The following is a 41,776-nucleotide window of genomic DNA, read 5'->3' on the forward strand; positions in this document are numbered from 1 at the left end:
CACTTGTACTGAGCGTATCGCTAAAGCGAAAGCTTCGCTAACGCGTAGCGTCTCGTAGAGAAGTCGAAGTATTTGTCCAAAGTGAATAACCAATGACTAATGACCAATGACTAATGACTTTTACTTAGCCATTGACAACATCTCCACCATTGACATGTAACACTTGCCCAGAGACATAAGAAGCATCATCAGAGGCTAAATATACGTAGCTAGGAGCAACTTCTTCTGGTTGTCCGGCTCGTTGCATTGGTACTTGTTTACCAAAAGTTTCAACTTTCTCTTCAGGAAAAGTTGAGGGAATTAAAGGTGTCCAAATTGGTCCTGGCGCGACAGCATTAACGCGAATTCCTTTGGATACCAAATTTTTCGATAAGGAGCGAGTAAAAGCAACGATTGCACCTTTTGTAGAGGAATAATCTAGTAGTTGTGGGCTACCTTTATAAGCTGTTACCGATGTGGTATTGACGATAGAACTGCCTGCTTGTAGATGCTTGAGTGCAGCTTTAGTCATGAAAAACATCGAGAATATATTAGTGCGGAAAGTTCGCTCTAGTTGTTCTTTGGTGATTTCTTCGATACTTTCTTTCGGATGTTGTTCGGCAGCGTTGTTGATGAGAATATCGAGTTTGCCAAACTCCCCAACTGTTTGCTGTATAGCTTGCTGACAAAAGGTTTCATCGCCAATATCACCTGCAATAGTTACTGCACGACGCCCTTGTTTTTCTACCAAATGTTTTGTTTCTTTAGCATCATCGTGTTCATTGAGGTAAAGAATTGCCACATCTGCACCTTCTTTAGCAAATGCGATCGCTACAGCACGACCGATACCACTATCTGCACCCGTAATCAATGCTACCTTATCTTGTAGCTTGCCACTACCCCGATACTGCTCATCATCTGCTTTGGGTTTTGGCGTCATTTCTGATTCAACACCTGGTGCTTCTTGCTGCTGTGGCGGTTGTAGTTTTTGCTCTTTTTTCTCTTTTTGCTCTTTTGATTTAGGCATAGGTTTTGTCTTGCTAATTGAGTTTTGACTGTAATTAGGTACTTATGAATTTGGGTTATGCTAGAGGTAATAAGTGACAAATGACAGATAATAATTTGTCTCTATGTTCCCCTATTTTGTCCCCATTTCAAAAGTAAACCTTGGATCGAAATTTCAACCCAAGGTTTTTTTGGCTTGGCTACTACCAGCCATTTGCAATTTTAGGTATTTATACACCCAATGCTTACCAAACACACTTATTGCTGGCAATTGCACGCGGCTTACATTATTTCTCCTCACACCTGACACACGCTATTGATCTGACCACGAAAAACAACTATACAACTTTGATTCGATGAAAGATTCCTCATTTTCATCTGCTTTAAAGTTAACTATTATGTTGCTGTACTTTATCAATCCATAGAGGTAAACAAAGCTGAAATTTAATCAACCCTAAGACATAAAATAAATTATCTCTTCTGGCTCAAGAATTAGCTCATTTTTCAGAACCGAAAATATAGATTTATACTTCCTTGTTTTGTGTTGCAAACATAACTATGATTGTGGAATCGATTTTCGTTAATATTAATAATTTAGGCTAATATCTGCATAGCTGCCTTTTTGCAGATAGACTAAAGTCCTTGCAAAAGCGCTTGACGACTAGTCCCCAAAGTAATAGCCCAAAAGCCCGCGTGGTGCGCTACATTGAGATTATTAGAGGGTAGGGGTTATGGCAATACTAAATATTTCTGAGTCAGAGCAGGTTGAAAAGTTTCACCACTTACAATTAACCCTGAGCGATCGCTGGAAAACGAGCGAGTCATTTGACAATAATGAAGCGGATATTTTAATTATTCCCTCCCTGAGTCTCGACCAGCGCGAACTCCAAAAGATCGAAGGCTGCGAGCATTATGAAGAAAGATTACTATTTTCCTTAATTCGGTTACAGAATCCCCGGACTCGCTTGATTTATGTAACATCTGTACCGCTGCATCCTAGTATCATTGATTATTATCTGCAACTGTTGCCAGGAATTCCCTTTTCTCACGCTCGCAATCGCTTGCTGCTACTTTCTACTTACGATTCCTCACTTAAGCCTCTGAGTCAAAAAATTTTAGAACGCCCTCGTCTGCTAAAGCGCATTCATCAAGCTTTGAGGCTAGATAAATCATTTATGATCTGCTACAACTCTTCGCACTGGGAAGGCGAATTGTCTGTAAAACTGGGTGTACCTCTGTATGCGGCTGCACCAGATTTACAGATTTGGGGGACAAAAAGTGGCAGTCGGCAAATCTTCAAAGAAAGCGGAGTACCGCATCCAGATGGCACTGAAAAAATTTGGAACCACGCAGATTTGGCAGAAGCTACCAGTGATTTGTGGGAACGTCAACCGACATTAAAACGGGTAGTGGTAAAACTCAACGAAGGCATTTCGGGAGAGGGAAATGCATTGCTCGATCTTAGACCAATTGAGAATCTAGCACCAGGTATTGGGACTCATGCCGAAAGGGTAGCAGCAATTAGCGATCGCTTCTCAACAATGCGCTTTCAAGCAAAAAAAGAAACTTGGGATAATTTTTCGGGAAGAATCCCGGAATTAGGAGCAATTTCCGAAGCATTTGTAGAAGGGGAAATTAAGCGATCGCCCAGCGTCCAAGGACGGATTACACCCACTGGCGAAGTAGAAATTCTTTCAACCCACGACCAAATTCTCGGAGGCCCAGATGGTCAAATTTATCTTGGTTGTCGGTTTCCCGCTGATGAAAGATATCGATTACAATTACAGCAATTGGGGTTACAAGTTGGCAGAAAGCTAGCAGAGAAAGGCACTTTAGAGCGATTTGGCGTAGATTTTATCGCCGTTGACAAGGGTAACGAAGAGTGGGATATTCAGGCGATCGAAATTAACCTGCGTAAAGGCGGTACAACTCATCCATTCATGACCCTGAAATTATTAACGAACGGTCGCTATGACCTTTCTACGGGTTTATTTTATAGTCAGCAAGGTCGTCCAAAATATTATATTGCCACTGATAATTTGCAAAAAGAGCGCTATCAGGGATTATTACCTAATGATTTAATGGATGTCATCGCTCACCACAGACTGCACTTTGATAGCGGTACTGAAACGGGCACAGTGTTTCATCTTATGGGTTGCCTTTCGCAGTTTGGCAAGTTGGGATTAACCAGCATCGGTGATTCCCCGCAACAAGCACAAGACATTTATAACAAAGTCGTGAAAGTTCTAGATGAAGAAACCCGCAGCGAAAATCCTGATTTCTCAGCCTTTTCGGATTATTCCTTTCCCGTAGCTTGGGATGAATATAGTTGAGGGTCATTGGTCATTGGTAAGCTAAAAAACATCTAAGAAAGCATAATCGAATTAAATATAACTCTTGTGGGGTGGGCATCTTGCCCGCCCAGCTTATGCAATTTAACAGATTAGTTCTGAATGCGATCGCTATTAGGTAAATCTTGCTGGTTATTTGGCTCTTTAGGAGATTGAGATTGAGTATATATATAAGTTACTAATCCTAAAATCAGCCCAATAGCTAAGACCACTCCCACAATTCGCAGGAAATTGGGAGTAACTCTCGTAGTTAGCTGCTCACCTAACCTTGGTTGGTAGATAGTGTCATCCGTTCGCACTTGTGGTCTACTTTGATTGGATGCAGGCCGCGGTTGATACAATGTCACATCTGGCCGCACTTGGGGACTGCCTTGATTAGATGCAGGTCGTGGTTGAAACAACGTCTTATCTGGTGGCACTTGCGGGCTGCCTTGAGTAGATGCAGGTCGTGGTTGAAACAACGTCTTATCTGGTGGCACTTGCGGGCTGCCTTGATTAGATCCAGGTCGCGGTTGAAACAACGTCTTATCTGGTGGCACTTGCGGGCTACCTTGATTAGATCCAGGTCGCGGTTGAAACAAAGTAACGTCAGGTTTGCTGGGGTTTGGATTATTCACAGGACTCTGTTGACTTTGCTCAATTGGGTTAAACTGTCTCGGAACGGTTTCGTGATTTGAACCTTGATTGTGTGCAGATGGAGGGCGAATAACCGTGTCGTCGTTCGATTGCCTGGGAACGGTTTCGTGATTTGAGCCTTGATTGTATGCAGATGGAGGGCGAATAACAGTGTCGTCGTTCGATTGTCTCGGAATAGTTTCGTGATTTGAACCTTGATTGGAGGAAGGTTGCGATCGCCCAGTCATCTGCCCAGGTACACTAGTAGTCCCTGTGGCAAATTTGGCAGCAGCTTGCAAAGCCTGATTCAGTTCTTCTACCGTTGCAAATCGGTTAGCTGGGTTCTTGTGGAGACATTTCATCACCACCGCTTCCAATTGCACGGGTAAATGCTCACACCCTGGTTGCGATCGCAGTGGTTTCGGTGGCTCATAAGCATGAGCTAATACCCAAGAAGCTTCGCTGATATGACTACCCTTAATGCTGATTCCAAATGGATCGGCTGCACTCAGCATTTCATAAAGGATAATCCCTAAGCTGTAAATATCACCTCTAGCATCCAAGTTTTTATCACTTTGGATTTGCTCAGGAGGTGCATAACGAAATGTACCGATAAATGTACTAGTTATATTTGTAATATTGGAATTTTCTGAAGATTCACTGCGAATTTTGGCGACACCAAAATCCAAAACCTTTACCCACTCTCCCAAATCTGTAGGCACTAAAAATATATTATCTGGTTTCAGGTCACGATGAACTACCTGAATATGCTCAGTGGTTTTTCCGCCATCCCGTTGGAGAGTCACCCCTTGATGGGCAAGCTGTAAGCCTTGGCAAACTTGCGCCATAATCTTCACTGTTCGCTCAACAGATAGCCGCTTTTCGCGCAGTAGTAATTGCCTAAGGGTTTGCCCTCGCAAATATTCCATTACGTAAAATGGAAAACCTTCCGGGGTGACACCACAATCACTAATCTTAACAATGTGGTCACTTTGCAAAGCAGCACAAACTGCCACCTCACGCTCAAAACGCTTTCGCATTTCTTGTGATGCCAGCAGCGTATCTTTGAGCAACTTCAACGCTACCTGCTGACCTACACGGGTGTCCGTTGCTAGGAAGACTTCTCCCATGCCACCCCCGGCTAACCGTCTGTCTAAACGGTATCGCTGGTTATCACCTACAAAGCGACCATTCCAAGAATTTGAAGAAGGTGGGGATTTCATCTGGGGCAACCCATCCTAGTTACTTTAAGTGTTAGCTTTAGTCAGATATACTACTAGTATTACAAATATAATTGTTTGCTTCTTAACTTAGATAAATATTAGTAATATATGCTACTAGCGTTTATCTAATCATACTCAGCTTAACATATTAGTAGCTTAAAGTAATGCTAGCAATTTGATAAAATGTTTAAAATTAATACCTGTGGTGGTTGAAATTTGTTCCTGATGTGAAGTTCACGCAAAGTCTATGAGGTTGTCAGCTTCAGTAAGTAGTGCTGAATGCTGACTATAGTTAAACTTGACAGACCATAGCATTTCTCGTTTGGATGAAGTACATTTTTAAACTTCACCGCGTATTTGCTTATGCAAACACGGGATAAGGTGGTCACTGTATTGCACCCAAATGAGAACTGCTATTGCCATGAGGAAAGAGAATGAGTAATGTGCTCTCTATAGCCGCCGTGACAGCAGTACTAAAAGTCTTGCTGGAAAATGGTTTAGTCAGTGATCCGATCGCTGCTAGTGTTGGTGATGTAATTGTAAGTGCCCTACCGCCCGATCGAATATCAGTTGAAGCTGACGAACGCGCTCAAATCAACCTCTTTCTCTATCAAGTAACGCAGAATCGCAATGTCGATTGGGTATCTCAGGAATTTCGGAGCAGGCACTCACGGATTAATGGAAACCCGCACTCCCCGACTCCACCACTAGCTCTTGATCTCCACTACTTGCTTACAGCTTACGGGCCCAAGGATTTTCAGGCGGAGCTTTTACTGGCTTATGCAATGCATTTATTACATAAAACACCAACTATTACATCTGATATTATTGAAAATACTCTAATAAATGCCTCTACAAGCAATACCTCAAGTGCCTTTTCGCAAGCTGTAGCAAGTGTGTCTGTATCCGATTTAGCTGAACAAATTGGGCAGATAAAATTAACTCCAGAGTTTTTTAACATGGAAGAAACTTCTAAGTTATGGTCTGCTTTACAGACCCACTATCGACCTTCAGCTACCTATCTGGCATCAATGGTATTGATCGAGAGTAGCAATGAAAAGTCTGAAAGTTTCTCCATGATGCCCTTGTCTCAACCGAGTATAGAGCAAGTTTTGGCTCCGGCAAAGACTGATCAAATAATTGTTGCGGGTACAACATTAATAATTCGTGGTAAGCGGTTACGCGGTGAGATCACCCGAATCCGATTAGGTAATAGTGAGACGTTAATAGTACCTCAGGAAGTTAAAGAAACGCATATTAGCCTTTTAGTTCCGCCAGATTTGTATCCAGGTGTGCAGGGTATCCAAGTTGTACATCTCACAATGGGCAATGTAGGGGGAATGGATCATCTAGTCGAATCAAACGTTGCGGCTTTTGTCCTCCGTCCAACAATTACAGCATTCGTCGCTCAAGTGGAAAACAGCGGCGATAATTTACGCACAGCAGAAATTACCGTTAAATTTCAGCCCAAAGTTGCTAAGACACAGCGGGTAGTTTTGCTACTGAATGAAGCGTCAGGTGATAGTCCAGTAACTTACTCTTTCTTGGTTGCACCACGCACCGAAGACACGGATGCAATCATTATTCCTGTCAAAAACGTGAAGCCAGGAACTTATATTGTTCGGGTGCAGGTAGATGGGGCAGAAAGTCCACTGCATAAAAATCAGTCTGGGAAATATGATTCGCCACAGGTGACAATTTTATAAGAACTACTACAATTAACCGCAATTAGACGTTGCTGAATTAAAGTATAAATCTGGATGTAGAGACGTAGCAGTGCTACGTCTCTACAAGGATTTTGGTATCATGCAAAATCATTTTCATACATGGAATCAGCAACGCCCGCAATTAAGTTAGTACAACTTGAAGCGTTTCTTGCCAATCTAACTGCAACCGTAAGTGAGCATTGCCGCTATTAATGGCAATTTCTACCCAGCCGTGGCTGCCAACTAAAGCTATTATCTCTCCCACGTTGACATCACTGTAAGTTTCACAGCCTGGTATACTCAACCCAGCGGCTTGCACACACCAAGTTTTGCCTTCTACGTAACTCCCTGGAATGTTGCTCACTAAGTTGCCAAAGTGGTCAATATATTGAATGCAACCCACTACACCTGCGGTTGTCTGCTTGCACTCGCCGATATCTAGTTTTACCAAACTTGCTGGATCAATTTCTTGTCCTAGCTGTTTGAGAGAGACACCACTAGCAAGATTAGCTCCCACTGGTGCAAAGATATCCCTACCGTGAAAAGTTTTACTTGGTTGAGGAGTTCGCCAATAGTTAAGATTTGTAAGTTCAACGGCTGCGTAGGCGTAGCCCGTCGTAGACATCGCTGGACTTTGACTAAGTACCCCGCTAAAGATACCATTATCTGGGCCTACCAAAAACCCTTGAGCAAATTCTACTGCGATCGCTCGTCGCTTGCTTCCCACACCCGGATCTACTACTGCCACATGCACTGTGCCAACTGGGAAATAGGGATAAGCATTCATCAAGCAAAACCTGGCTGCGGCGATGTCTTGCGGCGGAATTTGGTGGGTTAAGTCTACTACCGTAAGTCTAGGGTTGATTTGGGCTATGACTCCCTTCATTATGCCTACATAAACGTCGCGATCGCCGAAATCGCTCAGTAAAGTCATGATTGGTTGTTGACCTATCTGCTTCTTAGACATATTTTTGCTAAAATATACATTAAGTCGGAACTTTCTGTAGCAACAGCTACAAAATATGTGTTATGTTAAGGATGCAAGATATAACACAAAAAATTAAAGAGGGTAATTACTATGAATCAAAATAGACTACAAAGTGTCAGGAAAGCACAAGAAGCTCACAGAGAGAATATTCAAAAGAGCCTAGAGCATCGCTTGCAAGTAGCCAGAGCAAAGGGCGACGAACAACTGATTCGTCAGTTGGAAGCTGAGATGAGGTATTCCAGCTAAATCAAGTTTTCAGTGTTCTTAGTTTGTTGTGTAACCCGCTATAGCGGGTTTTTTTGTTTTTAGGGGGTTTTCTGGTAATTGCGCTGTTAGAGGATGTTTGATATCACGTACTATAATTATTACGCCTGAGCTTTAAGAATTGTTTGATTATTAGCTAATTTTGTTATTCCTCCAAAAACAATTAGCCAAGCTACTACTACAACCCAGTGGATTAAAATTATTACCCACAAAGAGCCTGTTAAGGTATATGCAACAGTAGATATAATTCCCAACAATGAAGTTAAAGTAAGAAAAACACCATTAAAGAATGTGGGAATTCCCGCTTTAAAAAATGTTTTAGCGTTCAATGGATGATATAAAACAAACAATACCAAACTCACTATCGCCCACAAACTCCATCGGGACCAATTGGTGATTTCGCTAGGATGAGGAAGCAAAATAACGCGAAAAAAAACTTCTTCAATGATTGCAGGCGTAAATAAACAACGCAACATTAATAAGCATTTATCATTCCAATTTGCAGACCAAAATTGTATCTGTAAAAATCCAAATTTCCAGCCATAAGGTATGGCAATCAAGCTATAAATTATCAGAAGTAAAACCAGAACTAACCAATCTTGTAATTTAGGAACAGCTAACGACGATAAAACACGAGTTAAAATAATTGAAAGCGGTGGAATATTAGTAAAGGGAATCTTAATTTGTCCTAAAAATTCTGTTGGTGCAATAGGTATAATATTGGATTGCCAACCACCAACTTGATTGGTTCGTAATACTTGCATAATCGCACCATGTTTGAAAAATATTGCCGCGAGTTCATCGTGTACTTGCCTTGGCATTATTGTTCGCCATGTTGTCAAACCAGCCCAAATACTACCATCTTGAAATGGTTTCGTCGTTTTTCCTATTCCCGTACCTGCGAGTACACCTGCTTGACTCTGCCAATCAGCACGAATTATTCCCAAGGGTGCTAATTGTTGTTCTAAAGATTTACCTAATTTAACTAGCTGCTGAAAACGTAATGCTTGCGGATGATTAGGGTTTTTGCGTACCCAAGTTTGAATTTTAGGAGTTGTAGCAACTTGGTTTTTAATTGCCATTATCGCAACATAAAGTGCTTGGCTTGAGTCTTGAACACATGAGGTACTAGGTGATACCATTGCGCCACCAGTACCATCGCCAACGCGATAACGTGCCATTGTTACCTGTAATTGTTGCTGGAATTGCTCTAAAGGCGAAAGTTTAATACCATCAAAATCATAATCCTGTGTTACAGGGTCAAATTTGATCAGAATATCTGATACAGGACGTGTTGCCAGCCAGCCACGTTGCAAATTACCCATATAATCAGCCCATGTGTGCGTTCCGGCAATAATTCCATCAGGGTTATGGGCATAAATTTGGTGGTATTTAATCTCAAAGCGTAATTCGTTAGTAAACTCGTCGCGGACAACTTCTGCGATTCCAAAAGCAAAATGTCCGGTGATAGTATTAGGTATTGCGATCGCTTCAGCTTTACGTCCGCCAATTCCCCCGAATAGGTGTAGTACAATCGCTTTATCGCCTTGTTGCCATTTTGATATAGATGTTTCTATAGGTTTTAACAAGGCAGTATTGAATTTACCTTTATTTTTTTCGGTATTTTGCCAATTTACCTCTTGGATATAATTTAGCCCTAATTCCTTGCCAGTGATGATTTGACGGGGTTGAATTTTAAACAGAGAACGAGGTGCAAGGGCACTTACTGTAAATACGGCATTTGCATCTTTAGCGCCATAAATATACCACCCATCCTCACCCGCAGGTGATTTTTCAATTTGCTGCGAACTTGAAGGTGCAAAGTTTCTCGTATCTATTACTTGTTGGGGAATACGAATAGTTTCTTGAATCCCATCAAATTTATTTGAGTTAGGGTTATAGTGCTGGACAGAAAAATAATCCCTATCCTGCTGATATTTTGTAGATAAAAGATTAGATGTAACCGGGTTAATTATTTTCACTAATCCATAAAATCTACCAGTTGCCAAAACAGGTTCGCGTTCAATTTGCAAAATGGATTTTTCTCCATCTGCATTGATGATTGTATTTGCATCTAAAGCAACAATTACATCATCTTGCGGATTTGCACCAGCCAAAGAGCGTAAAATACCTACTTGATGAACTCCATTTAGTCGAAAAGGATGGATATTCCCTTGTTTTTGACTTTTAATCACTTCTGAAGGGAAATTTATATCTCGCGTTACAGCTTTAACTTTAGCAAGCAAATCTTCATTATTTTTCCATTCCAGACGCACAATCTTTCCTACCAAATTTTGCGCTGTGGGTGGTGCATATTGCACTTCCATCCATACCCAATCTAAACCATCTTGTAATTGCTGTTTTGTTGGTAAAATTAACCTTCCTACCCAGTCGCTAACGGGTTTATAAAGTTTTGTGGATGGAGTTTGTCCAACTGGATAAAAACTAGGTTGATTAAAGTTTTGTCGAGTATGTATCGCGTAATTGCTTTCTTTTTGTACTAGCTGTGGTTCTCTTATAGAGAGTCCTTGCGACGCAATTACTAATATAAATACTAGCAGTAAAAATATCGGAAACACTAGCCTTATTTTTCGATTTAATCCACGCCAAATCATATATTATCAACCAATACGGTTCAGTTAAGGGCTACTGGCAACAATTTTTGGTTTTCAAGACGCGATAAATCGCCGTCTCTACAAGTGTTTTGGGCTTATCTGAACTGTATTGTATTATCAACAACTAATATTATGCCAACTTGATTATTTATTAAACCCCAATCACCTCGCCAAAGCTACACGCGGTAGGGGAAATTCATGAATTGCCCCTACCTGGAAATTAGGGCTTGGGCTATTTTTTGCGTTTATGCGGACATGATAGCCCAATTTAATGTCATGCCACTACTGTAACCGCAAAGCATAATGGTAAAACTCTTCATTCTTAATGTAATCTCGCGCTTCATAGAGTTTTTGCGCGGTTATGTTAGAAATTTGAGTAGATAAAATTACTCGAATTGCTCCACTTTTTTTTGCATATTCTTCCGCAACACTCATCAATAATTTTGCAATTCCCCTGCGGCGATGTGACTCTTCTACATACAAATCGTTCAATATCCATACTCGTTTCATCGACACTGAAGAAAAGCTGGGATAAAGCTGAGTAAATCCAACTAATTCTCCATTGTCATTAGCTGCAAATACTATCGAGTCATTTTTATTAAAACGTTCTTTGAGAAACTCCTTGGCAGCTTCAAGGTTTGATGGCTGATTGTAAAAAATACGATACCGATCAAATAGTACTGAAAGACTTTCAATATGATTAATATTAGCCAAGAAAACTTCCATTGAGTGCCCTCATCACTTCAATGCAGTTTACACCACAATACGGTTTACTTAAGAGCTACTGGCAAAAATTTCGGGTTTTTGAGACGCGATAAATCGCCGTCTCTACAAGTGTTTGCGTCTGATCTGATCTGAACTGTATTGTCTATTATCTTTGCATTCTAAATTCAAGTAATTGGTGGGCATTGCCCACCCTACTTAGATAACTCCTGGGTTAACTAAGCTTTTGGTTTATGAGTCGAAGCAACGTGCAATTCTTTCAACTGTTTAGCATCTACACTCGAAGGTGCATCTGTTAACAAACAACGCGCTTGTTGTGTCTTCGGAAAAGCAATCACATCTCGAATGGATTCTTCGCCAGCTAGCAACATTACCAAACGATCTAAACCGTAGGCGATGCCACCATGCGGTGGTGTACCATATTCAAATGCTTCTAAGAGAAAGCCAAATTTACTTTGTGCTTCTTCTGGAGATAAACCAATCGCTTCAAACACCTGCTGTTGAATTTCTCGCTGATAAATCCGCAGACTTCCGCCGCCAACTTCTACGCCGTTGAGTACCAAGTCGTAAGCTTGAGCGCGTGCTGTCTTTAAGTCGCTCAAATCATCAGGATGTGGTGCTGTAAACGGGTGGTGTAGTGCTTCTAGACGCTTTTCGTCAGCATTCCACTCGAACATGGGGAAATCTGTAATCCAGAGTAAGTTGATTTTTTCTGGATCAATTAAGTTAAATTCTCTAGCGATCGCTTGCCGTAATCTATCTAATGTCTTATTAACTGTAGCAGCTTCCCCTGCCCCAAACAACAGTAGATGTCCAGCTTTTGCACCTGTACGGCGTAAAATTTCTTGTTTTTGTTCCTCGCTGAGGTTGTCTTTAATCGCCCCAATGGTGTCAATTTCGCCATCATCCCTGACGCGGATATAAGCTAAACCTTTAGCACCGGCTTCGCTGGCTTCTTTAAATAAATCACCGCCTGGTTTAATGCGGACATTAGAAATTACATCGTTACCGTTGGGAATGGGCAGGATTTTGACGATACCACCATTTGTAACAGTGTCCCGAAAGACTTTGAAACCAGAGTCTTTGACAATATCTGAGACATCAACTAATTCCAAACCATAGCGGGTATCTGGTTTATCACTCCCGTAGCGTTCCATACCCTCAGCGTAAGTGAGGCGGGGAAAAGGACGTTGCAACTCAATGCCTTTAACTGTTTTGAAGATATGGCAAACTAAGTTTTCATTCAGTTCGATAATTTCTTCTTGGGACATGAAGCTCATTTCCATGTCCAACTGGGTAAATTCCGGTTGTCTGTCGGCGCGTAAGTCTTCGTCACGAAAGCAACGGGCAATCTGATAATATCTATCCAAGCCGGATACCATCAGCAATTGTTTAAATAGCTGGGGTGATTGCGGCAAAGCATACCACTCGCCAGGATTGACGCGACTGGGTAGAACATAATCCCGCGCCCCTTCTGGGGTAGAACGGGTAAGGATTGGGGTTTCGACTTCGATAAAACCTTCCAAATCTTCTAGATAACGACGCATGGCTTTGACAATTTGATGACGCAGTTGCAAATTTTGCGCCATGCGTTCGCGTCGCAAATCCAAATAACGATATTTCAGCCGCAAGTCTTCCCGCACTGTTTCGGTGTCAGCTATCGAAACTTGGAAAGGTAACTGTTTGCGAACAGCATTCAGGAGTTCAATTTTATCGGCGTAGATTTCTACCTCGCCTGTTGGGATGCGAGTATTCAGCGATTCTTCGGGACGTTGCGTTACCCTACCAGTGATTTCGACAACATATTCATTTCGCAGAGCGTTCGCATCTTCGTAGGAATCTGGGGTGCGTTGCGGATCGCTGACGATTTGGACAATTCCAGAGCGATCGCGTAAATCTAAAAATATCACACCACCGTGATCGCGGCGACGGTCTACCCATCCGTAAAAGGTAACAGTTTCTCCAATATGTTCTTTTCGGAGTTCGCCGCAATAATGAGTTCGCATAAGTGTTAATTATTGTTTCCTGGGCTAGATTGGCAAGAAAATGTCAAAGCCTTCCCATTATCTAGCATCAATAGTAATTGTAGTAATAAACATACAATATATCTCACGATATATCTCACGCCAATTTGGCAAAGGTCGATTGGGGCAGTGGGTAAGACGCAAAAGCTCAAAGAAGACGCGATCGGGCAAAGAAATTATCAGATACTCTAATCGTGTCCTGCCACCACCATCTTTTCCGTAATATAATGTTTCCGTTTTGACAATGTATTTTTGTGTAACTTAACTATGGAACACAACTAATAACTGTTAATCACTGTCTCCATAAAAATCTTCATCTAATAACTGTTCTATCAGAAAATGACAATCGAGAGGATATTCTGCTTCTGTTGGTTTTATCACTGCTAATTTGGCTTTTTTCCTCGAAAACGATGTTCTGTAACAGAACTATACCAGCTTCCATTCATCATCTCAGGAGCATCAGATTGAACGGTTAACTGCTCCCATAAGTTCGGGAACTGCTCCCATAAGTCCGGGAGCCGCTCCCATAAGTCCGGGAACTGCTCCCATAAGTTCAGGAGCTGCTCCCAGTTGCAATAATATTGATAACAACAGCTTAAATATGGTGTGCAGCAAGTCGTTGAAATGCCGATGGTGCTGGAATATCTGCGAGATGCTGGCGTATCACCTCAGCACACGCACCCGAACTTAACAACGAGGTATCGACTTCAAGATCATAGATGCCAGGGATGTGGACTTCACGTTGCCATAACTGAACCGGATGTGGTATCAACGAGTCGGCTGCACTTCCCACTTTCCCCGCCGTTTTTTGTCGCCGTTCCATAATGGTTTCAATGGGGCAACGAACGCCTACAAACAAGACCGCCAATCCGTTTAAACGCCGCGCACTATCGGCCAGAATACCTCGCGGGATTGCGTAGGCGTCATGGTGTCCGACATCAACCACGACATTCAGACCCAAGCGGCTGTGGGCGGCAATGGACTCATACATGGCACTGTACAAAATAGGAACAAGGGGTTCGATATCCTGGCGTTCTCCCCCTGGCCGCAGACCGATCCCAGGCAGGTATCGTGCGGGAGTCATTTGCATAAAGCTATCAACACCCAAGTTCATCCAAAGACCATCAAATGTCTCCTGGATGACTGCGGCAATGCTCGACTTCCCCGATCGCGGGGCACCATTCAAGATGATAATCTGCCCTAGCTCCTTTGCCTGCCCCACGATCGCTCCTGCGTTTTTAATATATAGTTAGCAGTTCTACGTTAAGGCTAAAACGTTGAATAGGCAATTGAAAATGCTTCTACCTCAGCTAATACCTCAGTTATGCTCTTATAGTGCGTGTTGCATCCAAAATTTTTGTATTTTGCCAAAACCCGAAATATTGCACAGCAAACTTGTATAAAATCTCAGTAATATCAATTCTCTAAAATCCGTCACCAGATTCAAACCCCAAAACCCATATTTAATCTGACTTTATTAATTACGAACTACAAATTACGAATTACGAATTAGTGATTATGCTGCTAGACTACTCCGATAAAAATCTTCGAGGTCGTTCTTTTAAAGGTCAAAACCTGACTGGGACTAACTTTAGCGGTAAGGATATTAGAGGGGCAGATTTTACTAACGCAATTCTTAAAGATGCTGATTTTACAGGTGCTAAGGCTGGACTACCGCGACGTTGGACTATTGGGTTACTGATAATCTCATGGCTGGTATCAGCACTATCAGGGTCTTTATCAATCTTCATTAGTTCATCAGTAACAGGTATTCTCGACTTCAAAAACATTGGTAACTTCGTTGTTGGGATAGTCTCCCTGGTTATGGCGGCAGTCTTTTTTATTGTCACTAGCCGCAGAGGTTTAACAGCTGGTTTAAAAGCCGTAGTCGGAGCCTTCGCCGTAGCCGGAGCCTTCACCGGAGCCTTCACCGTAGCCGTAGTTGGAGCCTTCACCTTCGCCTTAAACAGACCCGGAGCCAAAGCCGCCTTCGCCTTCCTCTTCCCCTTCCCCACAGGCGAAGCCCAAACCGAAGCTTTCGCCAAAGCCATGACCGAAGCTTTCGCCAAAGCCATAGCCAAAGCCATAACCGAACCCGAAGCTTTCGCCAAAGCCATGGCCGAAGCTTTCGCCAAAGCCATAGCCGGAGCCGAAGCCGAAGCCATAGCCATAGCCGTAGCCGGAGCCTTCCCCGGAGCTGGAGTCGGAGCCTTCACCGGAGCCATAGCCGGAGCCATAGCCGTAGCCATAGCCGTAGCCGGAGCCTTCCCCTTCGCTGGAGCCTTCGCCGTAGCCGAAGTCGTAACCGGAGCCATAGCCGGAGCCATAGCCGTAGCCATAGCCTTCACCGGAGCCGGAGCCGGAGCCGTAGCCTTCACACTATTTAGCGCTTACATCGGCTGGCGTAGTTTAGCAGGATATGAAAGAGATGCTTGGATTCGCTCATTTGCTCTTGCCTTTGCTGCTACAGGTGGAACTAGCTTTCGCAATGCCGATTTAACCGATGCTGATTTTACTGGTGCAACCCTGAAAAACACAGATTTTAGAAAAGCAAACCTTACACGTACCCGTTTTTATGAAGTAAAAAAACTTGACTTAGCCAGAGTAGACGACTCAATATTAACTAAATTAGCTCTTCTAAAATTACTCGTAAGTGGCAATGGTCGAGGAAAATCTTATGCTGGTGCAAACCTGAAAGGCGCTAACCTAATAGGTGCAGATTTAAAAAAAGCTAATCTTAAAGACGCTTATATTAGTGAAGCCACCTTCCAAGGAGCTTGCTTAGAAGGGGCAAATCTGACTTTAACTCAAGCTGTTAGCACTGATTTTACCAGCGCTCAAATGACAGGTGCTTGTGTAGAAGCGTGGAATATTGAAAGTACAACCAAGTTAGATAATGTAGATTGTCGCTTTATCTATCTTCTCGAAAACCCAAAGCCTGAAACCGATGACCGAGAACGTCGTCCCAGTAGTGGAGAATTTCAACTAGGAGAATTTACTAAACTCTTTGAAGAGGTTTTAAATACTGTTGATTTAATTTTCCGCAACGGTATTGACTGGAAAGCTTTTGTTAACGCCTTCCAAACAGTACAAAACCAAAATGAAGACACGAAATTAGCTCTACAAAGTATTGAAAATAAAGGTGATGGGGTTGTTGTCGTTAAGGTGGGTGTACCTGATGGTGCCAATAAAGAAAAGATTCATAGCGATTTTACGCAAAGTTATCAATTAGCATTGCAAGCTGTAGAAGAAAAATATAAAGCACAATTACAAGCTAAAGACAATGAAATAGTCATCTATCGCCAACAAAGTGGAGAGATGGCAGAGATTGTAAAATTATTAGCTAATAAGCCGATTAATGTTCAAGTTGATAATAAAGTTGAGAATAAAAATATGACTAACAGCAATGATGCCAGTCGCAAAATTGAAATTGGCAGTGTTGGCAGAGATTTTAATGCCAGTGGACAAGCTTTGAATTTAGGTGATATTAGCGGTACGGTAACAAATACCATCAACCAGTTACCAGCGTCTCCCGAACCTGATAAACCGGGAATTAAGGAATTGTTGACGCAATTGCAAGTAGCGATTGAGGCTGATACAAACTTACCTCAAGAAGATAAAGCTGAGGCATTAGAACAAGTGAAAGCCTTAGCAGAAGCGGGGAAAAATCCTCAAGAGGGAGCAATGCAAAAAGCGGCGAAAACAGCTATAAAGATTTTAAAAGGGACAATTTCTAGTTTACCCAGTGCTACAAAGTTGGTTGAAGATTGCAGCAATCTCTTACCGTTGATTTCCAATTTTCTGGGTTTAGGGTAGCGTGTAAAATTAAGAACCTGCGAATGGAATTCGGGGCTATACAAACAAAGTCCACTCCGTGGGCTAAGAGAAAATTAAGATTTTTTATTTAACCCGCGCAGGCGGGTTTTGCCTGTGTAGACGCGGTTTCTAACCGCCCTTTTATCTGCGATGCCTGCGGCGGGCTACGCCTACGCACCCTTCAATCCCATTCAACTTAGAGATTAAGGTAAGATTATAAGTAAAAATGTTAAGAATTTTAAACAAACTAAATCAATGTCCAGCATTGCTCTTGACAAAAGTAACTCTAATGTCGTCGTTATCGGTGCCGGAATAGGTGGACTGACTGCTGGAGCATTATTAGCTCATAGAGGTTACAGCGTCTTAATTTTGGATCAGGCCCTCGTACCAGGAGGCTGTGCTTCTACCTTTAAACGGCAGGGATTTACCTTTGATGTAGGCGCAACTCAGGTGGCGGGGTTGGAACCAGGGGGAATTCACCACCGCATTTTCTCAGAATTAGAAATAGATTTACCGCCAGCAACGCCTTGTGATCCTGCTTGTGCGGTCTATTTACCTGGGGAAAGCACGCCAATTAATGTCTGGCGCGACCAAGAGAAATGGCAAGAGGAACGACAAAAACAGTTTCCCGGTAGCGAACCGTTTTGGCAATTGATGGCAACTTTGTTTGATGCCAGTTGGGAATTTCAAGGACGCGATCCGGTGCTACCACCGCGTAATTTATGGGATTTGTGGCAGCTAACGCAAGCGGTGCGTCCCAGTACATTAATTACCGTCCCCTTCACTTTGTTTACGGTAGGAGATGCTTTACGGTTATGTGGATTGGGAAATGACCAACGACTGAGAACTTTTTTAGATTTGCAACTGAAGCTATACTCCCAGGTGGATGCAGAGAATACAGCATTACTTTATGCAGCTACAGCGTTGAGTGTATCCCAACTGCCACAAGGATTGTTTCACCTCCAGGGAAGTATGCAAGTATTAAGCGATCGCTTGGTACAATCCTTAGAAAGAGATGGCGGCAAATTGTTGATGCGCCACACTGTAGAAGAAATCAAAGTAGAAAACGGCAAAGCTACTGCTGTAGTGATTAGAAATCAGAAAACTGGCGAAGTCTGGACAGAAGCCGCCGACCACATAGTTACTAATGTCACCGTGCAAAACTTGGTGCAGTTATTGGGAGAACAAGCGCCATCTGGATATAAAAATCGGGTGGAAAAACTACCCCAAGCATCAGGCGCGTTTGTGGTTTATTTGGGTGTAGATGCCAGCGCGATTCCGTCTGGATGCCCTCCCCACCTGCAATTTCTGTATGATGTCAATGGCCCCATTGGCGAAAATAATTCTCTGTTTGTTTCCGTCAGTCATCCTGGAGATGGTCGCGCACCGGAGGGGAAAGCGACAATTATTGCTTCTTCATTTGTCGATCCTGCACAGTGGTGGCAGACTGAAGATTATGAAGGACTAAAAGAAAAGTTTACCCAAGAAGCGATCGCTCGTCTTGCCCAATACTTCTATCTCAAACCAGAAACGATTATTCATCAAGAAGCCGCAACACCGCGCACTTTTGCTCATTTCACAGCCCGCGATCGCGGTATAGTTGGCGGTATTGGTCAAAGGATTCCTACCTTTGGCCCCTTTGGTTTCGCCAATCGTACCCCCATCCAGAATTTGTGGTTAGTTGGTGATTCCACCCATCCAGGGGAAGGTACTGCTGGGGTGAGTTATTCGGCGCTGACGGTAGTTAGGCAAATTGAAGCGCAATAACTTATCAAATACCAGTAATTAAAAAGTCCTCCTCTGTTAGCAAGTAAGTCATACTTGTAACCGATGGCAAAAGGGACGAAAAATTGGTCAAATTAAGTTATTGTTGCGAATGCTGGAGTAATGACAGACAGCGTTTTAATTCTAGGTGGACGAGGGCGGATTGGTAGCAGTGTTGCTCAGGATCTCGCTACCCATACGCAAGCTCAAATTACGATTACTGGACGTTCTGCGGAGTTTGGGAAGGCTGTTAGCTTGTCTTCGGGAGGACAAGTGCAGTTTTTGGTGTTGGACTTGGCAGAAGTTGACAAGTTGCGAGATGCGATCGCAAACTCTAACTTAGTCATTCATTGTGCTGGCCCATTTCACTATCGAGATACTAATGTTCTTGAAACCTGTATTGCTCAAGGCGTTAATTATGTAGATGTCAGCGACCATCGTTCTTATACCAGCAAGGCTCTCAAGTATAATGAACAAGCTGCTGCTGCTGGGGTGACGGCAATTATTAATACTGGTATTTTTCCTGGTATTTCTAACAGCATGGTACGTCAAGGTGTTGAACAATTTGATAAACCAGAAAAGATCCATTTAAGTTATTTAGTTTCCGGTTCTGGCGGTGCTGGCATTACAGTGATGCGGACAACTTTTCTTGGATTGCAGTATCCTTTTGAGACTTGGATAGATGGAAAATGGAAGATAATCAAACCTTATAGTGAAAGAGAATTAGTTGATTTTCCACCTCCTTATGGACGCACCGGAGTTTACTGGTTTGATATGCCAGAAACCTTTACACTGCCCAAAGCTTTCCCATCTGTAAAAACTGTAATTACTAAGTTTGGCTCTGTTCCTGATTTTTACAATCACCTAACTTGGATTGCGGCACACGTTTTTCCCAAGTGGTTAATGCAGCGCCGTTACATGATTGAATTTCTGTCTCATGTCAGCCATTCAATGACAGATGTCACTAATAATTTTAGTGGGATTGGTGTAGCAGTTCGTTCAGAAGTTACAGGGCAAAAAGATGGTGAAACCGCCGTTTATTGCTCAACTGTAGTACATGAAAATACAGCAGTAGCTTCTGGTTGCGGTACAGGTAGTATTGCCCAGTTATTGCTAGAAGGTAAACTCAAGAAACCAGGTGTTTTTGCTGTGGAAGAAGCGCTACCAACAGATTTATTTGAAGAAGTAATGCAAAGCCGAGCAATTAAAGTTAATCACAAATGGTTATAGGTTAATACGCTTGGCTTAAGCACACTGGTACCGCAAGGCGGAAGTCAAAAGTCAAAAGCCAAAAGTTTTTTATATCAAGGCTTTTGTTTATTTCAAATGGTAGCTTGATTTACACCACGCTTTAGCGGGTAAGAATTTCATTCGATTTTACGAAATATTCAGATACATAGTTAGGGGCGTACAAATGTACATACCTACTAAAGCTAAAAATTAATATACCTTGCGGTAGAAGTAAAAACTGTACCTAAACATTTAGGATGCCTGTGAGCCTGAAATATTGAATATATTTATACATGACCAAGGCTTATAACAGAACAACAGGAGTAGTTTTCGTGCAAAAAATTTTATTAACTTTAAAGCAAGCGTTACGTTCAAGATTTTTGGTCGTTGGTTTAATTATTTTCATTAGCTTGTCAGGTTCTTTCATTTTCGTTCAGCAACCTAGTTATGCAACTACTCTTGAAGAATTAAAGCTAATACCGCCAGAGTATAAACCAAATTCTGAAGAAAAAATTAATCGCGCTAACGAATTTGACCCAGGTGTTGGCATTCAAGAAGAAGAACGACAAGAAGCTTATGAGCAAGCAATAAAAGATTCAAAAAACCTTACTACTATAGAGAAGACTTACGAAAGGAATTTGAAGGCTGAACAAGAACAAAATCCCCCAGAAACTTTTGGTGAAAAAGCGAAAGAAGTTATCGAAAAGGTGACGGGTAAATAGGGAATATAGACCTAAAAACACAGTTTTTGCACTGACTGGTTCCAAGCCTGGAGGCTTGGAACCGCTTCTGGGAGGCTCCGCCTCCAGTTACTTGATGAGAGGCAGAGCCTCTTAGAATTCGTTTCCAGCCTGGAGGCTGGGAACGAGGCGACAAAAGACTTTGGGCTTATCTTAGTGCCATTCGTGCGTTAGCCCTTGGTATAACACACCCTACAAAAACAAAAATTGCTTTTACTCAAATTCTTCTATTGTAGTGGGAGGATTAGACTTTATCTTATTCGCAATATTGCGCTCATACCACTTCATTAATGGAGTTGAACTGATGCCATGTATAATCACAGAAGCTACAATAGTAGTGTAAGTTATCCAAGCAATTTGTTCGGCAGCTTCACCTTTTAAGCCATTACCAAAGGCATAGGCGAGATAATATAAAGAACCGACACCGCGAATACCAAACCATCCAATCAACCATTTAGTTCCTGGATGAAAGGTTCGGCGGTGTGACTCTACAGGGCGTTTGCCTATTGTGCTAATCCAAACTCCTACAGGTCGGATTATGAATAATAATAAAATTATTACTAATAAAGATTGCATAGCATAGTTAAGCATTGGTTGCAATAATAATATTGATCCCAATAGTAGAATTGTCCCAACTTCCAGAAGTTTTTCAAGTTGCTCAACAAATTCCAACTGTGCTAGCGGTTTTTCAGGATTTCTGTAACTGCGTTGGACAACTAACCCAGCAACAAATACTGCCAAAAATCCATAACCATTCACCATTTCTGTTAAAGAATAAGTTATTAGAATTGTGCTGATAGCAATAAAATCTTCCATTAACTCATCGGCCCGACGGCGTTTTTGAATTCTTTTTTCAATCCAAACTATAGATTTGGCAACAACAATTCCCATAACAATGCCAGCTGCGATCGCCCAAATTAAATCAACCGCAATCCACTCTTGCAACCAGTTACCCCAGTTATCATCTTTTAATGCATGAAGACCAAAATAAACGAAGGGAAAAGCTAAAGCATCATTTAACCCACCTTCAGAAGTTAAACCAAATCTCAACTCATCTTGGTCGTTTATATCGGTCAGTTGTACTTCTGATGCTAATACTGGATCGGTAGGTGCAAGAATTGCTCCTAATAAAATCGCTTCTCCCCAATTCATCCCTAAAAACAATTTACCCACAACAGCCAGAGCCAAAATTGAAATTGGCATCAGAAATACTATCAATCGCGCCGTAATACCCCAAGCCCCCAACCTTAGAGGGCGAACAATTTTTAAGCCGCAGCTAAACACAGAAATAATTACTACAAGTTCTGTTATTTTTTCCAGCACTTCGGCATTAAAAACGTCATCTCGACGTAATTGAATCAGCCCAAAGGCGTAAGGACCCAGCAAAACACCAACTAGGAGATAGATAAGGGCAAAAGAAAGAGGTAAACGAGCAATCCAACCTGACCCTAATGTGACCATCAGTAAAAGTAGACCAATCACAAATAGGTCAATAATATAGATATCTACCATATAGCAATTTATATAAAAATTAGGCGTTACTTTGTAAGCTTAGTTGCAATAGCTTGATATTAGAAATTACCTATGGGCAGATTTTCTTGAATTGGGGATTAGGGATTCAGACCCACTACCAAATTAGAGAAGAAAAGAATAGATAAATAGTGGCGTTCGCTTTGCCCAATCTAAGACATCACACTTCGATTATTCCCGTCTGGATTAAAATACAGCCCCTAAAATGGGATATATGGCTAATACACACCTGTATGCTCCTACAAATGGTCTATATCCCCTACTTTCTCACTCAGATATTGCCTAAATTAGTACAAATATACTATAATAGTTGTAGCGTTCACAAAGCCTAGCCAAATACATAACGGCTCTGTGAAAACCTTCTGGAAGATGGATTCAAGGGTTAGTTCGATGATGAAGCATTACATTCTCAACCTCAATCCGACTGCCAAGCATGAATGGGATCGGTGTATTTTACGTGACCCACTGACTGCCAAACGCCCAGACATTGCCAAACTAATTGCTGAAGCGGTTGGTGCTGATACAGGCAGTTATTTAGTAAGTGTGAATATCGAAGTTCAAGTTTTGGAGCAAGCCGCAGTCCCTCAAGCCGAACAACTCTCGCTTTCATTTCCAGAAGTGAGTGTGCCGTCACAACCACAACTGCGGGAAGCGGCTTGAGGTACAGTGTAAAATTTAGCCGAAAATAAAGCCTGCTTATGCAGGCTTATACCATTTTGGATTGAAAACCGCTTGGTGTATCTGGGTTTTCTCTGTTCATCTGTCGCAATCATTTTTCAAATTGATATTACTTCGTGTAACCGCAGGCTGAAGTCTGACGGCTAATATCGCAATCTCTGCACATCAAACATCGCCTTTAGTCGCTATTTTAGTATATTTGTACTATAATAATTATATAGCATCCACCAAGCTTAGTTAAGTGTAAAACTGCTCTGTGACAGCCTTTTGGAAAACGCATTCAAGGGCTAGTCTTATACTTAAAGACTACATTTTTGACCTACGAGGAAAATGATTAAATGATGCAACTGAGTCATTATCCAGCTGCGATCGCACAAGCTGCTCAACGGGCTAATGAAATAGACTCTCAGTTGATGGCAGTGCAGCACCAAATTAATCGATTTGAAGGCAATGCAGATCGTATCGCCGCCTTTGAGATGGATTTGAAAAATGATGCTCAACGCAAGGCTCGTCGCTTTGAAGTGCTGCTTGTGAATCAGGAATATCAAAAAGCAATAGACGCCCAAATTCGATTAACTGACGAGAAAGCAAATGCGATCGCTCATTTGGAATATCTGCGTAACCAGTTTAGTGTAGCAAAGTTGGAAACAAGATTAGCGATCGCTCAACAACTCTCTGATTTAGAATCTCGTGAATTAGTTGGTTTGTAATCACACCCATAAACCCCAGACTTGAATCTGGGGTTATCCCGCAATACACTTTGACCTCTCTCCAAACCTCTCTCCTAAAAGGAGAGAGGCTTTGAATCTTACTCCCCTTCCCTTGTAGGGAAGGGGCTGGGGGTTAGGTCTATATGTGAGACAGCAATTGGGCAATTTGCTGATTAATAATTGCAACATCAAAACGCCCACTAGCCGTAGTTCTGGCATTATTGGCCATAGTTGCAATTATTTCTGTCTCCTGAAGACAGGTGATAATTACTTGTGCAAGTTCCTGGGGTTCTCCTGGTGTCACGAGAAAACCATTAAGGCCATGTTCTACTAATTCCATTGCACCTCCAGCTTTTGCTGCAACTACAGGTTTTCCACATAGCATCGCCTCAACAATCACTCTACCAAAGGGTTCTGGCGAAGTAGAAGTATGTGCTACCAAGTCACAAGCTGCCATTAACTGGGGAATATCTGAACGAAATCCTAAAAATTGGACGCGGTTTTCTAGTCCCATATCTGCAACTTGTTGGTGTAACTTTTGGACATAATCTTGTTCACCAAACAGTGCATCACCGACTAAAATCACTGTCACCTCTGGCGGACATTTGGCAAGGGCATCAATTAAAATATGCTGCCCTTTCCAAGGTGCAAGACGGCTAAAGTGTCCAACTACAAATTTTCCTGACAATCCTAACTGCTGCTGTAATTCATTAATGTCAGACTCATCAGGTTGATATTCTTTTGAATCAAAGCCGTTATAGACAACTTCGATGATATCTGAGCGCCCTCCTGCTTGCACGAAGGCTGTTTTACTAGCTTGAGAATTAGCAATTACTAATGATGCAAAACGATTGGCTAAATTAATAGCAATACGAAGATTAGTTTGGCTAAAATGCTCTGTGGAAAGAATATCATGTAAATGATAAACCAGAGGGCGACGACTAAAAAAACTTGCTAATGCTCCGACAACTAATGCTTTTTGGGTGTTGGCATAGATTAAATCGTATTCACGTGCTTTTTTAACTACCTTAGTAATTAAAGGCGCAAGTTGTCCCAGACTCTTTAATCCTTGTAGCAAACTGCTTTCTTTGCGAACTTGAATTGCTTGAGTTGCGAGAACTTCTACTGGGATATTATTTTGTTGTAGTAAATCTTTAAATGAACCATCTGCAAATAAACCTACCAAAGCGCGATCGCCATAAGGTTTAGCAATATCTATTAAACATAATTCGGCACCGCCTGGTTTACCACTTTGGTCTAAGAAAAAAATTCTCATAAAACTTCCTTATAATACAATAAGATTCAGACGCGATAAATCGCGTCTCTACAAAGCAATTTTTGCGTCTCTAGTTTAATTTAATAGAACATTCCGTACTTGTTGGGCGATTTGATTCCAGTCATAGTGTGTGGTAGCGTACTGGCGACAGGCTTCTCGTGAAGGTATAGGAATATTTCCCAAAAGCACTTGTTCTAATTTTTCAGCAATGGCTGAGGCTTCGGTTGAAGTAGTAATTAAATCGGGTGAGAATTCTGATAAAATTTCTGGCATACCCCCAACTGGGGTACATAAAACAGGAGTACCACAGGCTAAAGACTCGATTATTACTAATCCGAAACCTTCAAAAGATTGGCTAGGCATAAGAGTCAATTCAGCAGCTTGATAAGCTATAGGCAATTGCTCATCAGGTAGAAAACCCAAAAATTTAACGTTGTCGTCTAGTCCTAATTCTGTAGCCTGTTGTTGTAGTGCAGCTTGGATGTGACCACGGCCTGCGATCGCTAGCCAAACATCTGGTATTCTGGGCTTAATTATAGCCAGTGCTTGCAACAATTTGTCAACACCGGTTCGATGTACTAAGCGGCGAGATGTAAATATTATCCGGCGATTAGTTGGCCAGCCTAGCTTTGTACAAGCCTCCTGGGGTGATAAATTTGGCTGAAACCAGTTAATATCAACTCCGCCAGGAATAATATTAATTTTGCTCCACGGTACTTGATATTTATCATGTAGAATTTTACCAAATGCTTTGCTCAAAACAATGAAGCGATCGCAGCGATTATAAGTATTTTTTTCTATTAGCCAGTGCTTGATCAAAAGACTGAGATTTTTATTAACTACCTCTTGCTGACTCTCAGAAGCCCAAGGCCCATGAAAGTTAAAAGTAACTGGTACTCCCTTTGGCAAAATATCCAAAAGAGGAAAGCTATATAGTGCAAAGTGCAGATTAATAGCATCTGGTTTACTTGTTCTTGTTTTCTGAAAGTTATTGCGAATCGACCATAATCTTTGCCAAATAGCACTATCAACAGAAGCCAAGTTAGTCAGCTTAATCGGCGAATTTATTTCAGCCTCTGGTAAACCGACTCCGCATAATTCAACCTGATCTTGATTTGCTGCTAATTTATGAGTTAGTTCATAAATATACCTTTCTAACCCTCCGGGACTTTTAGGAAACCAGCCTAATCCCAACGTGAGAATAGATGCAGATGATGAAGAGAAATTTTCTGATTTTTTTTCCACTGATGTATTTCCTATAAATATATTAAAACAGGCGCACAGTGGTGCGCGTCTATATCTGTATCCAAACCTGAATCACTAGAATTTCCGAATACACATTAGCAATAAGAGTTTTTTATAGAACACCAATTTATAAACTATTTATATGTCAACGTCAATAAAGAATTGTTGTGTTTTTATTAACTAAATAATACTGAAGTAGATATATATTATACCTACCACCCAAGGAAGGTGAATGCTATGCAGAGAAAGAGAAAAGCCGCTATTAGGCAATGAATACAGAAGATTTTTGTATTCATTATTACCATTTTGTTTAAATTAAAAGTAAATATTAATACCTGAAGAGTTTTTTAAAGATATTAGCTAATAATTTAAAGAATAAGGTGAGCTTTGTAAAGCTTATGTAAAATAACTTCCTAATTATCATATTCAGGGTTAGCTAGTATTTTAAATACTTAAAAATAGTTATTTTTCTTGCGGATTTTATCAAAAATGGTTGTAGATAAATAATTAAAAGCTTAAAAAATATATGAAAAATAAATTTTTTACGCAGTTACTACAACTACGTCATAAACTCAATCAGCACATCCAAAAAATATTCAATATTAGATATTTAAAAAAAAGCAAAACTTTTAACTTTTTACTCAGTCTGACTGTTGGAGTAATTGTTACTACCATTGGAATTACAACAGACTGGGCGACAACTGGAACATCCACACTTACCTATAAAACATCGTGGATAGGTAATACAATTGGCAGTGGAAATCTGCGGGTACAAAACAATATCGAAGCAATGTTTGTTACCCCTGATGGCACAGTTTATACCAATAGCCACTGGGATGAGGCGGGAACAGAGGCAGGAATATATAAGGATGGTAAGGTTATTGGTGCCCTTGAAGATACTCACGGCTGGAGTCGTGGCGGTGGCAAAGCTGTAACAGCAAATAGTAAATATATTTACATTGCCATGACTCAGGGATCGAGGGGCAATACAAAAGAAGATTACCCACCAGAAGGAACAACTTGGTATTCCGTTAGACGCTATGACTTGACAGGAAAACCAGCACCTTTTCCTGAAGGGCGCGGCTGGGATAAAAGTATGTTAATTACCAGTACTAAAAGTGAAGTCACTGGATTAGCAACTGTGGGTAATGAGTTGTATGTGAGTGATTTTGCTGCTAACCAGATTCGTGTCTATGATACTGAGACGATGAAGGAACTCCGCAGTTTTACCTTTGCTAATCCGGGAGCAATAACTATTGATTCACAAAAAAATCTGTGGATTATTCAAAGCAAAAATGCTGGTAAGCCTGCCAAGATTCTCCATTATTCCCAGAGTGGAAAGCAATTGTCTCAACAGATTGCAGATATCGTTGAACCAACTGCGTTGTTTACCGCCGCAGGCATCGCAATTAATCATCAAGGTAAGCTGTTAGTGGCAGAAAATGGGCCGCGTCAGCAAATATTGATTTATGACATCAAAGATAAGCCTGTGCAGACGGGTAGTTTTGGCTGTAAGGGGGGTATCTATGCAGGAGTTCCGGGTGAAGTTCGAGATTTGAAACTTTACGGACTTACCGGAGTTGGTACAGATGCTTCCGGCAATATCTATATAAATAGTAATGGTTTCAACAAATCAGGAACAGATTTGCGGAAATTTTCGCCATCGGGAAAACTAATGTGGCGATCGCTAGGATTAATATTCGTCGATAATGCAGATGCCGATCCTAAAACTGATGGTGTAGATGTATTCACCAAACAAGAACACTATCTGATGAACTACAGTAAGCCTGCTGGTAAGCAATGGACTTACAAAGCCTACACCTTAAATGCTTTCAAATATCCTCAAGATCCCCGACTGCATACATCGCCAGATGGAACCTTTGTTCGCCGCATCAAAGGGAAGCCGTTTTTGTTTCTCACAGATATGTATAACAGCTTTCTGCAAATATATCGTTTTAATCCAGACACAGACGGTAAAGTTGCCATCCCAGCCGGAATGTTTGTTGGTACTAATAGCGCCGATAAACCATTTATCAAGGGAAATTGGCCACCGCATCAACCAAAACAAGGAGAATGGATCTGGCGCGATCGCAACGGTAATGGCAAATTTGAAAACAACGAATATGATACCAGCAAAGATTATCCCTATATCGGCGGCTGGTGGGTAGACAGCAAAGGAGATGTTTGGAAAGCTTTGCGAACAGAAGATGGCATTCGACATTATCCTTTACAGGGAATAGATGCTAAAGGCAACCCCATCTACAGCTATGGTTCGATGGAAAAGCAAACTACTCCCAACATCTTTAACGACTTGCGGCGGATCGAATATTTCCCCGAAACAGATAGTATGTATTTGTCAGGCTTTACAGTAGATCACCCTGCATTCGGTGACGATGCTGGAGTTGCTGGATCTGAGATTGCCCGTTTTGACAATTGGAGTAAAGGAAATCGTACTCCCAAGTGGCGAATTGTGATTCCCTACGACACCACCGGAAAACGCGAAGTATCTACAGCCGCGATGAGTGTGGCGGGAGACTATGTATTTGCCGTGACAGTTAAAACCGCAGAGGTATATGTCTACAATGCTAAGACGGGCGCACAAGTACAACAGTTAAAACCAGGGCCAGAAGTTGGCGGCGAAAGTGGCTGGATTGATATACCCTACGGTATCCGCGCTTTTCGTCGTTCAAATGGTGAGCATCTGGTATTTGTGGAAGAAAATTGGAAAGGAAAAGTGATTATGTATCGGCTGGCGGGGTGAGTATTTACAGCAGGGCAATAATATTTGGTAATTAAATTCAACTATAGCGGTTCTCGAATGGAAGCAATACACTTTGACCTCTCTCCAAACCTCTCTCGTTTTAGGAGAAAGGCTTTGAATCTTGCTCCCCTTCCCGCTTCGGGAAGGGGCTGTGGGTTAGGTCTGTATTGGATCGAACAGCGTATTCATGACGAAAAAGCTGGCTTGATTCGCTTCTGGAAAGTAACTCCCTAGTTAAGGCTGTAAGGATTATTCCAATAAAGAAAGAATTATAGTAGTTCCTCAGCTACAGCAATAAAGTAGCGCAGGTGTCGTAGTTTCATATTTTTGATATTTTATAAGTCTCAATTTTAAATAAAAATATATTGGACATCTTAAAAAAGTCTACGTATCATACTCGTACAAAGGTTTGAGCGAGGCCAGAGCAATGGGTGAAAAAACAATTTCGTCAGAGAATTTTAGAAGTAAAGTTGTCACACAAGGAGTGCAGCGATCGCCAAATCGGGCTATGCTGCGTGCAGTAGGTTTTCAGGATGAAGACTTTAACAAAGCAATTGTGGGTGTGGCTAATGCCTACAGCACCATCACTCCCTGTAACATGGGGATTAATAAACTAGCACTCATCGCTGAAGCTGGAATAAAACTAGCTGGGGCAATGCCGCAAATGTTCGGCACAATAGAAAATGCTATTTCTGTAATTATGGCTGTGGGTGGTTCAACTAACGCTGTGTTACATTTTCTGGCGATCGCTCGTGCGGCGGGTGTAGAACTTAATCTAGATGATTTTGAAACTATCCGCGATCGTGTCCCGGTTTTATGCGATTTAAAACCCAGTGGTAGATATATTGCTACAGACTTACATCAAGCTGGTGGTATTCCCCAAGTGATGAAAATGCTATTGGTACATGGATTACTTCACGGTGACTGTATCACCATCACAGGTAAAACCATCGCCGAAATTTTAGCAGATGTCCCCGATGAACCACCCACCAATCAAGATGTGATTCGTCCTTGGAATAACCCGATGTATGCTCAAGGTCACTTAGCCATCCTGAAAGGGAATCTCGCTACAGAGGGAGCAGTCGCAAAAATTACCGGGGTAAAAAATCCCAGCATTACTGGTGCTGCACGGGTATTTGATTCCGAGGAAGAATGCTTAGATGCCATCCTTGCAGGTAAGATTAAAGCCGGTGATGTAATTATCGTCCGTTACGAAGGCCCGATTGGCGGCCCTGGTATGCGGGAAATGTTGGCTCCCACCTCAGCACTTATTGGTGCGGGTTTATGTGATGCAGTCGTGATGGGTTAAATGGCATGTCATTACTATATAATGACATCCCCAGAAAATACTGTAGATACGGATTCTCCCTTATTTGTTCTACTGTTTCTCTATCGCTTATTCCTAGCTTTTCTTTGATTATTAATGCCCCTAATGCCATCCGAAAAGATTTTGCTGGCGCTCCCATCTCTGGAGAGAATCCCGAAGAATATTCCGACTCAAATTCTTTCCAGGGTATTAAATCAGCCATAATTACCCAACGGTTATCTGATGATAACTTTCCTTCAAATGGAAGTTCAAAATTTTCTGGTGGAATTAGCGTTGATTCTTCTTTCCGGTACATTGTGACTTAATGATACTCTATGTCATCTTTGACCACTGTGATGCAAGGATTTTGCACTATTTTACCCTCAACTCTTGCACCTGAATATATTTTTAGGCTCTAATAATCTAAAGACTGCCACCTTTTCTTTCTTTTTCAGCAAGCCCTAATTAGGATTTTCTTCAATAAAGTAAATCAGTGGAGCAGTATCCAAACCCACAATTTGCCCCTGTAACTGGACTAGCCATTCCATGAATCACGTTCCTGATTAATGTATTCTTGAGCATCAACGCCATTCCAGATTTCTTTACCTAACCCACGTAATTCGAGGATGCTATGCTTTGGCTTAGGTGTCATCGTCACCTGTTGACTAATTAAGCTTGACAAGTCTTCAATTAAGCGTATTTGCTCTTTAGGAGTTAGGCTTTGAGCTTGCAATAGTACTTCTTGATACTTAGACATACAATTTACACTTCCACTTCTCTGGATTCTAAGTCAAATATATACAGAAAGACTGTATTTCTTTATTTTACAAACGACTTAGGCGCAAAGCCGCTACGCATCTACGCTTTGTTTTTGAGGTTTTCTACAAGGCGATATCTAACGACAAGCCGCTGCGCGTCTACGCTCCTCATAAACTATCGAAGCATAAAATTAAAGCATGACTATTCCTAAAGCAGATATGCTAAAAACGCTTTGGGCTACTGTTCGGCAAGGAAAAATCGAATTGCTAAAGTCATTTGCTGGTAGATTAAGTTTGCTGAATTGTGTAAAACTTCTTGACTTAGAGTTTCAGTTTCCCTGAAGATAAAAGGGTTAGATATCTTGTCCCAGTACTAAGCACATCTGATATCGGCTTATTTCCTTTCATTTCCCTACTTTTGGGGTAAAGATGGTGGGTAGGGACGATACTTATTAACACGGCAAAAAACTTAAAAAAGTACGCACGGATTGCTAAGACGTGCGGCAGTCGCTACAACGGGAGGAATCCCCCTCCGGTTTCAGCCAGTCGCCTACGGCGCTGGACTCACCGCAACGCGCTGCCTTGCCTGGACGCAGAGGGTTAAATGCACTGTCGCACCCCGATGAAGCGTCAAGAAATAGCTGATTAAATCAAATTTAAAGCGATTTAATTATATATTTTGTAGCAGATACTTGTGGAAAAGCAAATGCTAGGTGTAAATGTTGTTATGAAAGTTGGCGATCGCGTCCGCGTGAAAGATTCGGTAGTAATTTATCATCATCCTGAACATCGGAATCAGCCTTTTGACATCAAAGGCACAGAAGGCGATGTAGTAGCTATTGCCACCCAATGGCAAGGCAGACCCGTAAGCGCTAATCTGCCGATTGTAGTCCAGTTTACCAAAAAGTTTAAAGCCCATTTACGTGAAAATGAGTTAGAAGTCATCTAAATCACTTATCGGCGGCGAAACCACTGAAAAATATTCAGTTCGCCGCGCATTCTTTTAAGCTCTTGGCGGTTTTGTTCTGCTGTTGTATAATACCATTCACAATAACGCTGAAACTCTGACCGTGACTGGATTTCGTGGTAGAACTGGTGGGTTGTTTGGTAAGTGGCAAAAGCTTCCTCAACTTGGGGTTGAGGGGATGGCACAATATAAGGCAAATTTTTAGACATAAAGTTAAGAGTGGGGAGTGGGGAGTAGGGAGTGGGGAGTGGGGAGTTTTGAATTCAGGTAATTACCGTACTTTATAGTTAATAATTCATAACCCTTCTCTACGAGATGCTGCGCGTAGCTTGCTTCGCCGGAGGGGTACGGCAGGCTCAGGGCATAGCTCATAACTCCTAACTTTCTAACAACTCCTAAATTTATGAGAGCCAACCGCGTAAGCGATAAACTAAAGAACCAATGTACTCTTTTAAAGCGGTGGTAAATTGGTGCAAGTTGTCGGTATCAGGTAATAAATTCAGTATAGCGGCTTTGGGAGTTCCACCAAGTTCTTGCAGTTCACCCTCGCTAACCAGAAAGTCAGTAGGTGCAGGAATAACATTAATTCCTTGACGTTGGAAAATCTTCAGCGATCGCGGCATATGCATTGCAGAAGTAATTAATAATACCTGTTTTATACCACGCGATTCCAAGATTTTTCGGACATTCACTGCATTTTGATAAGTATTGAGAGAGTCAGGTTCTTGGATAATTGCCTCAGATGGAATACCAATAGATGTAAGTATTGTTGCCATATCTGCCGATTCTGATGAACCACTTCCACGCCAATCAATGCGGCCTCCGCTCAGAATGATTATAGGCGCTCTTTTCTGGCGATATAGTTGTGCGGCATAAATTACGCGATCGCCTGATTCACTTAAATCCACGGTAGGCCTTGGGGGAAAAGCCGATTTAGTTGCGCCACCCAAAACCACAATCGCTTCTGCATTAGGTATTTGGGCGGATGGAAGATTTTGCCATTCTAGCGATCGCACTAATGATTTAGCGATCCAAGCGTTACTACAAAATAGCAATAAAATTAGGGCAAAAGCAATTGCGATCGCCGCAGTCCGTGGTCGTTTCCACAACGTGACTAATGCTACAACCAAGCTCACGCAGGCTAGTCCTAGTGGATAAAAAAATAGTGGCAGTAATTTGGATAAATATAAAAACATAGTTAGGGAGAGGAATAGGGAATGGGGCATTGGGCATTGGGCATGGGCAAGAGGACTTGGGGACAAGGAGAAAGACTTGTTTCAAGTTCTCACCTCTTGTCCCCTTGTCTCCCCTGCTCCTCTGCCTCCTCTGCCTCTTCTTTCCCATTCCCAAATAAATTACTACTTTTCCCAAAACCTAAAATTTGTACTACCTCCAGAAGCGCGACGGTAACGGCGGGCGGTTCTTCTTGTTTGCCGTTTGTTGATCCTGTCGTTTGTTGGTTCAACTTCGCCCTCTTGTGATTCTTCAACTGGCAACTGAGTTCTAGTTTCTTCCTTACTTCCCCACCAAGCAGTAATCCAGCCTCCAGCTAAAGCACCCATTCCACCTAGTAAGATACTCATGGGTGCTGGATAGCCTAAATATACAAAGCCAAGCATGAAAAATAACCAGTATTTCAGTCCTGTATCGACACCATCGGAGGAGGCTACAGCTGGAGGCTGGGCACTATTATCGGTTAAATTTGTGATCCAGCCTAAAATGAAACCGCCCATGATTCCTAAAAAGATGCTCAGGGCTAGTGCGGAGCCAGTCATTCTTAATATAAATATTAAAAATGCCCCAAATAATAACTGAGAAAAGAAGCTGGGAGAAATACTGAAAAAGTCGTTCTTTTTGTCTGCCATAGAGTAAAAAAAGGCTATTAACTAATTACTTTCAATTACGAATTACGAATTACGTTAGCGTAGCGGGGCGTAGCCCATTACGAATTATTTTAATTGTGCCTGCTGTGGTAGAGTTGTATCCAAAATCTTTACGTAGGGTTGTTCTTCTTCAGTAAAAGGTTCAGCTTGTTTGATTTGTGAGTCTAATAAATCAGCGGTGGCATCAGCGATATCACCAGTGCGGTTGTTCAGACGCTCTTTTATAACTTCAAGGGGTGCTGTGCATTGGATAATCTGAAGGGAAAGTTGGTGCTTTGTAGCTTGAGCGATCGCTTCTTGCCGCAACTGCTGCCGATCATACTTGGCATCCAAAATCACCGAAAAACCTTGATTAGCCAGGATAATTCCTAATTCCAACAGGCGTGTGTAGGTTTTCTGGGTCATCTCAGGCGTATACAAATCATCCCCACCTTTTTCCCACAGGGGAATTCCCCCCAAATGTTTTCGCACCGCATCAGAACGCAGGTGAATCGCTCCCTGTTGACGCGCTAAATACCTGGCTGTAGTACTTTTACCAGAACCTGACAACCCCGACATTAAAATTAGTTCTCCCTGCTTTGGTTTAGTGTAGTCCCAAGCCTGTTTGTAATACTCAGCGGCGGTTTTTGTCGCTTCTTTCTTTGCCGTCGCGGGTACACTCGGATCATCTAGTAAAAATGAAGTTACCTTTGCTCGCACATAAGCTTGACGGCTTAAATACAAAGGTAGCACCTGCAAGCCTTCCCAGTCTCCAGTTTGCTCTATGTAGGCATTCAAAAAGGCATTACCTAAATCTTTACGCTGTCGCGCTTCCAAATCCATCATCGTGAATGCCACATCGTACATCACATCGACAAAGCGAAACGGTTCATTAAACTCAATGCAATCGAAGAGCAAAATTTTATCGTGCCACAGGGCAATATTTCTCAGGTGTAAATCCCCGTGACATTCCCGAATATAGCCGTTGTGAATTCTGCTAGCGAATAATTCTGGACGTTCGGTAAAAAAGTTATCTGTATATTGCTTTGTTTCTGTAAATTGCGCCTGAGTTTGGGGGCCACCGATATACTTTTCAGTTTGCTGATAATTCTCGTCAAATGCAGCCCGAACTTTTGGCACTTCACCAAAACTGCGAATGTAATCATTTGTCTGTGCTTCGGCATGGTATTGAGCCACCACCCGTCCCAACTCATCTAGGCGTGCCTCATTTAACTTACCCTGTTCAAAAAGTGTGCTTAATAGCGCCTCTTGAGGAAACTGTCGCATCTTCAGCACGTATTCTACAGGCTCAACCATTCCCCCTAGCTGGTATTGCTCCCGTACCAGAGTTATAGGCAAAACTTCTAAATATAGTTCACCAGCACCCCGTTGATTTAACCGCAACTCTTCCTGACAAAAATGTTGCCGCTTCTCTAAGGTAGAAAAGTCCAAAAACCCAAAATTCACAGGTTTTTTCAGCTTATAAGCGTAATCTCCAGTCAGCAGGACATAAGAAACGTGGGTTTGAATTAGTTGAATAGGTTCTGTTACTGGATGGGGATAAAATCCAGGCTGCAACATTTGCTGAATTAAAGCTGGAAGAGTCGCTTCTGTCATCTCTGTCCTCTGCGCTTCTGCGGTTTAAATACAAAAAAACCAGGAGTTTCCCCCTGGTATCATCAAAAATTATTACACAGTTGACTTAGCTTAAGAAGCTGCTTCAGTTTCAGTTGCTGTCCCAGCATCATCAGCACTGATTTGTGGTGGCAAAACGCTCACAACAAGTCGCTCTGATTCAGCTAGAGGTGTTACACCTTCAGGAAAAGCTATATCACTAATACTTAAGCTGTCTCCAATTTGCAGGTTAGAGACATCGATTTCAATCACATCTGGGATGTTTTCTGGCGCACAAGTCACTTGCAATTCCGAGATTACGGTGTCTAACACACCACCTTCTTGTTTAACACCAATAGCAGTTCCCACAAAACGCAACCGAACTTCTACAGTTGTGTCGCCGTGGCCTGCAACTGCGAAAAAGCTAAGGTGGTAGGGTGTACCTTTTGCTGGATGGATTTGAAGTTCCCGCAGCAGGGTTTTGCCGCGCCAGGGTGCATCAGCAATGTTTAACTCAATCAATGTATTGTTAACTGAAACTCTTTTGAGCAAACGCTCAACAGTTTTAGCATCAATAGTTAAAGAAATGGATTCTGTACCTTTATGACCGTACAAATTGGCAGGTATCAATCCAGAACGGCGCAAAGCTCTTGGCTTGCTGCCTTCTGGGCGTTTTTGAGATTCGACTGTAATAGCCATAGAAGTTGTCCTTTGTCATTTGTCCTTTGTCATTAGTCATTGGTCATTAGTCATTTGTCCTTTGCTAATGACTAATGACCAATTTACGCACTTAGCAGGGTAGCAGGTGTGCCGTCGGCTTGTAATAAAGCACGTTTGGGCCCGTGGATGGGGTCTTCTACGATTATGGTTTGATCGCGGCTTGCTCCTAATGAGACGATCGCGATCGGGACTTCCATTAATTCAGCGAGGAATTTTAGATAGTCCAGTGCTTGCTGTGGCAAGTCTTCCAGGGTGCGGCACTCGGTTGTTGACACTTTCCAGCCTGGTAAGGTTTTGTAGATGGGGCGACATCTAGCAAATTGACGAGAACTTGTGGGGAAGTGTTCGCTGCGTTGGCCATCGATGTCATAGGCGACACAAACTTGAATTTCCTCTAATTCATCAAGGACATCTAGTTTGGTGAGTGCCATGCAATCCATGCCGTTAATTCGCACGGCATAGCGACCGATGACGGCATCAAACCAGCCACAGCGGCGTTTGCGTCCGGTGGTTGTGCCAAATTCAGCACCGCGATCGCACAGCATTTCTCCCAACTCTCCATCCAATTCTGTGGGAAATGGCCCCTCTCCCACTCGTGTCGTATAGGCTTTCGATACTCCAATTACCCGGTCAATCATTGTCGGCCCTACCCCTGTACCAACGCAAGCCCCCCCGGCCACAGGATTAGAGGAGGTGACATAGGGATAAGTTCCATGATCTAAGTCAAGGAGCGTACCTTGTGCGCCTTCAAACAAAATATTCCGCCGTCGCTGAATCGCATCGTATATCTTCAACGATGTATCAATAACGTAAGGGCGCAAGCGTTCTGCATAACCCAAATACTGTTCAATTACCTCTTGTGGATCTAGAGGTGGCAAGTTGTAAAGCTTTTCTAAAATGACGTTTTTATAATTAATCGTCCATTCCAACTGCTCACGTAGCTCATCCGGGTTCATCAAGTCTAAAACCCGAATGCCTGTACGTTCAGATTTGTCAGCATAAGTCGGCCCAATGCCCCGACCTGTTGTGCCGATCTTATGGCTTCCCCGTCGTTCTTCGGATGCCTGATCAATCAACCGATGATAAGGCATCGTTACGTGGGCTGTCTCAGATATCAGCAGGTGGTCAGTGGAAATATTTAATTCTTTTAATTGGTCGAGTTCTGCGATCAAAATCTGTGGATCGATGACTGTTCCACAGCCGATAATGCAATCGGTATTTGGATACAAAATACCAGAGGGAATCAAGTGCAGCTTAAAGGTCTGACCTTTAACTACAATCGTGTGTCCAGCATTGACACCCCCTTGGTAACGAACCACAACATCTGCGGAACGGCTGAGTAAGTCAGTTATTTTACCTTTTCCTTCATCGCCCCATTGGGCACCTATGACAATGACGTTAGCCAAGAGCTTATATTAAGAAGTAAAGTTTCCACAAACTATAATTATTAACATATTGCTTGAATCATGTCAAGCTTATTGCCCAAATAAATAATTTAGTTTTCACTTCAGGCGGTTTCTAACCACCGATGTAATGTTAAGTTGACACCAATACCCTGGTTTTGTTTTGGATTTAGGGATAATTAGGGGTTAATTACAATTCCAAACATAGAGAAATTGCAAGGCAACATATCTACAAACGTTATAGATAGGTAAATTATTTTATCCAAACTGTATTGGCTATTCTACTGTTAAAAATGAATTTATATTAAAAATTAGCGGATTTATATGGGACTATTATGTATAAATCATCATCCCAAAAAATCTAGATATTTACAACTCTAAGAGATTGTATTTTGTTACCCGTGCTGTCACAATCATTAAAATATTCCCAGGATTTGCTTTTAATCTTTAATTTTAACTGATGGAGGGCATCTGCGGCAGAAAGGGCGATCGCATGAGCAAAAAATGGTATCGAGTCCCAAAGCTGAAAGCAATATTCATCGTAGCATTGGCAGTTGTATTTACTAATGCTGTAGTCTCATATAGCAACACTGTTAAGCTGATTTACAATCAGCAATGGGTGACATCCTCCTATGAAGTGGTTACTCAACTTAGAATTATTCAATCTACACTCAAAGATACCGAAACTGCACAACGCAATTACTTAATTACAGCAGATGCAGATGATTTACAAACCTATCTTGTAGCTTATCAAAAAACTAATAATAATATTCAGATTATCAGCAAGTTAACTACTGATAAACATCAAAAGCGGCAGTGGATTTATTTGTTGGAACCGAAAATTAACAATAGGCTCAACATTCTGCAAGAAGAGATTTCCCTCAGACAGAACCAGGGATTTGAAGCAGTTCGGCAGCAAATCTTATCTGACAAAGACAAGCAAATCAGCAAAGAAATCCAACAGCTTATTCACGACTCTTTAGAAGTAGAGCAAAATTTATTAAAGCAGGGAATGCAGCAGTCGCAAGCAAGTTCGCAAAAGGCGATAGTTACATTTTTTATCGCTGCTATTGTGGATTTAGTGCTGGTGGCGCTGCTGTATGACTTGTTGTGGCGTTATATCAGGCAACTTCAGCAGACGGAACTGGCTCTACGCCAAAGTGAAAATCGTTTACGAGCCATAATAGATGCAGAACCAGAATGCATCAAATTAATTGCCAGGGATGGCACCCTTTTAGAAATTAATGCCTATGGATTGGCAATGATGGAAGTAGAAAGTGCTGATGTATTGATTGGTAAACCAATTGATGCGGTAATTGTACCAGAGTATAGAGCAGCTTTTGCCGACTTGCATAAAGGTATCTGCCAAGGTAATAAGGGGACTTTGGAGTTTGAAATCGTTGGATTTAAAGGCACTCGCCGCTACATGGAAACTTATGCCGTACCACTATGTAACGAATCTGATGGCACGTTCATCCATTTGGCGCTGATGCGAGATATAACCCAGCAAAAACAGGCAGAACAGAAAATCCGTGAACAAGGGTTGCTGCTGGATGTATCAACTGAGGGAATTGTGGTGCGAAATATCCACAACCAAATCTTGTTTTGGAATCAAGGTGCTGAACGTCTGTACGGCTGGAAGGCTGAGGAGGTTGTGGGTAAGAATGTTTCGCAACTTTTGGATAAAGATTCACCACAGCTAGAAGATGCTTACTTGAGGGTGATGAATACGGGTGAGTGGCGGGGTGAGTTGCATCAACTGACAAGGGAAGGTAAAGTAATTATCGTTGAAAGTCGGTGGATACTGATCCGAGATGATAATGGACAACCCAAATCCATTTTGAGTGTTAATACCGAGATTACGCAGCAGAAACAACTGGAAGCTCAACTTCTGCGATCGCAACGTTTGGAGAGTATCGGTACGTTAGCTGGCGGTATCGTCCATGACCTCAACAATATACTATCGCCAATTTTAATGTCAGTTCAAATGTTGCAGAAGAAATTGCCTGATTCCCAGAGTCAGCAAATACTGCAAACCCTAGAAAATAATGTCAGACGCGGCGCTAATTTGCTCAAGCAAGTATTGTCCTTTGCACGGGGTATTGAAAGCAAACGGACAATTGTGCAAATTCAGCCTTTGATGGCAGAAATTGAGCAAATTATTACTCAAACATTCCCCAAATCTATTATCTGCCAGGTAGATATCCCCAAGAATCTGTGGTACGTGCGTGGAGACACAACTCAACTACATCAGGTGCTGATAAATTTAGTAGTCAACGCTCGTGATGCTATGCCTAATGGCGGTATATTAAGGATTGCGGCGGAAAATCTGGTGATTGGTGAAAATTCTGCTCAGATAAATATTGATGCTAAAGTGGGTTCTTATATTGCGATCGTGGTAACTGATACTGGGATGGGGATGTCGTCAGAAGTCCAGCAACGGATTTTTGAACCATTTTTCACTACCAAAGAGGTAGGCAAAGGTACAGGTTTAGGACTTTCCACGACGTTGGGTATTATTAAAAATCACGGTGGTTTTGTCAATGTTTACAGTCAGGTAGGTAGAGGTACTCAATTTACAGTGTACTTACCTGCCTCAACATCTAAAAGCGCACATTTGCAGTCTCAAGAATTGGAATCAGTTACAGGAGATGGCTAATTGATTTTGGTGTTGAAAGCATTACAGATTAGAAAAATCCTATAAACCAAAACTTTCTGCCCACGCTGGAAATTGGTTAATAGAAATAAAAAATATAGGACTAGTATTTGATTTATGAAAAAATCTAAGTATATGTAGGGGAGCCAGCCGCATGGGCGGGTTTCCCGACTTGAGCGGACTGGCGTTGTGTTACGGCTTCCGTAACGCACCAGAATCTTCGGATGGTGCGTTAGCCTACGGCATAACACACCCTACTGAAATATTTTCAGAAATCAAATATGATTCCTATATCAGTTAATATGATAAGCCGTTATCACTATTCTCTTGTCTGGACTATATATGGACTCAACTCTTGGGTATTCGTTATGAATCCACCATACTTTTATTCTATTAGACTGTGCAGGTGCGCTACCTGAGATTGAATATCCTGCCTGAGTCATTAAGGTTTCAAAAGTATTTGAGTCAAGAACCGTACAATTAAAAGCTGTTAGTCCCTGTATTTGATGTCTGTTTAGGGTCATAGCTACCCTGGTAAGTCGTAAAAATTCTATATCCTGGTAATACTAAAGCAATTCCAGTGTTACTGTGAATTTTACCGGGATATTTATAGGGAATATCATCTGGTATGTTCCCACCAATGCGAATACTAAAACCAAGTAGCCATATATACAAACCTGGTAGTAGTAAATCCATGCTATATGCAATAGCTCTCATTGCCTCATTCTCTTTGTAAGAAACAGAATTTCTGGCTATAGCGAATTTTTTGGAGATATTTTTCAGGTTTGTGTTTTCTAACATGGTCTTAATTTCAATCCCCAATAGGGATTTAGTAAGTTTTAAGCGTTTCAATCCCTATCAGGGATAAGGTGTTTTGCAACACCCTAATTCTAACAAGTGGGTAACATAACAGCTTGGAAATATTTGCTAACAAATAGGTAATTGTTTCAATATCCTGACTATGTGCTTGTTCTAAATTAATCATAACTAGTTTTGGTTGACTGTTCAGAACTGAAGTATCATCTAATTTAAGCTAATCGCTTATTTTTCAGCTTAAAGTATTTCAACTAAATCAACTTTGTTTGAGTTAACCGTAAGTGGGTTTAAATGTGAGGAAAATCATACTACTGGCTTTGATATTAATTAGTTTTTCAATGGCGTTATGGTTTAATTTGCGTTTCTCAACACAGTCAATAAGCTAATCGGCATTTAAATTGCAACATAGTCACTATTGCCTTTGTTTTTTA

The 41,776-nt window shown here is 41.8% G+C and carries 33 protein-coding genes and 2 pseudogenes; 15 read left to right on the plus strand and 20 right to left on the minus strand.

The features are described from left to right. Positions 1 to 124 precede the first annotated feature (124 nt). Positions 125 to 1,006: an SDR family oxidoreductase gene (locus VB740_RS05180; RefSeq protein ID WP_323198992.1), complete on the minus strand. Its 882-nt coding sequence runs from the start codon at positions 1,004 to 1,006 to the stop codon at positions 125 to 127. A gap of 709 nt (positions 1,007 to 1,715) precedes the next feature. Between VB740_RS05180 and VB740_RS05185 the strand changes: the two genes are divergently transcribed. Then, positions 1,716 to 3,317, plus strand: a complete 1,602-nt coding sequence (locus VB740_RS05185; RefSeq protein ID WP_323198993.1) for a peptide ligase PGM1-related protein — start codon at positions 1,716 to 1,718, stop codon at positions 3,315 to 3,317. A 110-nt stretch (positions 3,318 to 3,427) separates the two neighbouring features. On the opposite strand, the gene VB740_RS05190 is transcribed toward VB740_RS05185, so the two are convergent. Then, a complete protein-coding gene (locus VB740_RS05190; protein ID WP_323198994.1) occupies positions 3,428 to 5,173 on the minus strand; it encodes a serine/threonine protein kinase in 1,746 nt (581 codons plus the stop codon). Positions 5,174 to 5,607: 434 nt separating this feature from the next. Here VB740_RS05190 and VB740_RS05195 point away from each other — a divergent pair, with 434 nt between their 5' ends. Further along, entirely contained in the window at positions 5,608 to 6,879 is a 1,272-nt protein-coding gene (locus tag VB740_RS05195) for a DUF4255 domain-containing protein (RefSeq protein ID WP_323198995.1), read from the plus strand. A gap of 142 nt (positions 6,880 to 7,021) precedes the next feature. On the opposite strand, the gene VB740_RS05200 is transcribed toward VB740_RS05195, so the two are convergent. Further along, positions 7,022 to 7,846, minus strand: a complete 825-nt coding sequence (locus VB740_RS05200; RefSeq protein ID WP_323198996.1) for an SAM-dependent chlorinase/fluorinase — start codon at positions 7,844 to 7,846, stop codon at positions 7,022 to 7,024. Between the two features lie 111 nt (positions 7,847 to 7,957). Here VB740_RS05200 and VB740_RS05205 point away from each other — a divergent pair, with 111 nt between their 5' ends. Continuing rightward, positions 7,958 to 8,113 (plus strand): hypothetical protein, encoded by a 156-nt coding sequence (locus VB740_RS05205; RefSeq protein ID WP_323198997.1) that lies wholly within the window; start codon positions 7,958 to 7,960, stop codon positions 8,111 to 8,113. A 119-nt stretch (positions 8,114 to 8,232) separates the two neighbouring features. On the opposite strand, the gene VB740_RS05210 is transcribed toward VB740_RS05205, so the two are convergent. The 5 genes from VB740_RS05210 to VB740_RS05230 all read right to left on the minus strand — a co-directional run bounded on the left by VB740_RS05210 (position 8,233) and on the right by VB740_RS05230 (position 14,715). Beyond that, a complete protein-coding gene (locus VB740_RS05210; RefSeq protein WP_323198998.1) occupies positions 8,233 to 10,746 on the minus strand; it encodes a type II CAAX prenyl endopeptidase Rce1 family protein in 2,514 nt (837 codons plus the stop codon). 282 nt (positions 10,747 to 11,028) lie between these two features. Continuing rightward, complete coding sequence (locus VB740_RS05215) at positions 11,029 to 11,472, minus strand: GNAT family N-acetyltransferase (protein ID WP_323198999.1); 444 nt, start codon at positions 11,470 to 11,472, stop codon at positions 11,029 to 11,031. Between the two features lie 215 nt (positions 11,473 to 11,687). After that, positions 11,688 to 13,475 (minus strand): aspartate--tRNA ligase, encoded by a 1,788-nt coding sequence (aspS, locus tag VB740_RS05220; protein ID WP_323199000.1) that lies wholly within the window; start codon positions 13,473 to 13,475, stop codon positions 11,688 to 11,690. A 477-nt stretch (positions 13,476 to 13,952) separates the two neighbouring features. Next, positions 13,953 to 14,084 (minus strand): hypothetical protein, encoded by a 132-nt coding sequence (locus VB740_RS05225; protein WP_323199001.1) that lies wholly within the window; start codon positions 14,082 to 14,084, stop codon positions 13,953 to 13,955. Between the two features lie 4 nt (positions 14,085 to 14,088). Continuing rightward, positions 14,089 to 14,715 carry a chloramphenicol phosphotransferase CPT family protein gene (locus tag VB740_RS05230; protein ID WP_323199002.1) on the minus strand — a complete coding sequence of 209 codons (627 nt, stop codon included), beginning with the start codon at positions 14,713 to 14,715 and terminating at the stop codon, positions 14,089 to 14,091. Positions 14,716 to 15,011: 296 nt separating this feature from the next. Between VB740_RS05230 and VB740_RS05235 the strand changes: the two genes are divergently transcribed. The 4 genes from VB740_RS05235 (at position 15,012) to VB740_RS05250 (ending at position 21,025) form a co-directional block, all read left to right on the plus strand. Then, entirely contained in the window at positions 15,012 to 17,309 is a 2,298-nt protein-coding gene (locus VB740_RS05235) for a pentapeptide repeat-containing protein (protein ID WP_323199003.1), read from the plus strand. 255 nt (positions 17,310 to 17,564) lie between these two features. Further along, a complete protein-coding gene (gene crtD, locus VB740_RS05240; RefSeq protein WP_323199004.1) occupies positions 17,565 to 19,076 on the plus strand; it encodes a C-3',4' desaturase CrtD in 1,512 nt (503 codons plus the stop codon). A gap of 120 nt (positions 19,077 to 19,196) precedes the next feature. Next, entirely contained in the window at positions 19,197 to 20,303 is a 1,107-nt protein-coding gene (locus tag VB740_RS05245; protein WP_323199005.1) for a saccharopine dehydrogenase family protein, read from the plus strand. Positions 20,304 to 20,635: 332 nt separating this feature from the next. After that, positions 20,636 to 21,025, plus strand: coding sequence for a hypothetical protein (locus tag VB740_RS05250; protein ID WP_323199006.1), 390 nt, complete (start codon positions 20,636 to 20,638; stop codon positions 21,023 to 21,025). Positions 21,026 to 21,256: 231 nt separating this feature from the next. On the opposite strand, the gene VB740_RS05255 is transcribed toward VB740_RS05250, so the two are convergent. After that, positions 21,257 to 22,555, minus strand: coding sequence for a sodium:proton antiporter (locus VB740_RS05255; protein ID WP_323199007.1), 1,299 nt, complete (start codon positions 22,553 to 22,555; stop codon positions 21,257 to 21,259). Between the two features lie 408 nt (positions 22,556 to 22,963). On the opposite strand from VB740_RS05255, the gene VB740_RS05260 reads away from it, so the two are divergent. Beyond that, positions 22,964 to 23,233 (plus strand): hypothetical protein, encoded by a 270-nt coding sequence (locus VB740_RS05260; RefSeq protein WP_100900343.1) that lies wholly within the window; start codon positions 22,964 to 22,966, stop codon positions 23,231 to 23,233. 356 nt (positions 23,234 to 23,589) lie between these two features. Further along, positions 23,590 to 23,961: a hypothetical protein gene (locus tag VB740_RS05265; protein WP_323199008.1), complete on the plus strand. Its 372-nt coding sequence runs from the start codon at positions 23,590 to 23,592 to the stop codon at positions 23,959 to 23,961. Between the two features lie 139 nt (positions 23,962 to 24,100). Here the strand turns inward: VB740_RS05265 and VB740_RS05270 are convergent, their stop codons facing one another. Further along, entirely contained in the window at positions 24,101 to 25,237 is a 1,137-nt protein-coding gene (locus tag VB740_RS05270) for a glycosyltransferase family 4 protein (RefSeq protein WP_323199009.1), read from the minus strand. A 75-nt stretch (positions 25,238 to 25,312) separates the two neighbouring features. Beyond that, positions 25,313 to 26,482 (minus strand): glycosyltransferase family 4 protein, encoded by a 1,170-nt coding sequence (locus VB740_RS05275; RefSeq protein WP_323199010.1) that lies wholly within the window; start codon positions 26,480 to 26,482, stop codon positions 25,313 to 25,315. A gap of 526 nt (positions 26,483 to 27,008) precedes the next feature. Between VB740_RS05275 and VB740_RS05280 the strand changes: the two genes are divergently transcribed. Together VB740_RS05280 and VB740_RS05285 are read left to right on the plus strand one after the other, a co-directional pair. After that, a complete protein-coding gene (locus tag VB740_RS05280; protein WP_323199011.1) occupies positions 27,009 to 29,243 on the plus strand; it encodes a hypothetical protein in 2,235 nt (744 codons plus the stop codon). A 427-nt stretch (positions 29,244 to 29,670) separates the two neighbouring features. Further along, positions 29,671 to 30,540, plus strand: a pseudogene (locus VB740_RS05285) (dihydroxy-acid dehydratase); the annotation flags it as partial. On the opposite strand, the pseudogene VB740_RS05290 reads toward VB740_RS05285, so the two are convergent. Both VB740_RS05290 and VB740_RS05295 read right to left on the minus strand, forming a co-directional pair. Next, positions 30,530 to 30,865 (minus strand): annotated as a pseudogene (locus VB740_RS05290) (transposase); the annotation flags it as partial. The pseudogenes VB740_RS05285 and VB740_RS05290 overlap by 11 nt on opposite strands. A 219-nt stretch (positions 30,866 to 31,084) precedes the next feature. Continuing rightward, on the minus strand, positions 31,085 to 31,306 hold the full coding sequence (locus VB740_RS05295) for a hypothetical protein (RefSeq protein ID WP_323199012.1): 222 nt from the start codon (positions 31,304 to 31,306) through the stop codon (positions 31,085 to 31,087). A gap of 199 nt (positions 31,307 to 31,505) precedes the next feature. On the opposite strand from VB740_RS05295, the gene VB740_RS05300 reads away from it, so the two are divergent. Together VB740_RS05300 and VB740_RS05305 are read left to right on the plus strand one after the other, a co-directional pair. After that, entirely contained in the window at positions 31,506 to 31,649 is a 144-nt protein-coding gene (locus VB740_RS05300) for a hypothetical protein (protein WP_323199013.1), read from the plus strand. Positions 31,650 to 32,034: 385 nt separating this feature from the next. Beyond that, complete coding sequence (locus tag VB740_RS05305; protein WP_416289254.1) at positions 32,035 to 32,256, plus strand: ferredoxin-thioredoxin reductase variable chain; 222 nt, start codon at positions 32,035 to 32,037, stop codon at positions 32,254 to 32,256. Positions 32,257 to 32,261: 5 nt separating this feature from the next. On the opposite strand, the gene VB740_RS05310 is transcribed toward VB740_RS05305, so the two are convergent. From VB740_RS05310 to VB740_RS05335, 6 genes are all read right to left on the minus strand, one after another. Continuing rightward, complete coding sequence (locus VB740_RS05310) at positions 32,262 to 32,483, minus strand: hypothetical protein (RefSeq protein ID WP_323199014.1); 222 nt, start codon at positions 32,481 to 32,483, stop codon at positions 32,262 to 32,264. Between the two features lie 192 nt (positions 32,484 to 32,675). After that, positions 32,676 to 33,470, minus strand: a complete 795-nt coding sequence (locus VB740_RS05315) for a YdcF family protein (protein ID WP_323199015.1) — start codon at positions 33,468 to 33,470, stop codon at positions 32,676 to 32,678. 162 nt (positions 33,471 to 33,632) lie between these two features. Beyond that, positions 33,633 to 34,139 (minus strand): hypothetical protein, encoded by a 507-nt coding sequence (locus VB740_RS05320; protein WP_323199016.1) that lies wholly within the window; start codon positions 34,137 to 34,139, stop codon positions 33,633 to 33,635. 84 nt (positions 34,140 to 34,223) lie between these two features. Beyond that, positions 34,224 to 35,753 carry an AAA family ATPase gene (locus VB740_RS05325; protein WP_323199017.1) on the minus strand — a complete coding sequence of 510 codons (1,530 nt, stop codon included), beginning with the start codon at positions 35,751 to 35,753 and terminating at the stop codon, positions 34,224 to 34,226. Positions 35,754 to 35,843: 90 nt separating this feature from the next. After that, a complete protein-coding gene (locus VB740_RS05330; protein WP_323199018.1) occupies positions 35,844 to 36,449 on the minus strand; it encodes a 50S ribosomal protein L25/general stress protein Ctc in 606 nt (201 codons plus the stop codon). An 83-nt stretch (positions 36,450 to 36,532) separates the two neighbouring features. Next, the gene (locus VB740_RS05335) at positions 36,533 to 37,876 is read right to left on the minus strand and encodes an adenylosuccinate synthase (protein WP_323199019.1); all 1,344 of its coding nucleotides are present in this window, start codon (positions 37,874 to 37,876) and stop codon (positions 36,533 to 36,535) included. A gap of 457 nt (positions 37,877 to 38,333) precedes the next feature. Here VB740_RS05335 and VB740_RS05340 point away from each other — a divergent pair, with 457 nt between their 5' ends. Then, positions 38,334 to 40,532 carry a PAS domain S-box protein gene (locus VB740_RS05340; protein ID WP_323199020.1) on the plus strand — a complete coding sequence of 733 codons (2,199 nt, stop codon included), beginning with the start codon at positions 38,334 to 38,336 and terminating at the stop codon, positions 40,530 to 40,532. 151 nt (positions 40,533 to 40,683) lie between these two features. Further along, positions 40,684 to 40,830 (plus strand): hypothetical protein, encoded by a 147-nt coding sequence (locus tag VB740_RS05345; RefSeq protein WP_323199021.1) that lies wholly within the window; start codon positions 40,684 to 40,686, stop codon positions 40,828 to 40,830. A 179-nt stretch (positions 40,831 to 41,009) separates the two neighbouring features. Here the strand turns inward: VB740_RS05345 and VB740_RS05350 are convergent, their stop codons facing one another. Further along, positions 41,010 to 41,330 carry a hypothetical protein gene (locus VB740_RS05350; RefSeq protein ID WP_323199022.1) on the minus strand — a complete coding sequence of 107 codons (321 nt, stop codon included), beginning with the start codon at positions 41,328 to 41,330 and terminating at the stop codon, positions 41,010 to 41,012. Positions 41,331 to 41,776 lie beyond the last annotated feature (446 nt).

The organism is Nostoc sp. UHCC 0251 (assembly GCF_034932245.1).
Classification (GTDB): domain Bacteria; phylum Cyanobacteriota; class Cyanobacteriia; order Cyanobacteriales; family Nostocaceae; genus Nostoc.

Bases quoted from the DNA above. Each gene is read 5' to 3' on its own strand.
- VB740_RS05265 (WP_323199008.1), top strand. From the start codon at position 23,590: ATGATGCAACTGAGTCATTATCCAGCTGCGATCGCACAAGCTGCTCAA.
- VB740_RS05270 (WP_323199009.1), bottom strand. From the start codon at position 25,237: ATGAGAATTTTTTTCTTAGACCAAAGTGGTAAACCAGGCGGTGCCGAA.
- VB740_RS05190 (WP_323198994.1), bottom strand. From the start codon at position 5,173: ATGAAATCCCCACCTTCTTCAAATTCTTGGAATGGTCGCTTTGTAGGT.
- VB740_RS05325 (WP_323199017.1), bottom strand. From the start codon at position 35,753: ATGACAGAAGCGACTCTTCCAGCTTTAATTCAGCAAATGTTGCAGCCT.
- VB740_RS05180 (WP_323198992.1), bottom strand. From the start codon at position 1,006: ATGCCTAAATCAAAAGAGCAAAAAGAGAAAAAAGAGCAAAAACTACAA.
- VB740_RS05310 (WP_323199014.1), bottom strand. From the start codon at position 32,483: ATGTCTAAAAATTTGCCTTATATTGTGCCATCCCCTCAACCCCAAGTT.
- crtD (WP_323199004.1), top strand. From the start codon at position 17,565: ATGTCCAGCATTGCTCTTGACAAAAGTAACTCTAATGTCGTCGTTATC.
- VB740_RS05245 (WP_323199005.1), top strand. From the start codon at position 19,197: ATGACAGACAGCGTTTTAATTCTAGGTGGACGAGGGCGGATTGGTAGC.
- VB740_RS05185 (WP_323198993.1), top strand. From the start codon at position 1,716: ATGGCAATACTAAATATTTCTGAGTCAGAGCAGGTTGAAAAGTTTCAC.
- VB740_RS05345 (WP_323199021.1), top strand. From the start codon at position 40,684: ATGGGCGGGTTTCCCGACTTGAGCGGACTGGCGTTGTGTTACGGCTTC.
- VB740_RS05215 (WP_323198999.1), bottom strand. From the start codon at position 11,472: ATGGAAGTTTTCTTGGCTAATATTAATCATATTGAAAGTCTTTCAGTA.
- VB740_RS05210 (WP_323198998.1), bottom strand. From the start codon at position 10,746: ATGATTTGGCGTGGATTAAATCGAAAAATAAGGCTAGTGTTTCCGATA.
- VB740_RS05305 (WP_416289254.1), top strand. From the start codon at position 32,035: ATGAAAGTTGGCGATCGCGTCCGCGTGAAAGATTCGGTAGTAATTTAT.
- VB740_RS05300 (WP_323199013.1), top strand. From the start codon at position 31,506: ATGACTATTCCTAAAGCAGATATGCTAAAAACGCTTTGGGCTACTGTT.
- aspS (WP_323199000.1), bottom strand. From the start codon at position 13,475: ATGCGAACTCATTATTGCGGCGAACTCCGAAAAGAACATATTGGAGAA.
- VB740_RS05195 (WP_323198995.1), top strand. From the start codon at position 5,608: ATGAGTAATGTGCTCTCTATAGCCGCCGTGACAGCAGTACTAAAAGTC.
- VB740_RS05260 (WP_100900343.1), top strand. From the start codon at position 22,964: ATGATGAAGCATTACATTCTCAACCTCAATCCGACTGCCAAGCATGAA.
- VB740_RS05205 (WP_323198997.1), top strand. From the start codon at position 7,958: ATGAATCAAAATAGACTACAAAGTGTCAGGAAAGCACAAGAAGCTCAC.
- VB740_RS05295 (WP_323199012.1), bottom strand. From the start codon at position 31,306: ATGTCTAAGTATCAAGAAGTACTATTGCAAGCTCAAAGCCTAACTCCT.
- VB740_RS05330 (WP_323199018.1), bottom strand. From the start codon at position 36,449: ATGGCTATTACAGTCGAATCTCAAAAACGCCCAGAAGGCAGCAAGCCA.
- VB740_RS05200 (WP_323198996.1), bottom strand. From the start codon at position 7,846: ATGTCTAAGAAGCAGATAGGTCAACAACCAATCATGACTTTACTGAGC.
- VB740_RS05255 (WP_323199007.1), bottom strand. From the start codon at position 22,555: ATGGTAGATATCTATATTATTGACCTATTTGTGATTGGTCTACTTTTA.
- VB740_RS05280 (WP_323199011.1), top strand. From the start codon at position 27,009: ATGAAAAATAAATTTTTTACGCAGTTACTACAACTACGTCATAAACTC.
- VB740_RS05235 (WP_323199003.1), top strand. From the start codon at position 15,012: ATGCTGCTAGACTACTCCGATAAAAATCTTCGAGGTCGTTCTTTTAAA.
- VB740_RS05315 (WP_323199015.1), bottom strand. From the start codon at position 33,470: ATGTTTTTATATTTATCCAAATTACTGCCACTATTTTTTTATCCACTA.
- VB740_RS05350 (WP_323199022.1), bottom strand. From the start codon at position 41,330: ATGTTAGAAAACACAAACCTGAAAAATATCTCCAAAAAATTCGCTATA.
- VB740_RS05320 (WP_323199016.1), bottom strand. From the start codon at position 34,139: ATGGCAGACAAAAAGAACGACTTTTTCAGTATTTCTCCCAGCTTCTTT.
- VB740_RS05340 (WP_323199020.1), top strand. From the start codon at position 38,334: ATGGAGGGCATCTGCGGCAGAAAGGGCGATCGCATGAGCAAAAAATGG.